Consider the following 57,671-nt stretch of genomic DNA (forward strand, 5'->3'; position numbering starts at 1 on the left):
GCCACTTTATCACCATAATTGGGAGGATAAATATTTCTGGAAGCCCAGTTTTCAAGCTCATCCAACGGGATCAGAGCATCTACAACCTTAGTGGTAATTTCTTCGTCCATAAAAGATACAAAAAAGTTTCCACTTCTCAGCTCATCTTTCTGAATTCCCTCCCTCACCTGAGTGATAATGATTTCATTACCTTTAACTAAAAATACATACTGCTCTTCTTCAAAATGATGAAGAATTTCCTCAATTACTGTAATCTGATATTCTTCGCCCTGTTCATTTCTACGTTTCAGAATTATATCTCCAAATGCTAGCATGTGTTCAACAAGTTTGTTCTCCATGAACAATACATCATAAAGAAAAGGATCTTCTTTTTCCTGATCCAAAGGCACAACCTCCATTTTCGGAGCGGCTGTTTTCTCTTTCTGCTGTTGCTGAACATGATGCGTTTGATTCTGTGTGATCTGCTTCTGAACATCCAGTTCATTGAAAAGACTCTGCTCAGAAAGTCCAAATTTATTGGAAACTTCTTTAAGATAAACCTCTCTTTTCAGCGCATTCTGTACAAAGGAAACCGATTTTACAATATCCCTTATCGCTTCTGCCTTTTTGATAGGATCATTTCCGATATCTCTCAACAGAATTTCCGCCTTAAAGTCGATGAAATCCATCGCTTCATTTTCGATGTACTTTTCAACGTAATCCTGCGGATGTTTTCTGGCAAAGGAATCCGGGTCATCTCCATCAGGAAAAAGTAAAACACGGATATTCATTCCTTCTGTCAGAAGCATATCAATACTCCGGAAACTGGCTTTAATCCCGGCATTATCCCCGTCAAAAAGAATCGTTACGTTTTCTGTAAGCCTTTTAATCAGTTTGATCTGCTCTGTCGTCAGAGAAGTTCCGGAACTCGCCACCACATTTTCAATTCCGGACATATGAAGTGAAATCACGTCCATATATCCTTCCACCAAAAGACAGGCATTCTTCCTTGAAATAGCCTGCTTACTCTGGTTTAATCCATAAAGAACATTGGATTTATGATAGATCTCTGTTTCCGGTGAATTGAGATATTTTGCAGTTTTGACATTATTCTTCAGAATCCTTGCTCCAAATCCTAAAACCCTACCGGAAAAACTGTGAATAGGGAAAATAACCCTTTCTCTAAACCGGTCTACGCCTGCAGGAGTATTTTCAGGAAAAATAGAAAGTCCGGACTTTTCAAGAATGTCTTTGGTATATCCTTTTTCCAGGGCATAAGTCGTGAAAGCATTTTTCTTCTCCGGAGAATATCCCAGCTGGAATTTTTTAATGATATCATCCTTCAGCTCTCTTTCTTTGAAATAAGATAGACCTATGCTTCTGCCCTCCTGATCATCCCAAAGGATCTCCTGAAAATAAGTATTGGCAACCTCATGAATCTTATATAAAAGATCTTTTTCTGTCTGGGCGTTTTTTGCTTCTTCAGAAATTTCACGCTGATCTTCTTCAATTTCAATTCCGTACTTTTTGGCAGCGTGACGAAGCGCCTCAGGATAAGTAAAGTTCTCAATTTCCATAAGGAAAGAAATCGCCGTTCCTCCTTTTCCTGTGGAGAAATCCTTCCAGATCTGTTTGCTGGGTGAAACAACAAAACTCGGAGACTTTTCTTCATGAAACGGACTGAGTCCTTTATAGTTAGACCCTGCCCTTTTCAACTGCACGTATTCACCCACAATCTCTTCAACGCGGATTGTGGAGAATATCTTATCAATGGTCTGTTTGGAAATCATGCTGTAAAATTAAGTAATTTATGGAGAAGTTGGAAGAGTTTCGGAGTTTGAGAGTCGGAGGGTTTGAGAGTTAGAGGGTTTGAGAGTTAGAGGGTTTTAGGGTTAGAGAGTATTTTGAGGAAAGAGTTTCAAGATTCGATTTATCTAGTTTTGAGATTTGAAAGGGCTTATTTAGCATCCAACCTCCAGCTTCTAGCTTCCGGCCCATAATTTCTAATTTCTTCTCATTAAAAACTCATAAATCATTATTTTTGCAAAATAAATTTGGTATTATATGCAATTCACTATAGATAAAATCGAAGACTGGCAGGAAGTTGTTGACAGCATCATTCCTCAATTACAACATAATATTCTTTTATTAAAAGGAAATCTGGGAGCAGGCAAAACAACATTCACTCAATTTCTGCTTAAAAACATGGGCAGCAAGGATGAAGTCAACTCTCCTACCTATTCTATTGTGAATGAATATAATACAGAAAAGGGAAAAGTCTATCATTTTGATCTTTACCGCCTGAAAAACATTGAAGAAGTATATGATATCGGTATTGAAGAATATCTGGACAATTCTTTTTTATGCATCATCGAATGGCCGGAAGTGTATGAAGAGGATCTTTATGGCCTTAACTACCATACAATGAGCATAGTGAACACGGGTGAAAACAGAGAGATTTCATTCGAGTAAATATTATGTATCTTTGCTCATTAATTGAGTGTAAAAAACAATCTGTAAGACATAATTTAATTTAAGGATGAGTACAAATATTTTTACTCCTTTCACAGAAGAAGAATTAATGCCGAAAGAGGAAAAATTGGATGTTATAAAAAAAGGAAAACAGTTCAGTATTGGAATTCCTAAAGAAACCTGTCTCAACGAAAGGAGAACCTGCATCACTCCTGACGCCGTACAGGTGTTGGTAGAGCACGGCCATGAGATCATTATTGAAGCAGGGGCCGGAGAAGGTTCATTCTTTACAGATTTACAATATTCGGAATCTGGAGCGAAGATCACCAATGACCCTAAGGAAGCTTTCGGGCAGGATCTTATTCTGAAGGTGAATCCTCCTACAGAAGATGAAATTGAATACATGAAACCTAATACGTATCTGGTTTCAGCACTTCAGATCAATCTTAGAGACAAGGAATATTTTTTAAAGCTTGCAGAGAAAAAAATAAATGCCATCGCTTTTGAGTTTATCGTTGATGAATACAAGCAACTGGCTTTGGTAAGATTAGTCGGTGAAATTGCAGGAACCGTTTCTATTTTATACGCTTCAGAATTATTAGCTCTATCCAATGGATTAATGCTTGGAGGAATTACAGGAGTAAGACCTGCAGAAGTTGTAATCCTTGGAGCCGGAATTGTGGGTGAATTTGCTACAAAAGCAGCCATTGGTTTAGGAGCCAGTGTAAAGGTTTTTGATAACTCTTTATCAAAGCTTAGAAGGCTTCATACGATTGTAGACAGCCGTGTACCGACTTCTATTATTGATCCTAAAGAACTCAGCAAAAGTTTAAGACGTGCTGATGTAGTCATCGGAGCTCTTCCAAGATTAAACATGACGCCTATCGTTACTGAAGATATGGTCATGAAAATGAAAAAAGGCAGTGTCATCATTGATATCACAATAGACAATGGTAAAGTGATTGAAACTTCTGAATTAACAACCATGGAAGATCCTTACATCATCAAGCACGGTGTTATCCATTGCGGACTTCCGAACCTTACCTCAAGAATGCCGAGAACCACCACCAAGGCCATCTCGAATTTCTTCCTTTCCTATATTTTAAATTATGACGAAGAGGGCGGCTTTGAAAACATGCTGATCCGCAAAAACGAAATGAAGCAGAGCTTATATATGTACAAAGGAAGACATACCAAAAAGATCATCTGCGACCGTTTCGGACTTACGTACCACGATATCAATCTTTTAATTTTCTAATGAAGAAACTGAAATTTTATGCAATAGGCTTCGTTCCGGGGCTTTTGATCGTATTTTTTATTTTAAACAAAAAAGGGGCAAGCTGCAGCGGATATTTACCGAACAGCCGTGTGATTGCTGAAAGTCTTTCCAAAGAATTCAAATATTCTGAAGAGGCTAAAACTGCAATGACGACCTACAAGATTGATGAAAAATTTATAAAAGACAGCATCATTACCAACGGAAAAGTAGACTTCGACCGTAGCCATGCACAGAAAAAACCATGTCCGGATTATCTAATCACTTATCCTGAAAAAAATCCGTCTTACGAAATCACTTTTGAAAAATGTGAAGAAACCGTGACGGTAAACGGCCTTAAGAAACTTAAATAGTTTTCAAAAACAAGCTATGGACGGCAATTACTACATGATTCATGATTATCTGATATTCATCGGAGTTTTTGCCATTTTCCTGTTTCTGACAGTCAGCATTTATCTCTTCAGCCAGAATCAGAAGCTGAAACAGAGAAATACCAAACTAACAGAAACCAACAAACTTATTGAGCAGCGCCTGAATGAAGTTCGTCTGGAACATATCGGGACAAAGCTGAATCCACATTTGTTTAAAAACATTCTGAATTCGGTACAATCACATGCTTATCAGACCTATATGTCACTGGATAAGCTGGCCAATGTGCTGGATTATATTTTATACGAAAGCAACAATAAGTATGTAAGCCCGAAAGAAGAGCTTAGCTTTGCCTTAAGCCTTATTGAGATTAATAAAATCAAGATCAATCCACTTTTTGACTTCAGAATCAAATCAAAGATTAATAAATCGGATGCTTTGTATGAGGAAAAGGTATTTGCTCCGCTGATTTCTGTGGATCTTATTGAAAATGCTTTCAAACATACAGATTTCCTGGCTCAGGACTCTTTCATTTCCATTTATATGGAGCTTGAAGGTGGAATTTTCACTATGAAAGTCAGCAATAAAGCGTCTCTGAAAAATATTCTGGAAAAAGAGAAAAGTGGTTTTGGAAGCCAGTCTTTTGATCAGAGGCTTAAAATGATCTACAGTACCTATTATCAGCTGGAAAGAAGCTCAAAAAACGGAATCTTTACTGCAGAATTAAAAATCAATTTAGGAGAATTCTATGATAAAATGCGTTATTCTGGATGATGAATTACTGGCTATCAGTTATTTAAAACTTCTATGCGAGCAGATCGAGAATGTAGAAGTGGTAAAAGCATTCAATGATCCTAAAATTTTTCTGAACGAAATAGACAGCCTCGACTGTAATCTATGCATTCTGGATATAGAAATGCCGGGAATGACAGGCCTTCAGGTGGCTGAGATTATTTCAGGTTCTAAAAAAATCATCTTTACAACAGCTTATAAAGAATATGCTGCTGAAGCTTTCGATTTGAATGTGGTGGATTATGTAAGGAAACCCATCAAAAAAGAAAGACTGATCCAGGCCTTCGAAAAAGCTAAAGAGCTGGTAGAAAATACCCCTAAAAAAACTTTCATTGAGTGGAATACCAATATTGGAAAAACGGTTATATTCACAGAGCAGATTTCCTACATCAAAACCTCTGAAATTGATAGCAGAGACAAAGATATTATCCTCATTGACGGAACAACCATCGTATTAAAAAACCTGAATTTTAAGAATCTTCTGGAAATGCTTCCGGCAAAAGATTTTGCTCAGGTCAACAAAAAAGAGATTATTGCATTGTCTTCCATTAAGGTGTTTTCAACCAACGAAATTATCACGACCATCGCTACAGAAGATCACAATTTCCTGAAAGTTCAGATTGGAGATGCTTATAAAAACTCCCTGATGGAGCTCTTTGGAAAATAGACCTTTTTCAAATCTTTCCGGTTTCGTTACAGAATATAAACCCTTCATTACAACTCCCCTTTTTCAGTATTGAATCCCGTTAATTTTGTATAGAATTAATTGATTTTATAATGAAAAACTTTTTCTATGCTGCAGGACTTCTCCTATCCGGCTTGTGTTTTTCCCAGGAAACCTCTTCAAAACTGAAGGTCTCTTTTTTTGACGGAATAGCAGTAGCCGGATATGTAGATCATGGTGCTTACCTCAACTTTACAGGTCCAAATGTAAATCTCACCCATAAAAGCGTAAAACTCATTCTAGGAATGCTTCCTTCTCTGAGAATTAAAGAAGACCATTCTTCCGGAACTAAAAACAGTCCTATTATGCCTACGCTGGGAGCAGGTCTTACTGTGGTTTATAAAAAAATTGCCTTCCAGATTCCTGCCTACTATAACACTAAGACAGCAGATCAGAATGGGAACTGGAAAATAGGCTTCGGACTCGGCTATTCATTCAAATAGATTTTATTACATTTTTTAGAACATTCATTACATTTAAAAAAAAAGAGTATTTAACATAACTATATTCTTTTCAACTTTGCATAAAATATTGGAATCATGAATTTGGGGAAATACAAAAATTTAATTTTCTACATTACGACCATCACAGTCTTTTCCGCTCTGATGTATTATTTCATCATCGAAGGGCAGACGCTGGAAGTAAAAGAAAATATCGTTGCCAATACCAGCAGCGGCTCTACCTGGGAAAATTTCCTGGAATCCTTTAAAACCAATCTTCACCATCCACTTGCCTTATTATTGGCACAAATTGTCACCATCATCATGACAGCAAGACTTTTCGGATGGATTTGTATGAAAATAAAACAGCCTACCGTCATCGGAGAAATGATTGCAGGGATTGTACTAGGTCCATCGCTTGTGGGAATGTACTTTCCTGAGTTTTCAGCTTTTCTTTTTCCAAAAGAATCATTAGGTAACCTTCAGTTTCTGAGCCAGATAGGCCTTATCCTTTTCATGTATATCGTAGGAATGGAGCTGGATTTGAGCGTATTGAGAAAAAAAGCTCATGATGCCGTGGTCATCAGCCATGCGAGTATTATTATTCCTTTTGCTTTGGGAATCGGACTTTCTTATTTTGTGTATCAGGAATTTGCACCGGATGGTATCCAGTTTACCTCTTTTGCTTTATTCATAGCCATTTCTATGAGTATTACCGCATTTCCGGTACTGGCGAGAATTGTACAGGAGAGAAATCTTCAGAAAACCAAACTCGGAACGATTGTGATTACCTGTGCTGCGGCCGATGATATTACGGCATGGTGTATTCTTGCTGCTGTAATTGCGATTGTAAAAGCAGGTTCTTTCACAAGCTCCATCTATGTGATCATCATGGCAATCGCTTATGTATTTTTAATGATCAAAATTGTAAGACCATTCCTGAAAAGAATCGGAGATCTTCAGGCAGGAAAAAACACGATCAGCAAACCCATGGTCGCTATTTTCTTTCTGACGCTTATTTTGTCTGCATATGCTACTGAAGTAATCGGAATTCACGCTTTATTCGGAGCTTTTATGGCGGGTGCTATTATGCCTGAGAATACAAAATTCCGTACACTCTTCATTGATAAAGTAGAAGATGTGGCTTTGGTACTTCTACTTCCGTTGTTCTTTGTATTTACAGGACTTCGTACGCAGATCGGACTTCTGAATGACAGTCATTTATGGATGACAGCCGGATTTATTATTCTGACCGCCGTTCTCGGAAAATTTGCAGGAAGTGCATTGACAGCACGATTTGTAGGCATTAATTGGAAAGAAAGTTTAACAATAGGAGCTTTGATGAATACCAGAGGTCTTATGGAACTTATTGTACTGAACATCGGATATGATCTTGGAGTTTTAAGCCCTGAAATCTTTGCAATGCTTGTGATCATGGCCCTTTTCACCACTTTCATGACAGGTCCTGCGTTAGACTTCATTAATTTTATTTTTAAATCTAAAAAAAATCAGGAGGAGCCGACTCATGAAAACGATTCCAAATACCGGGTTCTCCTCTCTTTTGATAAACCGGAATCCGGAAGCACCTTGTTGAAACTTGCACACAACTTTACCCATAAAATGAACGGCAATAAAAGCATCACTGCCATGAATATTGCTCCGGTAGATGAGATGCATGCCTATGATATCAACGAATATGAAGATTCCCAGTTTCAGAACGTGATTGAAACTTCTCATGACCTTAATCTCGAAGTGACTACCCTCTTCAAAGCTTCTACGGATATCGAAAGCGATCTTACCAATATTACCAATAAAGGACATTATGACCTTCTGCTCATCATGCTTGGAAAATCAATGTATGAAGGAAGTTTATTAGGCCGTTTACTGGGCTTTACAACCAAAATTATTAATCCTGAAAAACTCCTGAATACGGTAAAAGGGAAAGGAAATATATTCAACAATTCTCCTTTTGACGATTTTACGCTTCAGATTCTGGATAAAACCAATATTCCTGTAGGAATTTTGGTGGAAAAAGACTTTAAAGCAGCCGATAAAGTATTTGTTCCGATCTTTAATCTGAGTGATTTCTACCTTCTTGAATATGCTAAAAGACTGATCAATAACAATAATTCTCAGATTATCATTCTGGATGCCGCAGGACAGATCCGAAATAATATTGAAGTAAAAGAACTGATCAGAAGCATTGAACAGGTAGCTCCAAACCACATCACTCTGTACAATGAGAAAAAGATTGAAAAAGATTTTCTGGGTTCTCAGGATCTGATGCTGATCAGCAGCAAAAGCTGGAAAAATCTGATTGATACAAAGAGTCTTTGGCTGTCTGATATCCCTTCAACACTAATAATATCAAATCCATAACATAAAATAACACACCGATATTTCTATTTCTATTGAAGCTGTAAATATTATTCGTTGTCTGTAAAGAAAAAACGGGTATATTTATAGCTTCAATTTTTTGGGACATGCTGATTAACAGTGAAAATGGAGTTATAGAGCTGGAAGACTTTGCTACCACACTTTATAAAGGAATGAGTCTTGATCAGCTGAAACAGTCTGATTTCTATAAAGAAAAGTATCATACGATGTGGGATGTGAAAACCGGATATTTTTGGTACTATTTTAAGAGTATAGAAATAACAGGCTATCAGGTATCTTTCAGTCTGTGCTTTTTCGGAGATCAGCTGGATAGTATCCATATGAACACCTGGGAAAAGGCTGATGCAAAAGACTGGAATGAATGGACAGAGGAAAAAGAAATGAACGTTTTCCACCGGAATAATACTTTTCTGACCAAGGTTCTTGAAATGCTACCCACCCAAAAAAAGAAAACACCTTACCCAAGCTGCACCTTCAAATTTCTCTGGGGAAATGTATGGTCGGTCTACGATCCGCGAAGTGCCAGCAGCTTTATGGGAATCAGTTTTAATGAAGAGGAAAAAACAAATAAAAAATAACTTATAACCAAAGAATAAGATAATACTATGTGCCGATACTCCATGATGGTTTATAAAGGTCATTATGCCTGTTTCAACTGCCAGAAAACTTTCAAACGCCGCCACCTGAAGGACGTGGATCGGGATGCTCAGGTCTCTGTAGAAGCCAAGTGCCCGGAATGTGGAAGTCTGATGGCTAATATGGGACTTGATTTTAAGTCACCGGCAAAAAATGACGATAAACAATGGGCGCACATCAAAGATCTGTATACGGTTGGAATCACTTTTCATTCATGTGGATGTTCCGGTCCCGGATATATCCCTCAGGATCGAAAAGCTATTATTAATTATCTGGAAAAAATCCGCTCAGAATATATGCACGCATTAGTATTCTGGAGATACCGCATAGAACCCGAAAATAAAAAAGAACGCGAGCTGGATTATCAAAAAAACAGAGGCCATCTATGGACGGTCAATCGTAATGCTTTTAAGGAAACAGTGAGCAATCAGGAAGGAATCAATTATTGGCTTAAAAGAATTAATGAAGTGGAAGAAAGACTCAATATTATCAAAGCCGATAAACCATAATACTCCTTAATTCACAAGCTTCAGAAGCCTTTTAAAATCTTCTTTGATCTTTTCCTCCTGCTCAGCGGGATAATTTGCACTGATACCAGATCCATGTAAGTCATTATTGCTGATCAGAATTATACTTCCGTTTTCAAAATAATTCCGGGTCATTGTAATTTTTGATTTTTTCAAATCAAAGGCTTCCGTATCGTTATTTTCTTTCATTGCTTTCGTATCATAGAAAAGCGGTCGGTTATACCTGTACTCTTTCTCGAAAACAAAAGAAAGCTGTCCGTTCATAAGATAATATTCTATCAGCATTTGTCCCATTTCTCCATAATGTCTGGCAATAACTTTTTCCAGCCTTTTATCTGTATAATAAAATGTGGCCTCCCCACCTTCTGCAGATTCTCCTTCAATATCCTTCTTTTTAACAGAAGTCCATTTTGTCATGGAATTGATACTTTTAAAATTAGCCTGAATAGGTTTTATCCTATTTTTTAAACTCTTGCTGCCTGTAGAATCTTTCTCGTTAAATGTTTCCCCAATCTTTACAGTATCCTGTGCTTTAGTGGTGAAAAAAACAGACGCTTGATCACCGGACTTCTGAGCATGTACAAAACCCCAACTGATTAATATTATGAAAACTCCGTGTAAGAATTTATTCTTCATATTGGCTTTTTTATAGCTTTAAAATTAATAATAACTTTTGGTTGTTTTGTATATCATGAAACCACAAAAGTCACAAAAGTTTCTTATTTGCTTGTTTTAAGTTACAACTAACTGTTTTTAAAGTTCACAAGCTTTGAAAAACCTTATAGGAGCTAAGATTCCTACGGAATGACACAATTGGAGTGTTTGTCTTACCATACAGTTTGTCATTCCGTAAGAATTCATCCACCTTAAACCAACAAGAAAAGCATGAACAAAAACTCCAATCCTGACTAGAATCACAACTGAAGACGTAAAATTCCCATCCTTTTGAGGGATGGCAAAAATTCAAAGAATTTTTGACGGGGTGGTTTTCTGTACACCATCAATCTCATGTCGTAATTCTACGACAATTTTTAAAATTTAACCTCAAAAATGAATTTCCAATATAGTTTTTTAATAGCTTTATCAGATAATTCACTTTGGATGGAAATTGATTTCTTACAATATCAGGTACGGAATGGAGACACGCTGACCTCTATCGCTTCCCGGCTGGGCATGACCAGTGAGGAACTGAAGTTGTTTCACAATTCCCATTGCCAAAAGATGGATAAGGTTTGGTTTGAAAGCCTTAATGATGTTAAAAAGATCTTTGTTCCTACAAATTTTAAAACCAAAGCAGAAAAAGAGCAAGAAAGAAAAAATGCTTTTCCTTCTCAGTGGTCTGATTCTTTTTGGGCTAAAAGATATACAGTAAACGAAACTTTTGAAACGCCGTATGAACCTTCAGTTAACATCATTTACACTATTGAGCTCAATCTCAGTAAAGACAAAAATACAGGTCGGCATATCCTTAATTATCTTCAAAGCGATTTTAAATCCGGCGGAAATACACCTGATGATAAGGTAAGCAGCCTTTCCATTGCCTGTATGCAAAGCATTATGCCTCTTGAATTTGTGATCAATGAACAAGGCAAAATCACAGGGTTTGTAGACCATAAGAAAATGACAAACACTTTTTTCAAACAACGTAAAGAACTTGAGGAGTTTTATATAGGTGAAATTTTTCAAAACTATATGAATACGTTTGAAAGAAATATCAATGATGAAATGTTTTTATTAAAGCAGTTTCAGAGTACGCTCCTATTTCAGACCCTATTTCCAACGATAGGTTGGTTTCAGAAGAAGACAAAATGGAAAGAATCTTTCTATTTAGTACAGAACTCTTTTCCGGTACAATGTGAAATCAATATTGAACAGGAAAATGAAGATAAGGACTCTGTTTTGACTGTTTTAAAAGGTAAAATCACTGAATTATGTACTTCGCAGGAAATCATGCGAGGCATTAAACTTCAGGAATCCACGTCTGAACTAGCATCCGGAAACATTTTATTAGAATACACCACACACACTAAAAATAAGAATCTTCTTCAGGCAAAAGCATCTGTTTTGCTCAGTCATGAAGATGAATTTATTCACCAACATCACATCAATATAACACAAGGATAATATGAAAAATTATGTCACACAGAAAGGCGATACGTTCAGTTCACTGGCCCGGCAGTTTAATCTGAAAAATGAGGGCATTTTAAAAACGTATCACAATCTCCACTGTCCTCAGGAAGATGTAATGCAGGAACCTGTTCCTGGAAAAACCATTTTAATTCCGGAAGATCCTCAGCTTATGGCTGAAGAGACAGAACCTCAAAATACCTCCACTTCTCCACAACAGGAATCAGCAGAAGAAATGTCCACAAGTGAAGAAAACACTACAGAAGAACAGCCTGAAGGCGGAGAACAGACATCTGAAAATGCAGAACAACAATCTGATAAAGAGGAAAAAAAAGATAAAAAAGAAGACAGTGGATCCAGCCCTCACGAAGGAAAATATTTCATTGTGCAGAAAGGAACCGTGCAATGCAATCAGGGATTTAAATTTCCAAAATTTAAAGTAACCAGCCACCAGAAACACTACTGGAATGATGAGGAAGGACAGGCAGACTATCTCGCTGTAACGGAAGATGACCTTCAGCTTGATCCTGCGGCACAACCATTCGGACAATGTAAACTTAAACCTACTTCCGGAGGATATCTTCCCTGTGTTTACGCTCCTGCCGGGAAATGGCAGAAAACGTATGAAAAAGTAAAAGTCCTGGGAAAAAGTTGTCTTACAGAAATCTCAGAACTGATGTGCAGCACAGGAGGAAAAATCACCATTCTCAAGCACGGACAGCAAAGTGAGGCAGGCAAAAGCCATGTGGGAAAAGCAAATACCCAGGAACAGCAGGTTTATAATCCCGTTGTGGATTTTGATGAATTCAAGGAAGATACAAAAGGTACAGACGAACTTTATTACAGCTAAACCATGACAGGAAATATTATCGGGAATCAGAATCCTCTGGTAGGAACCACCTACTCCTACGAAGTAAAACCTTCCATTCTCTCCCTCGGATTGAAAGGTGATTACGAATGGTATCTTTATAAGAAACAAAAGAACGGAAGCTGGAAAGACATTACCAGCCAGCCTAAAAAAGGCGAAAAAGTAACCTACAAATTTGGAGAAATAGCGCTGGGAATAGAATTTCAAATGAAAGTCTATGAAACTAAAAAAGGTATTTTACCGGGACTTCCCACAACTAAAGATCTGGTTGCCAGCATCATATTAATACCTACCAGTAACAAAGTTTCAAAAATAGATAAAGTAGTGCTCTTCAACAGAGGAGGAGCAAACGTTAATAAAGCCAGTTATCGGGATACTCTCATTGCTCAGGCTCACTGCATCGCCATGTTTAATAAGGAAATAGAATTCCATCTTTGGGAGGATGATGCGCCTGGAAAAGGTCATGACCCTGTTATCAATAAAAACAACCGTCATACCCGCAGCTACAAAGCCCGGGTTAATGAAAAAGGGATTGCAGAAGTACAAATACCTTTGATGTCTGATGAAAAAATCCTTCGCCAGATGGCCAATCAGTTTATGATGAGAGGTGATAAAAGTGAAGGAGCCAATCATGAGTATTATGTTACCGCCACTTATTCAGGGAAAATCCAGGGAGCCAGCCAGGTGAATGTAGATGTGGCCAATCCGGATTATAAAGGACAGCCCCAAAACCAGCCCAAACCTAAGCCGCAACCTGAGAAACACACTCCAAAATTCCCGGCCGGACAAGGAGGAGCTCCCAAGCAGCCAGATCCTAAAGGCAATATTATAGAAGCTGTTTTCATTGATGATACAGGAAAAGAACTTTCTAAAGTTGCTGTAGGAGATAAAGTAAGGGTCAGGATTCACTCCAAAAATATGGTTGGAAAACATATCCAATATGTCATCTGGGAATATGATACCACTTCCAATGATGAAGTTTACAGAAGCGGAAACATTAAAATTCCTGCCGATGTATGTGATACTTCAGGATTTATTATTACTAAAGATATTTTTGGAAAAGGAATAGACTCCCGTATCGGTGATCCGGATTCCGATAAACAAAACTATTTCATTGAAATTATCTCCAAGGATCTCTCTGCAGAATCTCAGAAATTTGGGGTAAATTCGGAAGGACTGATGGAAGTGGAGAAAGTGAAGAGTGCGGCGGGGGTGCAGAAGACACAAAAACCAGATAAACCAGGAAGTTGTATATGTCAGGAACAATACAAAGACTTAATATGGGGTGAAAAAGTAAGTTGTGAGTTTAGAAAGAAAGTAGTGCAAATATGTGCTGAATTATGGGGTGAAAGTAGAAAAATGGATATGGCCAATGGTTTAATGGCCGTTATGAATGTTGAAACAGCAAGTTCATTCAAAGCACACCAAATAATGGGTCAAACTTTAAAGAATGTCAAGGCTGTAACAAAAGACGATTTCTGGCTTATTCAAAAAGATAAAAAAACAGGGAAAGAAGTTCGTACTTCACGAGCAGTAGGGTTAATTCAATTTACTCAATCTGCATTACAAGCAATTGGAGAATTTAAATCTGGTAGTGGATTTGATAAATTACATGAAGTAAAATTACGTTTTGCAACAATGGGAGAAATTAAACAACTTGATTATGTTAAAAAATATTTTGAACCTTCAAAAAATAAAATTAAAACCCCAGAAGACATTTATTTACATGTATTTGCTCCTAAAGGTGTAAACCAATCAGATAATTATGTTTTATATGAGAAAGGGACTATTGAATACACTCAAAATGAAAGTGTTGATAAAAAAAGTAAAGGAACAAATAAAGGAGATGGTAAGATTCAACGTTCAGAAATTTTAGAAAGATATCATGATAGTTATAGCGATGGAATTACTAATAAAACACAAAAATTTAATTGTAATAATTCTCCTGAAACACCAGATGTAAAGCAATCATCAAAGTGCCCAGAAGATTGTTCACAATGCTTTGAATATGCTGACGTAATAGACAATCCTAAATTAAATGATCAAAGTAACAATGTAAATAAAAATAGATTCCACAGAACTCCTCGGTACAATAACAAACATCCAAAAGGCTACTATCATACAGGTACGGATATCTTAGCACAATTAGACAAAGAATTAAAATCACTGCTGTGTGGAGAAGTCGTAGAAGCTCTTGACACAAAAGGTGATTTAGGAAAAATAGTTACTATTAAATCAAAAGATAAAAATGGTAAATTTATTTGGATAAGATATTGCCACTTAAACTCATTTTCTGTATCAAAAGGACAGAAAATAAAACATGGAAAAGTTTTTGGTAAATCGGGTAATACTGGTAATGCAAAAGATATTTTACCTCAGTATTATCATGTTCACATTGAAGCATCAACTGACGGAGTTTTCTATGGAGGATCTACACGTGTAGATCCAGAACAATTTATGAAAACAAAATTTGATGAAACTATAAAAGGAAATCATATTAAATAATAAACATGAATAAAATATTTTTTATAATCATTGCAATTGTCACTTTACAAAGTTGTAATGGACAAGAAAAAAATAAAAGTCAAAATTCTAAAACGACTGAAATTATAGTTCAAGATCACAACACTATCAATTTTCTAGATGCAAAATTCCAAGCAACTGGTTTTTTCATTCCAGACATCTCCAATCCTTACCCAACATACACCTATTCAGATAAAAAAATGGGTGTTCTTAGTGTAGACTTTATTGGAAAAAGGGATGAAACTCAATATTTTTGGAATCCCAATAATTCAAAAGGTTATTTTTCAAAATCTACTAACCCTGAAAATGACTCCCAAAATTCAAAAGCAATAAAAAAACTTATTAAAGAAAATGATTACTATATAGTTGCCACTTATTTACCTAGTAAATTTATTACCTATACAGGGGGGGAAGATGGAGAATTTGAACCAAAACAAAATGCAAAAACAACATTTTACTTATATGAAGACAGAAAATGGAAACAAATAGGAGAAATAGAAACTTTAAAGATTCCAGAAGATCTTTTAGCTTTTGAAACCAATCTTATTCAGAAAGAGCTTTTTAAAAATCTTAAAAACAATTCATCAACTTATGATGGTACTCATTCTATTTCAGTAGAAACAGAAGCAACCACAACAGGTATGGCTTCTATTTCATATAAATTTGACATAAAAAAAAATAATGCAATCTTATCACTAAATACATATAAAGAGTCCAACCTTTGTGAAGGTAAATATATAGGGATCGAAAAAGACAATCAATTAGAAATCTATTATAGTGGTGATCAATTAAATTGTGTAAGTATTGATCCAAAATTTCTAATTAAAAAAGATAAAACTCAATTTTACATAAAAGGAATAGGAGGAGAAGCTACTAATAATGAGTGGATAATGATGCAATAAGCCCTGATGACACAATCAAAGAAACCAAATGATGAAAAACTTTTTAATTTTATTACCCCTCATATTTTTCTTTTACAGTTGCAAAGGCCAAGATAAGGATGAAAAAAAGAGAATAGAAACAAAAGTTTACGTTGCAAACTGTAAAGGTGAATATTCTACAAAAGAAAAATTAACTGAAAGAGATAAAGCATGGTCTCTTAATAGTAATGATATTGAAAAAATCATGAATTTATCAGTTCCTATTACTGATGAAGAGTGGCATTTTTCATACCCAATTACACCATGTAATATTGATATAAAAGGCTATTCATATAGAGGAAAAAAATATGATTTACAGATTAATGGGGGTTCATACATTTCTTTTTTTGATGGAAAAAAAACACAAATTCTAGGATGTGAGCTACCGGAATGTAAAAAATATTTTCTAAAACCTAAAGAAAATATGAATGAAGAAGATATCCCTCCTTCTTCTAATTCAAAATCTGCACAAAATAAAAACTATAGTGTTAACTTTAATAAAAGTGACAAAAATGATCTCATTCTTATAGAAAAAAACACAAATGACTATACTTTAAAAGCGAAAACTGATAATAAAGTATTTTTCACCAAAAATATTAGCTGTGATTTTATAGAAATAGATACTACTACAAAAAACAAACAAGCTTTCAATTTAATTTTAGGCTACACTGATCAATATCAAAATACATCTCGGAAAATTGTTATACCCGTTTTTTTCAAGAATAATGATTTATTTATTGAAAAATTATTCATTGCCACTTTGGGAACTAGTGCAAAAACAGGTGAAGAAGAATGGATGCAAAAAGAGATTTCTGAAAAAACATCTCTTAAACAACTTGATTTGGATAAAATCCTATCAGAATAAATGAAAAAAATATTTCTATTATTACCTCTTATATTTTTCTTTTCAAGCTGTAAAGAGAATAATGTGAAGGCTATTGACACCATTGAATCACAATATGAAACACCATACTTTGATGATGATAATATTAAAGATAAAGCTGTAATTAAGGCAAAACAAAATACGGAGCGATCTAGTTTTATACTATCAATCGACTTATCTTCATTAAACAAAACGGTTGAAATTCCCATATTAAACAATAGTATTCTATATAACAATACTGAAGCAGATTATTATTTAAGTGATCCTATTATTAATAATAAAATTATTACCATTAGAGTAGATTATGCAGACCAAGTTACAAAGCCTAATATTTCCGGCGAGAAAAAAAATGTAATTGAAAAAATGAAGTTTAGATTTGATAATAAGAACAAAAAAATACAGGTTATCGGATATGATTTAAGCTATAAAAAAGGTAAAAAAAATTATTCAAAATCATTTAATTTTATTACCGGAAAATTTTATTCTACATCATCTTTTGATGGTAAAAAAGAAGAAGCATCCGGTTGGGCTTCAGAGCTTCAAAACATATACATAGAGAATTTGAGCGGTGATTTTTTCAATAAACTTTTATTACATGGAAATGAAATTGATTAAAAATTTATAAATAAAAACACAATGATGAAAAACTTTTTAATTTCACTATCGCTCATATTTCTATCATACTCATGTGAACAGAAGAGAGAAGAAAAAAAGGACACCCTTAATAATCAAATTCTTGAATCTGATTTACAAAAAATTACCGGAAGTATTTCGTCATCCAAACAACAGATTTCAATCCCAACAGGAGAATATTTTGCAACCAACGAGAAGTTGGATGATTATGGAGTTTCATTGAAAATTGAGAAAGATTCTATTATCTATACAGAATCTGGAAATATGGGGAAAATGTATAATCAATACCTGCTTAAACAAGTTAAGACTATTGATGGAAAAATATTTTTAAAATATTCAGAGGTAATTAATGGATATACTGGTGATGCAGATAAACTACTTTATTTTGGTATTCTTCAATATGATAAAGGTAAATTACTGTTTGAGAGTGAATACACAGAAAAAAAGTATGGATTAAAAAATGTAATATTTAAATAATTATTACAATCTATCTTATTTAGAAATAAACACTAATAATGAAAAATATTTTAACTTTAATATTACTCTCATTTATCGTTTATAGTTGTGAAAAGAAAATTGAAGATTCAAAACATAAGATTTCGACTCAAAATATTTCTAATGTAACAAAAACCAATATTAATTTCTGGAAAGGAAAATATCATTTTGAAGCATCAAATAGAGATGACGCAAAAACTGTTTTTAACATCACAATAAATTCTCTTGAAGATATTTCTATAGATGTTACTGAAGAAGGAACAACAAATAAATATTCTAAATTAAAGGCTGAGGAAGTTAATCATCAAAAAATAAAAATAAAGTATGATAATTCTTCTGAAGATATGGGAACTATTTATATTGAAAAATCTGATAACAGCTACTTTATTTCAGGAAACCCAATATACTTTATAAATCCTGGAAATAATGAAATGCCTTTACAGAAGTTGAAATAATAAGATGCTAGAACTGGTGTAGCAATACATAACCCTAAAAACCAACTCCACAAAACCAATTCACCCCATCTATATATAATTTAGAAAAGAAATTTCGTTTCATTTAAAAAATATTTTTACCTTTGCTACGTGAATTTTAACAACGGAACATATTATTATAGAATTTTTACCTCAGCTCTGGGATAGGGATTCTTATGAATATAATTTAAAACCTCGTCCTAGGGACGAGGTTTTTTTATTTTAAAAAATAGAGAAAGATGAAAATAAGTATTATTGGAGTAGGATTAATCGGTGGTTCGATGGCCTTGAGATTAAGGGAGAAAAACATCGCCAGCTTCATCTACGGAATCGATAACAATACACAGCATATAAGCGACGCATTAGATCTTAAGATCATTGATGCCGGAGTAGATCTTGAGCATGGAATTAAAAATTCAGATCTGATTATCCTTGCCATTCCTGTAGATGCTGCCAGAAAGCTATTGCCTTCTGTTCTTGACTTGGTAACTGATCAGCAGACGGTAATGGATGCAGGTTCTACAAAAGCAGGCATCGTAAATGCTGTAAAAGACCATCCGAAGCGTTCAAGATTTGTGGCTTTTCACCCGATGTGGGGAACAGAAAATAACGGTCCAAAATCTGCTATTGCAGAAAGTTTTTCCGGAAAAGCAGGTGTAATCTGCAACAAAGAAGAATCCGCAGAAGATGCACTGAATATTGTTGAACAAGTGGTTAATGCCCTTGATATGCACATGATTTACATGGATGCACAAGATCACGATGTTCATACCGCTTATATTTCCCATATTTCCCACATAACATCATATGCGCTTGCCAATACGGTATTGGAAAAAGAACGTGAGGAAGAAACTATTTTTCAGCTTGCGAGTTCCGGTTTTTCAAGTACGGTACGTCTTGCCAAATCGCATCCTGAAATGTGGGTTCCCATCTTTAAACAAAACAAAGAAAATGTGCTGGATGTGCTGAACGAACATATCTCCCAGCTTAGAAAGTTCAAATCTGCCCTTGAAAAGGAGAATTATGAATACCTTGAAGAACTGATTACCAATGCCAACAGAATCAGAGGAATTTTAAGGTAAGCAATTCCATACGATACTAAAAGCCCAATGGTTTTTACTTTTATTTTATTAAGAAACCCTTAGTCAGTAATGTCTAAGGGTTTTATTTTTAAAACGATGTTATTTCTATTAACATTCCGGAACGTTAACGGCAATTGCCAGTCCACCTTCCGAAGTTTCTTTAAAACGGTCACTCATAGACTGAGCCGTTTCCCACATGGTAAGAATCACCTCATCTAATGTTACCTTCGCCTTGGTAGGATCACTTTCCAGTGCAATATTGGCTGCAGTAATCGCTTTCATAGCACCCATTGTATTTCTTTCTATACATGGAATCTGTACCAATCCTTTAATGGGGTCACATGTTAATCCTAAATGATGCTCCATCGCAATTTCTGCCGCCATCAGTACCTGCCCTACGCTTCCGCCCAGAATTTCTGTAAGTCCGGCAGCTGCCATTGCAGAAGAGACTCCGATTTCCGCCTGACACCCTCCCATCGCCGCAGAAATAGTCGCATTTTTCTTGAATAAGGTCCCGATTTCTCCTGCTACAAGCAAGAATCTTATAATATCTTCCTCATTCGTAAATGGTGTAAATGCCTGAGAATACATCAATACTGCCGGAATAACCCCACTCGCTCCATTGGTAGGCGCGGTAATAATTCTTCCGAAACTGGCATTCTCTTCATTCACTGCCAGTGCGAAGCACGCAATCCATTTATTGATATTGGTGAAGTTCTCTTCAGCGTCTACCACCTGCTGGAACCATTCATCTTTATTTTTATAAATTTTGTCTCCTAACAGTTTTCTGTTAATTCCTGCTGCTCTTCGGGTAACATTCAATCCGCCCGGAAGAATTCCTTCTTTGTTTACTCCTTTATAAATGCATTCTTTGATCTGCTGCCAGATATAAAGTGCTTCCTGTCTTGTTTCGTCCTGAGTTCTCCAGCTTTCTTCATTCATGAAAATCAGATCTGATATTTTATCAAATCCTAGCTTTTCACAATATTTTGCAATATCTGAAGCTTTATGACAAGGGTACAAAGTACGTACACATTGCTTTTGAATAGAGTTTTTTTCCTGGCTGGCAATGAAACCGCCTCCTACAGAATAAAAATCCTGCACAAGCTCTGTTCCGTCTTCGAAAACAGCTCTGAAGATCATTCCGTTCGGATGGAAATCAAGGCTCTTTTTCATATTTAAAATCAAATGATGTCCGTAAACAAATGGAATGATTTTCTCTCCACCCAGATTAATGGTTTGAGTACTTTTGATGTATTCTATTTTCTCATCAATTTTTGAAGTATTGATCGTCTTAAAATCTTCTCCGTTCAACCCAAGCATTCCGGCAATATCAGTTCCGTGCCCAATCCCCGTTTTGGCGAGTGAACCAAAGAATTCAAGAAAAACCTCTTTAACTTCTTCTATTGATCTTTCTCTTTTTATAATCCTGATAAATGCAGCTGCTGCATTCCAAGGTCCCATCGTATGCGAACTGGACGGGCCTATTCCTACTTTAATAATCTCAAAAACCGATATTGATTCCATAAATGATTCGTCATTTTCCTCAAAAACAAAGATACATGATAAATCCTAATATATGCATAGCAAAATCTTAGATTTATTTGGTTTTGACAGTCCGTAAAACAAGTATTTTTGTAGATTAGCTGGTTGTATGAATTTCCCATTATATTGTTCTTTTTAATCATTTTTTTCAATGGAAACATTAATTAAAAGTATTTTACAACATGTCCAATTAAGTCCGGAAGAAATAACCGTCTGTAAAAGTTTCTGGACAGAAAAAACATTGGAAAAAGGCGATTTCCTATTGAGAAACGGGGAAATCTGCCGCCATGACAGTTATATAATTTCAGGAGTTTTAAAAGCTTTCTGCATCAATGAAGACAACGGAAATGAAGAAATTCTCTTTTTAGCTATTGATCACTGGTGGGCCACAGACATTGCCAGTTTTTCAAAACAAAAACCTTCTATTTACAATATTCAGGCGGTAGAAAAAACAAAACTCCTACAGATCACCCATCAGTCTTTTCAAAAAATGTTGAAGGAAATTCCCTCCTTAGAAAGATACTTCAGAATTATTCTGGAAAGTTATCTTGGAACCCTTGAAAAAAGAGTCGTGTTCAATCATATGCACAAAGCGGAACAGAAGTATTATGATTTTCTGGAAACCTATCCTGATATTTCCTCCAGAGTTCCTCAGTATCTGATTGCTTCCTATCTCGGTGTAACCCCGGAATTCATCAGCAGAATTCGGAAAAAAAATAAATCCTCTTGAACTAGATCAATTTTTCACAACTCAATAATCAGGAATTTTGCTGGTATAAATTCTTAACAAATGAAAATATTGATTATTAATGCCAGTGTAAGAAACGAAAGATCTTACAGTAGAAAACTGACCCAGCTTTTCGTTGAAAACTGGAAAACAAAATATCCACTTGACACTTTTACCTGCAGAGAAACAGGAACTGATACTATTCCCAATATTGATGAATCCTGGATTGCAGGCGCATTCAAAAGATCTTCAGACAAAACTGAAGAAAACCAAAAACCTTTACAACTGAGTAATGAACTCGTCAAAGAGCTCAAAGAACATGATGTATATGTCATCGGAACTCCCATGTACAACTGGTCTATTCCGTCCGGATTAAAAGCTTATATTGATCAGGTCATGCGAATCAATGAAACCTGGAAATTCCGATCCGGAGTTCCGGATGGTGATTATGTAGGACTTCTTGAAAACAAAAAGCTTTTTATCCTCTCAACCCGTGGTGATACCGGATACGGAGAACATGAAAAGAACGGACACATCAATTTCCAAACAACTTACCTGAAACATATTTTCGGAATTATGGGTGTAAATAATGTCACCATTCATTCCTTAGATAATGAAGAATTCGGAGGTGAAGTCTTTGAAAATTCTAAAAATAAAATCTTCGAAGCCATTGAATCTATTCAATAAAGTATTTCTGATTTTAATTAATATCATTCAGGACATTAGGTACAACTTAATGTCCTTTTTGTTAACTGAAACTTTCCTCATGTTGAGAAAGATCAAGCCCTTTATTTTCGGACTCTTCAGAAACCCTTAGCGTAATGATAGCATTTGTAATCTTGTATAACAGCAATGAACCGAAGAACGTAAAAACAGAAACCAAAATCAATGCTGCCATATGATGAAGAAATACTTCTATCCCACCATGAAGCAGACTGGCTTTTTCGCCATGAGCAAAGATAGCGGTAAGAATCATTCCCATAATTCCCCCTACTCCATGGCAGGCAAAAACATCCAGCGTATCATCTATTTTCTTTAACCCTTTCCAGTTGACCATTATATTAGAAACAATTGCAGTGATAAATCCAATAAAAAGGCTTTCCTGAATACTTACAAAACCACATCCCGGAGTAATGGCCACCAAACCTACAACAGCTCCTATGCACGCTCCCAAAGCCGAAACGCTTCTCCCATTGATTCTGTCAAAAAAGATCCAGGTCATCATCGCTGAAGCAGAAGCAATAGTGGTTGTTCCGAAAGCAGTGGCTGCAGAAGCAGAAGCACTCAAAGCAGATCCTGCATTAAACCCAAACCATCCGAACCACAGCATTCCTGTTCCCAGAAGTACATACGGAATATTGGACGGCTCATGATGTGGATTTTTTCTGTTTCCTACCACCATAGCACCAGCAAGGGCTGCAAACCCTGCACTCATATGCACCACGGTTCCGCCTGCGAAATCCTTAACTCCAAAGTATTTATTCAAAAGGCCTTCCGGATGCCATACCATATGACAAAGAGGCGTATAAATAAAGATACTGAAAAGAACAATGAATAGTAAATAAGAAATAAAACGAACTCTTTCTGCAAATGATCCGGTAATAATAGCCGGAGTAATAACAGCAAATTTCATCTGAAATAAGGCAAACAGGATAAAGGGAATAGTAGGTGCCATCAGTTTATGCGGCAGATTTCCGACTCCGTTAAAGAAGGGATAACTTAAAGGGTTTCCAATAATTCCGTAATGTTTTCCGGCAATGGTAATACCCAGAGATTCCCCGAAAGACAAAGAAAAACCAACCACTACCCAGACCATAGAGATGACTCCTAAAGCGATAAAACTTTGCAGCATGGTAGAAATGACATTTTTCTTTCCGACCATTCCTCCATAAAAAAAGGAGAGTCCTGGTGTCATGAGCAGTACAAGTCCTGCAGCTGCGAGAATCCAGGCTACATCAGCGCCCACAATTTTATCTTCACTTAAAAACTCTCCCGTATCAGGAATATCTGCAGCTGGATTCCAGAATAAACCTCCCACGGCTACGAGTGTGATCACCGAGAATGAAACAATCCATTTTAAGCCTACTTTCATAAAATTTATATTTAACCCTACCAAATTTAAACATAAATTTCATAAAAACTACACTTTTAAACATTACACCCCTATAAAAACACTATTACATAAATAATATTTTTAATTTTCACAAAACACTTCCTTCAGTATTTTCGAAACTTCTTTGGATTTTGTAGCGGGAAAAAGATGCGTTCCTCCTTTTACCACGTAATTCGGATTGGAATAGCGGATAGGAAAAACAATGTCTTTATCACCTAATATCTGAATAACATTCGGGTTTTCATCAAACTTCCATTCAGAAACTTTTTCTACTGACCATTTCAGATAATAAGGGTCTCTTACTTTAAAATATTGAAGAAGTTTAGGATTTTTAGGATCAAAAAGTTTTCGGATAACAGCATACACGTTGGCTGCTTTATCGTTGAACAATCCTACAGGAAGAATTCTTGGAATCTTGGTAACCTCACCGGTTTTTATAAATTTAGATTTTTCCTTATCAGATTTTATACTTCCAAGGATCACTACTTTTTCTGCAGGTTTCAATTGATTAATCTCCTGTACAATAATTCCTCCGAAAGAATACCCTAGCAGACAGAATGGTTCTGAATCATCTACTTTCTCTGCCATTCTTTTGACATAAGCATCGAAAGGCTCATTTTTTTCAGGAATAAGCCAGTCTATAAAAATCAATTCACAGTGTTTGGGAAACTCTATTCTTTCAAGGACCTTGAAGTCTGCTCCCAGACCGCTTACGATATAAATTTTCATACCACTAATTTATGAAAAATACGGAAACAAGGGAATGACCGCACGTAATCTTTATTCAATGAAACATAAAAAAAGAGCAATCCTTACGAACTGCTCTTCTGCATTGATAAAATATATCTTATTTTTTCTTCTTCGGAACTCTGTTCTCGTTATCCAGCATTTCTGTAGTAACTTTGAACTGGATGTCCATTTCATTCTTGATGAAATAATCTTTCAATGAAGACTGATAGAATACTTTAAAGTCTCTTCTGTTCAGAGAGAACTTGGCAGATTCAATAGATGTTGTAAACTGAGTAACGTATACATTCGCAGGGAAAGAAATTGTTTTTCTCACCCCTTTAAGAGTAAGGTCACCGTACACTGTAGAATTGTATTCACTGTTTGCTAAAGGAATAATTTTAGTCAAATGGAATTTTGCAATAGGGAATTTTTTCACCTCAAAGAAGTTCGAGCTCTTCAGATCGTTGGTCAGCTTGATCTGATCTTCATCAGAAACATCTCCTGCCATCATACTTCTCATATCTATTACAAACTCTCCATCAACAAGAACCGTATGGTCAAAGTTGAATTTTCCGCTTTTCAGCTTTACTGTTCCTGAGTGGGAAGAGGCTTCGGTTTTCACCACCTTATATCCCCACCATCTGATCTCTGATGAAGTCACTTTTGCAACCTTATCAAATTTCTTTTGAGCAGAAACAAATGATATACCTGCGCATACCATAGCAAACAATAGTAATCTTTTCATTCTTTTTTATTTACAATTCAACAAAAATAAAAAAAAGTGTAGAACTTCTACACTTTTAATAATCTTTTTTTGATTAATTTATTGAGCAGTTACCTTTACAAGCATATCAATATCATCTTTCACAAAAACATCCTGCATCGTAGACTTGTAAGCTACATCAAATTTTTGTCTGTCGAAAGAGAATTTGTTTGATACTAAGCTTACTACTCCTTTGCTGTAAGAAATCTTAGCAGGGAAAGAGATTGGGCTTGTTTTTCCTTTTACAGTAAGGTTTCCGGTTACAAGAGAGTTATAAACTTTATCGTTGTTTTTCTTTACTCCTGTAATTTTGAAGCTTGCAGTAGGGAATTTTTCAACTTCAAAGAAGTCACCATTCTTAAGGTGCCCGTTTAATTTCTGCTGATATTCTCCTGTAAGGTCAGTAGAGCTGATTGAAGTCATATCCAATACGAAGCTTCCACCTACCAATTGGTTTCCTTTCATTACCATATCTCCAGACTTCACTTTTACAGTACCGTCGTGAGAGCTAGCCTCAGATTTTGCTACTTTATATCCCCACCAGTGTACATCAGACGCTACTACTTTTTTTGACTGTCCGAAAGCTAAACCACCAGCTAAAACTGCTAATAAAAATATTTTTTTCATTGAATAGAGTTATTTACTTATTTAATGATGCAAATGTAAGTATCTTATTCAATAGATTTCATTGATGTATATCAATAAAATTTATTATTTTCATGAATAATATCATTCCATAAAAAAACTCCGGAGAAACCCGGAGTTTTATTTTATAGCTGATAGTAAGCGGTGTAAAGCGCTATACCATTTAATGCTGTGTGATTTTGCTTGACCAGATAGATAGGAGTATTTTTAAGCATCTCCTCCATTTTATCACTGATCTTGAATTTCTCATAGAATTTCGCCTTATCGATATATTCTGCAATCATCTGTGGAATATCTCCGGCAATCAGCAATCCTCCGGTAGCTTTTAATTTTAATGTTAAGTTATTTGCCTCTCTTGCCAGGAACTCAAGGAAAGTATCTAAAGCAATTCTGCAGATCAAAACATTTTCCTCGATAGCTGCTTTATAAAGTTCTTCTACGAAGTTTCCCTGCGCAAGACGTTCTCCTAACCATTCCGGTTCAGGGTGTCTTTTCACGTCTCTTAAGAATCTGTAGATATTGAATAAACCTGATTTTGAAAGTACATTTTCCCAGCTTACAATACCATAGATATTATTTAAGAACTGGTAAAATTCAACTTCTACGTTGGTTCTTGGTGAAAACTCTGAGTGCCCTCCTTCTGTTGCGAAAGGTCTCAGGTATTTTCCGTCAAAGAAATAGCCGGCTTCTCCTAATCCGTTTCCGGGAGCAAGAACCGCTACGTTTCCTTTTTCAAGATGTCCGCTTGTATAAATAGCTTCAAGATGGTTATCTTCAAGAAGAGCCATTCCGTAGGCAGAAGCTTCCAGGTCATTCAGCATTTCTACTTTTTCAAACCCGAAATCACGTGCATATTCAGCAATATCCAAATGCCATCCCAATCTTGCAGGGCTGCTTTTCCCGTCCAATACAGGACCTGGTACTGCCATCCCCAGACGTTTTACATTTTCAAGCTGATTATCCTGAATAAACTTCTTTAAGATATCTGAAAAGGAAGCATATTCTTTGGTTGCGAATGTATTTTGTACTTTTATCTCAAGACCTCCGTTCCCGGAAATAAAATAGCCTAAGATTGTTATATCTTCACGGAGACTTGCTCCAATGATAGAAACATTATCATTATTACTGTTCTCTACTCCTGGTAAATAAAGTGGAAATTTTGGATTCAGAATCATAACCTCAAATTTTACCAAATATAATAATTGTTTTTGTAAATCCTGCACGGAACAAAAAAACCTTTCCACTTTCGTGAAAAGGTTTTGGTTAATAATTGTTTATATATTAAATCTAACTACTTTCCTAATGGAATATTGTAACCGAATCCTACTCCGATATTCCCCACATTATAGTCCTGACCTGGCAAATCTCCCTTCGTTCCTACAAAAACCTTTTGGTATTGTACGAAGAAATTCCAGTCTCTGTTGTGGTATCCGATCTCCGGTTTAAGGTAGAAACCTCCACTTGCTCTTTCAACACCCGTATTTGAAGCCACTGTTTTATCTCCAACAAGGAATCCGTATCCTAAGTCAGTTCCGAAATAGAAACCGGTTTGTTTTGGATAAATTCTGATTAAAGCAGCTACAGGAACTACTCCTACGTCATTGTTTTTATATCCGTTGTTCTCTTTTCCAAAGTAGTGAGTATATCCTGATGCAATACCTAATCCAAACCCTGGGGTAATAAGATTCTGGTACGCTACATCCACTCCTACTGCAGCGGAAAGATTATCTGCGGGAACTGCTAAACCAACATTTGCACCTACCTTGATCATATTGTTCATTTGAGCACTTTGGGCGCTTGCGATACCTGCTGTTAAAATACCAGCCAGTACTATTGCTTGTTTAAACATTTTCATAACTCTAATTTTTAAATTTTACTAAACAAGAGGATGTAAAAATCATGCCAAGCAAGGGTTTTTCTTGTATTTTAACATTCAAAAAATTCATAAAACAATGAATATCAATATATTAATTTTAACAAAATTTAAATAATTGTTTAACAAAATTTATCAAAAAATGATAGCTAAAAAGTGAATTAAAGGATGGAAGAAAGGAAGCTGGATGTTGGAAGAAATATAACTCCATACAATCAACCCTATTTCTACGATCCAAAACTTCCAACCCCAAACTTCCTGCCTCCTGCTTCCAGCCCTCTCAACAATATTAACAATCCTTAACCCGTTTATCATTTTAACCTTTTTCTTCAAAATACATCAAAAAATAAATTCTCCATGATGGCTGATTCATTATTAAAAAACAAGCATCTTCTTTGGCGAGCAGGTTTTGGCGTTGGCATTAATCAAATTGATGATTTGAAAAATAAAAACATTAAAACGTTGATGAATGAATTATTTAAAGAAGAAAGCTTAAGCGAAATCACTTATGACACTCCTGATCCGGTTTCAGCAGCAGATTACATGAACAGTACCGCTCCTGCAGAAAAGAAAAAAGAAATGCAGCGGATCAACAGGGAACAAAATAACGAACTGAACCTGAATTTTCTGAACTCCATCGTCAACAGCAAGGAACAGATGAGAGAAAAGATGGCCTTTTTCTGGCATGGGCATTTTGCATCAAGAGTACAAAATCCAAGGTTCAACAAACAACTTTTGAATACGATCAGGAAAAACGCACTGGGCAATTTCAAAGATCTGCTTTTTGAAGTAAGCCAGTCGCCAGCCATGCTTAACTTTTTGAATAATCAGCAGAACAAAAAAGATCATCCCAATGAAAATTTTGCCCGTGAAGTAATGGAATTGTTTACCATTGGAAGAGGCAACTACACTGAAAAGGATATAAGAGAAGGAGCAAGAGCCTTTACAGGATGGAGTTATGATAAGGAAGGTAATTTTAAAGAAAGGAAAAATCTTCATGATGAAGGCAGTAAAACCTTTTTAGGAAAAACCGGCAACTTTGACGGGAGTGATGTTCTCAATATTATTCTGGAACAAAAAGCTACAGCACAATTTATTACGACAAAGATTTACAAATTCTTCGTCAATGAAAAACCGGATCAGGAGATTGTTAATCAACTCAGCGCCAATTTCTACCATTCAGGATATGATATCAAAAAGCTGATGACTGAGATATTTTCAAGCACATGGTTTTATGATCAGAAGAATATCGGAAACCGTATAAAATCACCTGTAGAACTGATGGCAGGAATTATGCGAATCCTTCCTATGCATATTCAGAACCCTGAAAACCTCATCGTGTATCAGAAATTATTGGGCCAAATGCTCCTTTATCCACCCAATGTAGCGGGATGGCCTAATGGAAAATCATGGATTGACAGCTCTACTTTAATGCTGAGACTTCAGGTTCCACAGATCTGGTCCGGACTTCGCCCTTTGGAATACAGCCCAAGGCAGGATGATGATATTGATATGGGCATGAAATCCCGTGAAACGGCTTTAAACAAAAGCTTTAAAAACCCAAATATCACCATCGACTGGGATCGTATTGAAAAGCTTTTCGCCCATAAAAATTGTGAAGATTATCTTCTGCAGAATACTCAAAGTCTCGATATGAATTCTGTAAAGAATTTTTCAGATAAGAGTATAAAAATGAATGTCATCAATCTGATGTCTACCCCGGAATACCAGTTAATGTAGAGAAGATTACAGGTTGCAGGTAGCAGGTAATAGCTGTCACAGTATAGCTTAACTGCCATCTATTATTTTAATAGATACGACCTGGCACTATAACCCGCAACCTATCATCTGCCACCTTAACCCCTAAAAAGAAAATTATGTTAATCAAAAGAAGAGAATTCCTCAAAATAAGCTCACTGGCTACCGCTTCGATGCTGATGCCTAATTTCCTTAAAGCCATGACTCTGGATGAAGCACTGAATCCTAACCAGAACATTCTGGTAGTTCTTCAGTTTACAGGTGGAAATGATGGTTTGAATACCATTATTCCTGCTAAAAATGATATTTATTTCAGGGAAAGGAAAACATTGGCTATTCAGGATTCTATACCGCTTACAGATGAGGCTGGAATTAATCCGTCACTCTCCTATTTTAAAGAACTCTTTGATAACGGCGAACTGTCTGTGATGAATAACGTGGGCTATCCCAATCCGGACAAATCCCATTTCCGAAGTATGGATATCTGGCAGTCAGCAAGCAGAAGCGACCAGTTTCTGGAAACAGGCTGGCTGGGACGTTTTCTGGATGAAGAATGCTATCGTTGTGAGCATCCTACCCAGGCATTGGAAGTAGATGATATGCTAAGTCTTGCCTTAAAAGGTGAAAATAATAAAGCTTTTGCCTTTAAAGATCCTAAAAGACTCTATCAGACCAGTCAGGAAAAGTATTTTAAATCTCTTTACGACCATCATCATGACGATGAAACAGTGTCTTATCTTTACCAGACCTTAGGTTCTACCATCAATAATGCCGATTATATTTTTGAAAAAAGCAAAGCTAAAAAGACAGAACAAATCTATCCCAATTCTCAATTAGGAAAAGATTTTAAGACGGTAGCTTCTTTGATAAAGTCTGACATCAACACTCAGGTATATTACCTTTCTGTGGGAAGTTTTGATACTCATGTCAACCAGAATGAGAGACAGAAAAAGTTATTTAATGATATTAATGAAGCGGTAAAGTCATTTGTAGCAGATATGAAAAGTAATGGACTTTTCAAAAATATACTGTTGATGACCTTTTCGGAGTTTGGTCGTCGCGTAGCACAGAATGCCAGTAACGGAACAGATCACGGGACAGCCAACCAGATGTTTTTTATCGGCGGAAATCTTAAGAAAAAAGGATTATTGAACGCCCTTCCCGATCTTCAGAATCTGAATGAAGGCGATCTTATCTACAAAGAAGATTTCAGAAAAGTATATGCCACAATTTTAAAAAACTGGCTTAAAGCGGATTCTTCCAAAGTATTGGGATGGAAAGATGGGATCTATGATTTTGTGTAGGGAAACCGAGATTCCTACGGAATGACACAATTGGAATGATGGCATATCCACACAGTTTGTTATTCCGTAGAAGTCCAGCCTTAGTTATCATGAAAAAATACAATCTGACCAAAATTCCAACTGAAGACGTGAAAATTCCCCTCCCTCGGAGGGGTGGCGAAAATTCAAAGAATTTTTGACGGGGTGGTTTTCAACGTTCATCAAAAAAAATCCATTAACAAAAAAAGAGACCGTACATCCTCATGACAGTCTCTTTTCAATAATTTTAAATTTTAACTACTTATACGTTTATGCAGTAATCTGCTTTTTTTCGTTCTCTTTCTCTTCTTGTTTTTTATCTATCTTCTCAGATATTTTTTTAACGATATACTCTATCGCCAGCGGTGCTATAATTGCAATTAATGCTTTAAATATTCTTGATTTCATAATTAATTCGGTATTGTTAAGTTAATAATACAATTTCCAAGCCAAGATAAAATATGAAAATAAATTATCTTCAACAAAACCTTGTGAATGGTACATTTAAAATAAATTAATTTTCCTCGGGAACAATCAGATTCTGGTAATTTTTACTACCTGCACTGAACTTTTCTTCCATTTTCAACCGTAGTTTTTTGGGCTTATGTACAATCAGAGAGTCTCCGAACCCAAGCAAAAGTCTTTCCAGCTCAAAATTGATCTGAACACATATTTTAAACAGCGTTCCGTCACGGTCTTCCTTTAAGATTTCCTGACTTTTATGCAACGGTTTTGTTTTTACATAAGGAGCATTCCCCGAATCTACCCAAAAGATGACATTCCTGGGGTCCATTGACTCTGCAACAGTTACTCCTACAATATCTTTAAAATATTCATCTCCATCCAGATCCTTGTCAATATAGGGAAGATTGTCATCTGTTTCAATGCTTTCCATTCTGTCCAATGCCAGATTGTACATTTTTTGTTTGTAAAGACAGATCAGAAACCAACGGTTATTGAACTCCTTCAACAGCTGCGGATGTACCGTAAAAATATTGGATTCTCTTGCTGTAAAGCTTTTGTAAAGAATCTTCAACACTTTTTTATTCGCGATACTTTCGTACAGGATATCAATATGTTCCAACCCTTTTAGCTGTTCATTTTTATCCAGATGAATAATGGATTTCTGGCTGGTTGCATGAATAGAGTCTTCCAGTTTCTGAATAACCCCATTCATCTCCTTGAACATGGAAAAGTCTTTGAACTGTTTTAAAATCTGAACCGCATTATTCATCGCCTTCAGGTCACTTTCATTCACAGAGATATTATGAATACTGTATTCCGGATCACTGTAACGATAGTATTTTCTTTCGTAAACTTCAATAGGTGCTTCATATCCGAATTTTTCACTCCGCATATTCTGAAGATCAAGCTGAACAGTCCTCTTACTTACATAAGATTCTTTTCCCTCAAATTCAAACAATGCTTCTGAACATTCATCAATAAGATCCTCCAGCGTATACTTTCTGTATTTGTTTTTAAGACATTTATCTAATGTTTTATACCGGATCAGAGCATTTTTATTGGATGACATACCTTAGTGTTTAATGATTGGTGTTTTTTTAATAAGCAATCTGCTTTTATTTCTGCTCTTTTCTTGAAAACTATTTCTCTCTCAAAGCATTTTCGTCAAAAGTAATCCCTTCCCAGCCGAATTTCATAAAGTTTCGGATATTTTGATGGTCAGTTCCTTCAGGATTTTTCAAAACATCTTCTCTGTAGAACTCACCAAAAAGCCAAAGGGTTTGTTCTTTCGTCAGATCCTGAATGCTTGCAAAACTGAAAACCTTGCAAGAACCATTGTTCTGCCCTGCCTGATTGGTTGTATCTCCGTTCTGAAAGGCAGTAGGAGTAAATTCATAATGTTCATCAATATGAGCGATCACATCACTAAACTGGATCGTTTCCGGGAAATGTTTTAATTGTTCTAATAATACCATGAGTCTTGTTTTTTTAATTTTATACTATTTTTACGAGTCAGCCAATGTGCTTTTTCGTCTTTTTAATTAATTTTTGTAAAAATAATTAAAATTTCTTTATCTACGCAAAACTATTGCGCAATAATGATATTACTTTGCATCATCAAAATGAAACAAAATGGAATTTAATGGAAATCATTTAATCGAATTAGGATATAGACCAGCAAAATGGTTTAAAGATGCCATTAGCTATATCAACGAGAATCATCTGGATGAGCATCAGATCGCAGAATATCTGGTACAGTTCAAACAACCAGATCTTATTCCGCTTCATGAAACAGCTAAAGATTTTATGATCAACATACGTGCAGAACACGAAAGTGAGAATGATAATGTGGAAAAAGTAATCAAAACTATGAAAGTTCTGATGAAAACTCCCACTCTGATTAGCGGAGCTTTAATGCCGGATGCCTGCCCTACAGGTCCTGAAGGTCAGATTCCGGTGGGAGGTGTGGTTGTGGCAAAAAATGCCATTCACCCGGGATTCCATAGTGCTGATATCTGTTGTTCTGTAATGTTGACGGATTTTGGAAAAACCAATCCTAAAGATGTTTTGGATGCAGCACATTCGATCACTCATTTCGGATATGGAGGAAGACCAAGAGGAGAACAGATGCCGATGTCTCAGGAACTGATGGATGCTTTCAGAGAAAATGAATTCTTACAGGATGAAAAGCTGATCAGCATTGCCCGTTCTCATATGGGAACTCAGGGAGACGGAAACCACTTCCTTTTTGTCGGAATTTCCAAAAATACAGGAAACACTATGATGGTAACCCATCATGGATCAAGAGCTCCTGGAGCCGCTTTATATGATAAAGGAATGAAGGTTGCCAACCGTTTCAGACAGGAAATCTCTCCTGAAACTTTAAGAGAAAATGCATGGATTCCTTATGATACGGATGAAGGTAAATCGTATTGGGAAGCCCTGCAATTGATAAGACAATGGACAAAAGAAAACCATACTTCCCTTCATGATGCCGTGCTGAATAAGCTGGAAATGGAGAAAGAAAACAGATATTGGAACGAGCATAACTTCGTATTCAAAGATGGAGATCTGTTCTATCACGCAAAAGGAGCTACTCCACTGGATGATAAGTTCATGCCTGATATTACAGGACCAAGACTGATTCCGTTGAATATGGCAGAACCGGTATTGATTGTTCAGGGAAAAACGAATGAAAGAAACTTAGGTTTTGCACCTCATGGAGCAGGAAGAAATTTCAGCAGAAGCCAGCATAAAAGATCATTGGCTCATAGAACCACTGAGGAAATCTTCAATGAAGAAACAGCAGGATTAGATATCCGTTTCTACTCCAATGAAGTTGATATTTCTGAACTTCCGAGCGCTTATAAAAGTGCTAAGAACGTAAGAGCACAGATAGAAGAGTATGGACTTTGTGAAGTTCTGGATGAAGTGATGCCTTACGGATGTATTATGGCCGGAGATGTTCAGAAGAATGCACCGTGGAAGAAAAAGAAGAAATTCAGAAAAGCATAATTTTTTATGATTAAAATTGCTTAAACTTATTTAAAAACGTGCTTTCTATTCAAACCTTACGGGTTTTAGAAACCCGTAAGGTTTAATTAAAAAAACAATAGCCCAAATTCACAACAGTAAAAAATATTTTATAGAAAAATTAAAGGCACAGAAAGTTCCTATATTTCCAGATTTACTTTCCGCCTTTTTACAAATTATAAGGCAAAGGGAGTTCCTATATTTTTTGGATAAATTACTCCCCGCTTTTTATAAACTATAGGTAAAAGGAGTTCCTATACCCTTCACTTTTAATGAATCTACTCCTCACTTATTTTTTAAACTTAAAACAATGAAAACACTACAATTATTCAATGCTGTATTGGCCAGAAAATCTGATGAAAAGCCATTTATTTCTAATGATGGTTTCATCATTGAATCAGATGCTTTATGGGCAAAAAATGAAATCATCTCTTTTTATGCAAAGGAAAAACTGAATGGTAATGATTTGAATAAAACCTTTCATAAATCCTGGGAGAAAATAAAGAACACTTCCAGAATTGATTTATTTTTTGAACAGATCACTCATTATATTTCAACGTATGGAAGCGATTTTCAAAGTGAAATCTATATTCCCAATGAAGTTTTGAATGTTCCTGATATGAAGCTTGTTTTTAAAGTTATCAAAGCCTACTCTGTGGAAGAGATGCAGGAAAAATGTCTTGCTCTTTTAAGATCAGGTATTGCTTTAAAAGAAGAAACCATTGATGATTTGCTTTCTATTTTACATACGGAACTGGAATATGATTTTACAGGAAAAGAAAACATCAGAAATAAAGAAGCGGTTATAAAAATTGCTGATCTTTATGATATTTACCCTGAAAATCCTGTTGAGTTTTTCCGTTATGTTATTTATAAAACAACGAATACAACGCTTTTAATCAAGAACGATGATTTGATTGATGTAATCAAGCAGAGTAATTTTAATCCGACCTATTTGTTTGAAAGCTTTGGAATGGAAAAAATGGCGGAAATTTTCAACAGATTCAAACCATTATTTCTGGCTTATAAAAACAGAGCACCAAAAGCGATCAATAAAATATCAAAATTATCAAAGATTCATCATAAGCCACTGATTTCAAACCCATTGAATGACGCCACAAATACTCTATTGGAAAACAGCGATTGGCACTGGCTGGAAAATGCAACACCGTTTGCCTTATTCAAAGCATTGTCAGCATGTTACTCAAGAATGTATGGTCAAGATACCTTTGTCTACAGAGTCCGAAACGGAAAATCATGGACTAAAAAAGGTAAGGAAACTTACGTGAATCAGTTCAATTATGATTTTATTCTGGACTTTTTGAAACTGAAGTATGAAAACCTATCCGGAAAGAAATTCTATTTCCCTGAAAATATAGAATTTGCGTTACCAACTTCTGAAAAGATGTTTGTTGGAAACATTCCTACCGGAACCCGTTTTTATGCGGATAGACTGGCTGTAGGTATTTATTGGGAAGACCAATGGGGTGCTAATGACCTTGACCTTTCAGGATTGAATATCGCTGGAAAAATAGGTTGGAATGCCGCTTATAATCATGGTAACGGACAGTTGATGTACTCCGGAGATATGACTTCTGCTCCCAACGGTGCTGTGGAATATCTTTACGCGAATAAAGGCCTGTGTGAACCAACACTTGTCATGAACAACGTTTTCAGTGGAGATGCCAACTGTGGATATAAAATTGTGATCGGAAAAGGAGATGATATTTCCTACGATTATATGATGAATCCTAATCATCTCTTTGCTGAGGCCAGATGTAATTCTGTTCAGAAGCAAATGATTCTGGGAATGCTGGTGACAAAGAACGAAAAGCAATGTTTCGTACTGTTGAATTTCGGAGCCGGACATGCTCATGTTTCAGGAAATAGCCAGGTTTCCATGATGGCCACAACGGCATTGTATCAGCAATGGTATGAAGCCATGCCTTTCAATGAGCTTATCAAAGAACTTGGAGGTGAGATTACCACAGAAAAAGCGGAAGCTGATTTTGATTTCTCACTGGAAAGCCTGGAGAAAGATAGTTTTATCAGAATTTTTAAATAAATTCCATGACGTCATCTGATGATATCGGGTGGCGTTTTTTGTGAGGATTTGGTTAGGGAAACGTTGAGAACCACCCCGTCAAAAATTCTTTGAGTTTTTGACACCCCTCCGAGGGAGGGGAATTTTCACGTCTTCAGTTGGGAGGTTGGTCAGGATTGTAGTGTTTCTGTGTTTTTTACAGGATTGTGGCTAAATTCCTACGGATCGATACAATTATAATGATGGCCTATCCACACAGTTTGTCATTCCGCAGGAATCCATCCTACAAAGTGTAATCTTTAACAAACGGACTAAAGTCCGTTCCTATTGAATAAAACTTTTACCATAATTATACATTCACCTTCTTCACTGAAAAAACTCCTTCATTCCAATTAATAATCACTTTTTTCCCATAATCAATCTGAACAGCAAACATATTCTCCAATGGAAACTGAAGCACCGCCTGAAGGATCAAACGAATGACTCCGGCATGCGTAACTATAAGTACTTTTTCCAGATCTTTTCTCTGAATGAATTCATTCCAGAAGCTGAGAACCCGGGTTTGCATTTCCAGAAGACTTTCACCGCCTGAGGCTTTTACACTCACAAAATCCTGATACCAGGGATTGATTTCCTCTTCGGGAATATCAATCCACTTTTTCATTTCCCAGTTCCCGAAATTCATTTCGCGAAGTCTCTCGTCTGTCTGATAATCAAACTTAAAAAAATCAGCTAAAAGATGGCAGCGTTGAGAAGGACTTGAAATAATTACGTCGTAATCCTTGTCTATTTCCAACATTTTAAAATCTTCAGTGAAATCTTTACGTAAAGGCATTTCAGCAAAACCATAACACAGGTTTTCCGGATTGTCTACAGCGGTATGACGGATCAGATGAATTTCCATACGATGATTGTTCCTAAATAAAATAAAACTTCACAAACCTGCTGTACTGATCCCAGACAGTCCCCTGTATAACCCCCGATATGTTTTTTAAAATACCAGCCCATATACATTTTCCCCACATATGCGAGAGCAAAAGCAAAAATCAAATGCCAGTCCTGAACCAGGACAAATGCAATTAAAACACTGACAAATCCTACCAGCAAAGCCATCTTATCCAACGGTTTATTGGCTAAAGGTTTTGATTTACTGACGTCAATATCAGTGACATACTGATGAGTATAGATCATCGTACCAGCAATAAAACGACTTGCCGTATGTCCTAAAATGACAATGAGTAAAACTCCCACCGGATTACTCATTCCAAGGGCCTGAATACTATAAAATTTTAAAGCAAAAAGCAAAATGATCCCTATTGTACCATATGCTCCTACCCGGCTATCCTTCATAATCGTCAGGATTTTTTCTTTTCCATATCCACCTCCGAAGCTGTCGCACATATCCGTAAAGCCATCTTCATGAAAAGCTCCGGTCAGCAAAACATTAGAAATCATCATTAAAACAATCCCGATTTCAAGATTAAAAAGCAATGTAGAAAGATAAAGAATCAAAGCATTGATGAACCCTACGATCAAGCCTACCCAGGCAAAATATTTCTGAGATTTATTCATAATCTCACTAGAGTACGGAATGGTAAACGGAACCGGAATTCTTGTGAAAAACATGAGTGCCATAGCAAAATAGATCAGTTCATTTTTGAGGACTTTCATCTGTTATTTTTTAATATAAAAACTGGATTAATCAATTCCCGTAAAATTAGGAAAGCTTTTAACAATGGTAAAGAGATCAATTAAAAAAATAAGAAACATGAATCTTATCACATGAAATTTGTCCTTTTTATCTCTGAAGTATTTTTAGTTTTGCACCATAATAACCATGAAAAAAGAACAAATGAAAAAAGCGTATTTCGTTGGATTATGTCTTATATCCATCGTAAACTGTTCAGCTCCCGGTGATGAACTGGACAATGTAAATGAAGCACAAGCCTTACATGCATCCGGCAATAACATGATGGCAAAAGGAGGCTTCAGAGATAATCCGGATGTACCGACTCCTCCACCTGCAGGAATCTGGTCCAAATCTTTTTACTTAACCAATCCTATTTACGGTTTCTACAGTGATCTGACCAAAAAATATTTGTATAATACTTCTCCTTTACCCTCCGAACTTCCTAAATCCTATCCTGGATTAAGCTATTATTTTCAGGAGAGATTATTAGGTTCTGCTGATGGGCCGGGTCCGGTCATTACAAGATGGTTTCATACAGGAAGTAATGATCTGGTATTAACGACTAATCCTAATGAGCTAGTGGGACAAAGCTACTGGGAGAAAAGAGATCTTGGTACCAGCTACAATGGTGATGAGCCGGGAAGTTTTCCGATTTACAGGTATTTCAATGGTGATAAAAAGACGCACTTCTACACCAGAGATAAAAATGAATTGGGAGATGGAAAAAATGGATTTGTTTATGAAGGTATTGCTTTCTACTTAAAAGATTCTGAACCTAAAGCATACCGTGTTCGTGACGGGCAGTTTTTCCAAGATAATGCTACAGGAAATTTGTATATTGTATTTGAAAGTACGCTGAGACGTATCGAATCTTTTGCAGTGATCAATAATCTGTTCGCTGTTCAGGGAAAACCCTATTTGTTATCTAAAGTAAATATCGAAGATTATACAGGAGAAAGAGGACCTGATATCACTGCAGGAACCCAACTGGTACGAAACACCAATACCGGAAAACTATATTTGGTAGATGATGGTTTATACAGATATTTTCCTACCATGTTTGTATTTAATGCATATAAATTCAATGAAGGTGCTATTCAAAATAAACCTGTAAGAATGATGTTTACAGGTAAAGATGTTGCACATACTTACTAATTGTCATTAATTTAAGATAAAAGGGGCTTCATTGCCCCTTTATTATTTTATAAAACTAAGATGATTTGTTGGAAATATGAGCATCTTCAAAGCTTGACATTTCATTCAGGAAATTAACCGCACTCTGAATAATCGGATAAGCCAATGCACAGCCTGTACCTTCTCCGAGGCGTAGATTCAGATTGAGAATAGCTTGCTCTCTCATCAGTCCCAATAGCTGAGGATGGGCATTTTCATTGCTTACATGGCAGAAGATACAGTTGTTCAACACTTCAGGATTCTTTTTCCAGACGGTGGCTACCGCAACCGTTGCAATAAATCCGTCTACCATGATCAGCATATTGTGATGATACGCTTCCTCAATCGCTCCGATCATTTGGGCAATCTCTAATCCGCCAAATGTTTGGGCAATTTCATCTTCGGTCATTTCAGCCGGATATTTTTCAATAGCTTCTTTTAAAATACTGACCTTATTGTCCAGCTGATGATCATTCAATCCTGTTCCACGTCCGATACAATTGATAATCGGAATGTCAAAGAGCTTGCTCATCATCAAAGAAGACGCGGAAGTATTCCCGATTCCCATTTCTCCAAAGCCAATAATATTGCAGCTTTTTTTCGCAATATCATTCACCACTGCTTTTCCATTTTTAAGTGCCTGCTGATATTCTTCAGGAGTCATGGCAGGTTCTTCCAAAATATTACGGCTGGATTTTCTGACTTTTTTATCCACCAGATCCAATCCTTCCGGAAAGTCGAAATTAACTCCGGCATCCACAATTTTGATTGTAATATCATTCTGCCTGCAAAAAACATTGATGGCTGCGCCTCCGCCCAGGAAATTCATCACCATCTGATAGGTAACTTCCTGTGGATAGGCACTTACTCCTGCTGTGGCAATCCCATGATCGGCTGCAAAAACCACCATATGAGGATTCAATAACTGTGGGGAAGTGGTTTTCTGAACCATTCCGATTTTGTGGGCAATATGTTCAAGATGTCCTAATGCACCTAATGGTTTTGTTTTAAAATCAATTTTATGTTGTAATTCTGATGATAACATGGATGTTTATAGTTATGTTAAATAGAAAAATGCAATATTAGTAAAACGGTGGATATTTTACAGTGTTTGTTTGTAGTTTTTATGAGCTGGAGGCTAGATGCTGGAAGCAGGAAGCTAAACACCACCCTCTCACAAACGCTCTTACCCTCAAACTCACCAACCCGAACCCCGCAACTCTCAAACTCTCAAACTCTCAAACTCTCCCACACTCAAACCCTAAAACCCATCCCCAGGAAATCCCGAATCTCGCAACAAAAAAACAACGTAAGAACATTGCGCACCTCATCTTTTACTTTGCACTATAAATACAAAACAATGACACCAAAAATACTTGAAAAAATAAAAGAAGTTGAGGCTGCAAAAGGCGTAGAAGTCCTTCTTGCCGTAGAATCTGGGAGCAGAGCCTGGGGTTTTGCATCTCCTGACAGTGATTATGATATACGTTTTATATATCTTCATGACAAAGACTGGTATCTTTCTCCCTGGGATAAGGATGAAACCATAGAATTTATGACAGAAGATGACCTGGACTGCTCAGGCTGGGATCTGAAAAAAACCTTTCATCTTTTGCTGAAATCGAATGCAGCTTTGCTGAGCTGGTTCTATTCTCCTATCGTTTATAAAGCGGATGAAAAGTTTGTAGAACTCTTTAAACCTTTGGCTGATGCCTGTTTTTCTCCGGTAGCGGTTTCTTATCATTATCTAAGCATGAGTAAGAAATATCTGGAAGCCTGCAGAACTGATGAAGTAAAATTAAAAAGTTACTTTTATTGCTTACGAACTACTCTCACCGGAAAGTGGATCATAGAAAAAGGAACAGTTCCACCCATATTGTTCAGTGATCTGCTTGTTTTAACAGATGATACAACCAGACGAAAAATAGAAAACCTCGTTGCCTTAAAAGCCACCAAAGGAGAATCTTATTATCACCCGAATGATTGGGAACTGTTTGATTTTCTTGAGAAAACAATCGCTGAAAATGAAGAGAAATCGAAAGCTTTATCAGGAGGAAAGGCGGATAAAGGTGAGATGGAGAGGGTTTTTAGGGAGATATTGGAGAAATGCTAGAGATTACGGGAAGCCGTAGTCTTTTTTTATGGATTGGGAATATATTTGGTGATTGAGAAAAACTGCTCAATTAGATAGAAATTAATATATTAGGAAAAACTAAAAAATATGAAAATAAACAGAGGTTCAGAGTGGAGAAAATGGGATTTGCATATTCATAGTCCAATGACACATTCAACATCTAATAGGTATAAAGACTTATCAATTGAAGATTTTTGTAAAGAAATTATTAATAAAGATATAGATGTTATTGGTCTAACTAACTATTTTTATATTACAGAAGTTGAATACAATGAAGTTGTTAAAGGACTTGATAATAAATGTTATGTAATTCCAAATTTTGAGTTTAGGGCAAGTGACAAAAATACAAAAGGAGACCATATAAATTTTCATATCTTATTTAATCCTAAACTCGGAATACGAAATATATTGAATAGTATAGGTAATGTAAAACTAAATAATCATACTAATAAATATTGTAGAGAAGCTGATATCTTACAATTAGGTATTGATTCCGTGACAATTGATTTTGAATCAATTTTAAATCAATTAAAAACAGATTTTAAAATAATTGAGGATTTTATTGTATGTGTACCATACACTGGATACGGAGGGTTTAAAGTTGATAATAAACCTAGAAACATTTCTCAAGAAAAAAAATTTGATGAATTATCAAATTTTATATTAGGAAATAATAGTTCTAAAGAATATTTTAGTAATAATAGAGAATACTGTCTCGGAAAAGATATTTGTATCATTGATAAAAATAAGGCTATTATAAATTGTAGTGATGCACATTCTAAAGAGGATATTTCAAATAAATTTACTTGGATAAAGGCACATCCAACTTTTGAGGGTCTCAAACAAATAATATATGAGCCAATTGAAAGAGTTAAAATTCAAAAGGAAAAACCTGAATCAGAAAAATTGGATAGTTTAATGATTGACAAAATAATATTTGCTTCATCTGATAATAAGTTCACAACAGCCCCTATATATTTTAATAAAAATTTAAATGTAATCATAGGAGGAAAATCTTCTGGCAAGTCAATATTACTATACAATATTGCTAAAACATTTTACGAAAATCAAAATGATTCTGTTTTAAAATATAAAGATGCAAATGATAATAAGGAAAAAGACTTATATGATTTAAGTATTGATGATCCTGAATTTGATTTTACAGTCGAAAACTATTTAGGTATAAGCCAGAACATAAAAAGAGAAAATGGAAAGAACAGTATTTTAGGAAGTATAAAATATATTCCTCAAAACCACCTATCAGATTTAGTTGATAAGAGTTTAAGAAATTCAAATGAATTAAAAAAATATATAAGAAATCTACTCAGAGAAGATCCAAAATATAATAAAATTTACGAAGATTTCGTAGAGAAATTAGGGCAAAATGACGAAATAAGAAAAAATGATATTTCTCAATATTTTATTTATCAAGAGGAATTAAGAAAGAAAAAAGAAGAATTACAACACAAAGGAGATAAAGAGTCTATTATAAAAAATATCGAAGCTTTAGAGTCAAAAATTGCAGAAACTAAAAAAGACTTAACACCTGAACAAACGATAGAATACAATAATTTAACAAGTGAATATTCAGAATTAGAGAAAGCCAAAAATTCGTTACTGGGGGATTTAGAGAAAATATATAATTTTTATGAATCAACTAATTATGCTCTTAATGAATTAAAAGCAAAGAAAACATTATTAATAGAAAACCTTGAATTAGAAGATATAAAAAATGACTATGCTGAGAAACTCACTTTTATTGATAATGCAATTGCTGAAAATGAAAGCATAAAAAAGTTAACTATAAAAGATGAAAATGAAAATTTTCTAGTATTAGAAAATAATATTTTCAATTTAAAATTGAATATTATTAATAAAAGATTAAATGAGTTAAATAAAAAGTTAGCTCCATTAAATAGTTTATTTGAAAACCAAAACTTGATTATTAATTATCAAAAAACAATTTCTGAAGAAAAAATTAAAATAGCGGAAATTGAACAAATTGAAAAAGAGACAGAAAATATAACAAAAACTGCTGATGATAGAAAAAATAAAGTTTTTGAAGACATTAAAAATAATAGAAAATTATATGATAATTTGTTGATAGATTTTGTTTCTCGCATAGATAAAATTAAAGAAGAGGATCCCGAATTAAAAATTGAAGGTAAAATCTATTTCAATTTTCCAAAATATCGTGAAATAATTATAGATTTTAGTCACGGAAATACAAAATCTTATTCTGAATATCGAATTTTCAATGAAGAAAATAAAGCTTTAATGGAATATGATTTTGAAAAATATTTAACAGACTTAAAAGCAGCTTTTGAAAATATTGAAAATGGAAATTATAGATTAAAGAATAACACTTCAAAACAAGATGCAATAATTAAGATTTTAGAACAAAAACATTTTTTTGACCATTGGGACATAACTTATAAAAATGATACAATTCATAAAATGTCTACAGGAAAAGCAAGTTTGGTTTTATTAAAAGTAATGATAAAATTAAGTGAGACTAAAGGTCCAATATTAATTGACCAACCAGAAGATAATTTAGATAATCGCTCTGTTACTAATGAACTTATTGAGTATTTAAAAGAAAAGAAAAAAGAACGACAAATAATTTTAGTAACTCATAATGCAAATATAGTAGTAAATGCAGATGCCGAAAATATTATTATTGCAAATCAAAGAGGACAAAGCGATGATGATGAACTAGGAAGCCCATACTTATTTGATTACATAAATGGTGCATTAGAAGATGTAAATCCTATCTCCGTAAATCAAAATGAAAAAGATTTGTTAAAATCTATGGGCATTAGAGAACATATTACTCAAATTGTCGAAGGAGGAAAAGAAGCCTTCAAAAAGCGTGAAGAAAAATATGGATTCTAATATGACCATCCAAGACCTAAAAACCAAAAACCTCCTCCTCTTCGAAGCCATTTCCGGAAGTAGAGCTTTTGGGCTGGCAACAGAGAATTCTGATACGGATATCCGCGGGGTGTATTATCTGCCGAAGGAAGATTTCTTTGGACTGAACTATATTCCGCAGATTTCCAATGAAACGAATGATCTTACGTATTATGAAATCGGGAGATTTGTAGAACTGCTTCAGAAAAACAATCCTAATATTCTGGAAATTCTGGCAAGTCCGGAAGATTGTATTCAATATAAACATCCATTGATGGATATGTTGAAAATTGAAGATTTCCTGTCAAAATTGTGCAAAGATACTTTTGCAGGCTATGCTGTTTCACAAATCAAAAAGGCAAAAGGTCTCAATAAAAAGATTGTAAATCCGATTGATAAAGAAAGAAAATCAATCCTGGATTTCTGTTTTATCCTTGATGGACAAGGTTCTGTACTGTTAAAAAAATGGCTGGATGAATTCTCTACATCCGAAGGACAGGGTGGTCTCTCACAAGAAAATTGCGGATTGATAAGTATTGATCATACCAAGGGAATGTTTGCTTTATTTTATGATGAATCGGGGACATTGGGATATAAAGGAGTTATTCAGAATGAAGAAGCCAATCAGGTTTCTGTATCCTCTGTTCCTAAAGATGAAAAACCGGTTGCATACCTGTTTTGCAATCTGGATGCCTACTCTGTGTATTGCAAAGATTACAGGGAATACTGGAAATGGGTGGCTGAGCGCAATGAAGACCGTTACAATGTCAATCAGACTCACGGACAGAATTATGACAGTAAGAATATGATGCACACCATCCGCCTGCTTCACTCCTGTGAACAGATTTTTAAAACCAATTCACTGACAATCCGTGTAGAAAACCGTGATGAACTCTTAGATATCAAAGCAGGAAACCAGTCTTATGAAAGCGTCATGCAAAAAGCAGAAAATCTGATACACTCTATAGAAAATCATTACTCTACCTCCACTCTACCCGACGCTCCGGATCTGGAAAAAACCACAAAAATCTTCGTTCAGATCAGAGAAAAACTTTACAACAATGATGAATTATAAATGATGAGTTATGAATGGTGGGACTGTTGAAATCCAGAGCTCCCACTCTCAAACTCACCCACCCTAAAACACTCTCCAAAACCCCGAATCCCGAAACTTGCATCCACACACTCAAACCCGAAACTCAAAACCCCGCAACTCGCACCTCGTACCCCGCAACTCTCCACCACACTCACCCACTCTCAAACCCTCCAACGCTAAAACACTCCAACTCTCCAACCCAAAACTCACTTCTTCGCTGCCTTCGCCACCGGATTATAATCAAGACATATTTTAATCCAATACTCAAAATCATCTGCTTTTTGAAAACCGATGGGTTCTACATAGCAATAGCCATTTAACTGTTTCCCTTTCATGATCATTGGGAGAAAGCCTTTCTTTTCGGAAACCTCATCTTCCAGTTCAGGATTGTAGCGGCACATCAGATTATCATGACTGATGTTGATGCACATCTTTCCATTCACCAGAAAAGACAGGCCGCTGAACATTTTCTTTTCCTCGATCTCTATATTATTTTCCATTGAAAGCCGTTCACGTACCCGGTCGGCAAGTTCTGTACTGTAAGCCATGATTTCATTTTTTTTTGATCTATCCCTTTTAGTAATAATGGCTTCGACAAGCTCAGCCTGACAATGCTTAAAATTTCGGTTGGTATTCCAGTTGTCACCCTGAGCCTGTCGAAGGATATCAATAAGAAAACCTTTGTTAATCATTAAGCTCGAGGATTAATTAAAGAGATAAGTTGATCAACTTTTTTCTTATTAAAATTAATAAAAAACCGTGATTAATACGTTATTTTATGAGTTTGACTGAAGAATTCAAAATTCAATAAATAAAATTTTATTTAAATAAATTATTGTTTTACGATAATTAATTATACATTTGCAATATCAATTAAAGTTCGTACCATGAACCAGACCAAAATTATTGCAAGAATTTTATTTTATATCTGTGCCTTACTTTCGGCAGGATATTTAATCACTTTTGGGTACTCCTTATTCTGTCTGATCACAGGATTTTCGGTTACACCTTATAAAGAAGGACAGTTCCTTCATGTCAATTATCCGTTTACAGAACAGCCGTTTCTGAATATTGAAAACAATTACCCTTATATGATCTTTTCCTTTATGTTGGTCCTTATCACTTATGGAATCTTTTTCTGGTTATCTGCCAGGGTTTTCAAAGTTTTTTTCCAACAGAAACTGTTTACTCAGGAAAATATCATTCAGCTTAAGAGATTTTACCTGTACAATATTTTCATCCCGCTTCCACTGGTTATTGTCGCGAGTTTCTTTGTGGAAGTAGAAAGTATGATATGGGGACTGGTGTTTATTCACTTTATGCTTGGAATTTTCTGTCTGTTTCTTGCGAATATCTTTAAGCAAGGACTACATTTGCAAAACGAACAAGACTTATTTATTTAAAATGCCAATTATAGTCAACTTAGATGTGATGCTTGCCAAACGAAAAATGCAGAGTAAAGAATTGGCAGAAAAACTGGGTATCACGCCCGTGAACCTCTCTATCCTTAAAACCGGCAAAGCCAAAGGTGTGCGCTTCGATACCCTTGAAGCCATCTGTAAAATCCTGGAATGCCAGCCGGGAGATATTCTTGAATTTAAAGAGTAGTTGCTGGGTTTGAGAGTGAGAGGGTTGGAGTGTTTTAGAGTTTGAGCGTCGGAGGGTTGGAGAGAGAGCGTTTGAGCATGGTATGTGAAACTTCCACTTCTAACTTCTAACCCCTAGCTTCTAGCCTCTAGCATCCAGCTTCCAGCCATTAACTTCTAACTTCTAAACCAGCTGCCGAAAGGCCGCCTGTCCTTCTATTCCCCAAACACAACGTTATGAACACATTAACCATCAACAACCTTAGCCTCACCTACAAAAATGGTTTCCAGGCTATTAAAAACATTTCACTGGACATCAACAACGGAATGTTTGGACTTCTTGGTCCGAACGGAGCCGGAAAATCTTCTTTGATGAAAACCATTGTCGGACTTCAGAAACCCACTTCCGGAACATTACTTTTCAATGAAGTGGATATTGTCAAGAATCCTGATTATATCAAACAGAATCTCGGATTTCTCCCACAGGATTTCGGAGTATATCCGAAAGTTTCTGCATACGATCTATTGGAACATATTGCCATATTGAAAGGGATCACCGATAAAAGCGAACGTAAAAAACAAATTCTGGGTTTGCTGGAAAAAGTCAACCTTTCTGATTTTGCTAAAAAAGAAGTCCATACTTTTTCAGGTGGCATGAAACAGCGTTTCGGTGTTGCCCAGGCCTTATTGGGAGATCCGAAGATCATCATTGTAGATGAACCTACTGCAGGATTAGATCCTGAAGAGCGCAACCGCTTCAATACATTACTCAACGATATCAGCCAGGATGTGATCGTAATTCTGTCCACGCATCTCGTTGAAGATGTCAGAAATCTCTGCTCGGAAATGGCGGTGATGAACCATGGTCAAATCCTCCGAAAAGGAAATCCGGGAAAACTGATTGCAGAGCTTAACAACAGAATCTGGTCAAAACCCATTGACAAAAATGAACTGGAAAGCTACCATTCCAGCTATGAAATCATCAGCAGACAGCTTTTAGAAAGAGAACTTCATATCACTGTATTTTCTGAAAAATCTCCGAAAGATTTCAGCCCTGTAACCCCTTTGCTGGAGCACGTTTACTTCCACACACTCACCCAAAAACCTTAATCATGAATACGATATTTTTATTCGAAGCCGGACGCTATTCCAAGCACTGGCTCACCTACCTTGTGGCCTTACTTTTAATAGGAATGGGCATCTTTTGTGGAAACCAGTTCAACCTTTCAGTAGGAGAAGGAATTTATTTAAACTCGCCTTATACCATTGGTTTTATGACCGGAATGCTGAGCCTTGCCGTTATTTTTTTCGCTACGGTCTATGCATTGCAGCTGCTTTTTAAAGATCAGGATTCAAAATTTGACAGCATTCTTTTTTCATTTCCTTTTTCAAAATTCACTTATCTGAAAGGGAAATTCTCCACCTATTTTTCACAGACTTTTTTAAGCTTTTCTTTCTTAATGACAGGATTTATCATAGGTCAGATGATGCGGACGGGAAGTGAAATGCAGGAAGGTTTTAACATTGTCTATTATCTATATCCTTTATTCATATTCGGATTTATCAATAGTCTGGTTGTCTGCAGTTTTCTATTTCTCATAGCGGTTACGGTAAAGAAAAAACTACTGGTTGTAGCAGGTGGATTGCTACTATATGTTTTCTATATGATTATTCTGCTGTTTTCCAATTCACCCTTTATGGCAGGAAGTCTTCCGCAGTCACTGGAAACACAACAATTTTCGGCATTAATTGATCCTTTTGGATTATCCGCTTATTTTATGGAAGCTCGTGATTTGACTGCTCAACAGAAAAATATACAGATGGTTCCTTTCTCTGGTTATCTTTTATTTAATAGAATTTTATTCTTTTTTATATCTGTTGGAATTCTTCTGCTTTCACTCAAGCTATTTTCTTTCTCTAATACTTCAGGAAAGAAAGTAAAAACATTAGGAAATACGCTTATATTTTCGGAAACAAATGAAGCAGAATACTCCACTGTTACCCCCAAGTTTAATAGATGGAGTTCTTTTCGATCTGTACTTTCATTTACCCAAACCGATCTTACTTATCTGTTTAAAAGCATTGCCGTTCCTGCTGTATCTATTCTTTTATTATTCTCTGTGGGAATGGAAATGTATGCCGAAATTGAAAAAGGAATCCGTCTTCCGCAGAAATATGCCGGTTCGGGTCTTATGGCGACAACTATTTCAGAAAACTTCCATCTGCTTGGACTTCTTATTTCCGCTTATTTTTTAAACGATGTTTACTGGAGAAGTTCTTCATCAGGATTTTCTCTTATTGAAAACAGCACCTATTTTTCAAAAAACCGGTTAACCGGACATTTTATTTCCATCAGTTTTCTGCTGTTTTTCTTTACCGGAATTTTAATTATTCAGGGAATTATTTTTCAAATAGCGTATCAGTATTTTCATATAGACTGGAAGGCTTATCTCGGGGTTTTTCTTTTCAATACTTTCCCATTGATGCTGTTTTCCGGATTCATTCTTTTAATTAATGACAGAATTCCCAACAAATTCATAGCCCTTGGAGTTTCCATCCTTGCTGTCTTTATATTATCAGGTCCGGTTTCAGGGAAACTGATCTCTTATCCTCTCTTCAGGATTTTTTCTGATTTTAAAGGTACATACAGCGATTTTAACGGCTATGGAATCTATGAAAAGGCTTTTGCTCAAAGACTATTATTCGGAACAGGAATTATCAGTATTTTATGGATACTCAACAGCATTATAAAAATTAAAAAAGCCTCTGTACTTGCATATGGCTTCAGTATCATTCTGCTCATCACAGGAATCTTTGCCGGAGTATTGTTTATGAAAGGTTATATTCCAAAAAATGAAGATCAGGCTATGTTAAGTTCTGTAGAATATGAAAAAAACTATAGAAAATATGAAAAACTTCCACAGCCTGATATCACCGATATTGCTACAGAAATTAAACTGTATCCTTCAAACAATGCTTATCAGATTATAGGAAAATATATCCTTAAAAATCAAACCAATCAGCCCATTAATAAGGTTCTGATCAATTTTAATGAGGATTTAAAACTGGAATCTGCTGTGTTAAAGTGTGGTACCGAAATCTCAAAAATCAATAAGTCTGTTACAGAAGTTTCATTACAACAACCTCTTTTGCCAGGTAAAACAGCTTTGCTTGATTTTAAATTATCTTATCAATGGTTTGCCGTCAATGGTCACAAGTCTTTCAATGCCATTATTGAAGACGGATCTTTTATGAGGATCAGCAGGTACTATCCTACCATTGGTTATCAAAAAGATGATGAAATTCAGGATGAAAAAGAACGAAGCCAATTCAAGCTTGGAAAATTTACTGAGCTAAAGAAACCCGAAGCTCCCGAAGTTTCAAAAAAGGATTTTATCAATTTGAATATGATTATTTCCACGGAAAAAAGCCAGACTGCTATAGGAACAGGAGATCTTATCAAAAAATGGTCAGAATCTGGTCGTAATTATTTCAAATACAAAGCAGATCAGATTCCTTTCCGGTTTGCCGTTTCTTCTGCAGAATACGAGGTAAAAAGCATACATTATAAAGGAATTGACATCAATCTCTTTTATCATCAAAAGCACTTTGAAAACGTGAATCATCTGCTTGAAAACGCGAAACTTACTTTAGATTACTGTCAGCAGAATTTTGGGCAATATCCTTTTAAAAGCATCAATTTTGCGGAGATTTCTTCTTTTACCAAAGGTTTTGCAGCAACAGCCTACCCTTCCGCTGTCTTTATGCCGGAAGACATGATTTTTCACGCTAACATACAAGCCGATAAAAAACAGGATGTCATCAATGAACTGGCAGGTCATGAGCTCTCTCATCTCTGGTGGGGCAACAGTCAGATCAACCCTGATGACAGAGAAGGTTCTGTGATGCTTACCGAAACCCTGGCAATGTATACTGAAATGATGCTCTACAAAAAAATGCATGGCCAAGAAAAAATGATGGAAAGAATCAAAGTACATCAACAGATTTACGATAATGAAAAAGGTCTGTCTGAAAATGTTCCGATTTATAAAGCAACCGGAGATGTTCCTCATATTTCGTATTCCAAAGGAGCTGCAGCAATGGTAGAATTGAGTAATCTATTAGGTGAAGACAAAGTAAATATAGCCTTGAAGAATTTCCTCAATAACAATCAATATCCCCAAAAACCTACTTCTCTGGATCTGATTAATGAGTTTTATAATGTTGCTCCGGATATTTCCACCAGAAAACAAATCGACAGATTATTCAAATCCATAGAAAATATAAGTTTTACTTCAGAGTCTAAAACTGCTTCTGTAAAAGCAAAACCCAAAGAACCGACCAACAGTTTTTAATTTTTTTGAAAATATTTTTTCAGGAATTGTAACAAAATAAAATGATGATTTACTAATTAGTTGATATATCAATAATTGACACATCATTTTAAATCTGAAAATATGGAAAAGTTAAATTCAATCATATTCTACAACATAGACAAAGCGATCAGAGCCTATAGAAACTATGCTCAGCGCCAGCTGAAAGTGCATGGTTACACGATCACTATTGATCAATGGCTTATCATCAAAGCGATTCTGGAAAACCCGGGAATTACCCAGAATGAAATTGGTGACCTTGTCTTTAAGGACAATGCTTCTGTGACCAGAATTATTGATTTAATGGTAAAATCCGAATACATTATCAGAAAAGTTCATCCTGAAGACCGAAGAAAAACCCAATTGGAAGTGACAGATTCCGGGGTAAAAGTGATTAAAGAGGTTCAGAATATCGTAGAAAAGAACCGTAAAATAGCTTTAAAAGGGATCAGCAACAATGAACTGGAAGTGATGTATTCTGCTTTACTGAAAATTTCAGAAAACTGTCTCAACCCTAAAAAGTAAAACGCTATGACCAGAATATTCTCACTTATTATTGTCTATATGCTGATGCTATTCAGCAGCAGGGTTTCCGCCCAGCAGGCAATGCAGAGTTTGACTTTGTCAGGAAATATAAAATCCGACAAAGCAGAGCAGATGGAGATCAATCTCTTTGATGCTGATCAGAAATTGATCAAAACAGAAATTGCTGATAACAGCGGTAAGTTCAATTTTAATGATTTGAAAGAAGGAACTTATCAGGTAAAAATCAATAAAAACGGTACTGAGGTTTATCACTCAGAAAATATTTCATTAACCGAAAATAAGACACTCAATCCAATCGATCTTAATGTAAAATCTATCGAAGGAGTAACCATTACAAAAACCAAACCTCTCATTGAAAGGCAGGATGGAAAAATGATCATGAACGTTGAAAACAGTATTGCCAGCACCGGAAATTCTGCTTTTGAAGTGTTGGAAAAAGCTCCGGGAGTGAACATTGATAACAATGATAATATCAGTCTTCGTGGAAAAGGAAACCTCTTAATTCAGATCGATGGCAAAAATACACCGATGACGGGAGCTGACCTTGCCAATTACCTGAAAGGAATCCCCTCTTCCACTATTGAAAAGATCGAATTCATCACCAATCCTTCATCAAAATATGATGCGGCAGGATCTGCAATTATTAATATTAAACTAAAAAAAGAGCAGCGAAGAGGAACTAATGGAAGTATTTCCAGCTCTTTAGGATCGGGGAAATATGTGAAAAATAATAACAGTTTCAGCATTAATCACAGGAATAAAAACATTAATTTTTTCGGAAATTATAGTTTTGCCTACAGAGAAGCTTACAATGGATTGGTTCTCGACAGAAATTTCTATGAAGCCAATAACTTCAAAAGGGCTTATATACAGGACAATTATCTGAAATTCAAATTCAACAGTCATGTGGCCAAAGCAGGAATGGATTATTATCTGAACGATAAAAACGTCCTTGGATTTTCTGTCGGACTGGTTTCCAACAAATTCAATGTGAACGGAGATAATTCCAATGTAACACTGGGCAGCAACTATCTTCCGGAAAGTACATTCACAACGGTCAACAGATCGAATGACCGCTGGACCAATGTTTCCTTCAACCTTAATCATAAATATACGATTGATTCCTTGGGTTCTGATATTTCTACCGATTTTGACTACATCAACTACGCTAATTCTTCTTTGCAGAGCTTTGATACAAGAACGCATGAAATTGCCAGTAACACAGATAATCTTGACATTATTAAAGGTGATATGGATGGAAAACTGAATATCTACTCTTTAAAATCTGATCTTACAAAAAACTTCAGCAACGACTGGAAGCTGGAAAGCGGAGTAAAAACCAGTTTTGTAAAGACAGACAACGATCTGAAGTTCTTCAATGCCAGTTCTGGTGTTCCTATTCCGGATCTTGGGAAAACCAATCATTTTATTTATGAAGAAAACATCAATGCAGTGTACGGAAATGTTTCCAAAAAATGGGAGAAATTTAAAGTTACTGGTGGTTTAAGGCTTGAAAACACGAATGTAAAAGGAACTCAGATCACGACCAACCAGATCAACAAGAGAAATTATACCCAGCTTTTTCCAAGCGCTGTCTTGAGTTATGATCTGACAGAGAAAAGCAATCTTGAAATCAATTTCAGCAGGAGGATTACAAGGCCAAGCTATAACCAGCTCAATCCTTTTAAATTCTATCTTGATCCTACCACTCTGAAAGCCGGAAACCCTGATCTGAACCCGCAAATTATAATGAATTATGAATTAACGTATAGTCTGAGCAATAAATATTTTGCTACATTAAGCTACAGCAGGAATTCTGACAACATTACAGACATCTTAAAACCTGTAACAGAAAACGGACAGATCGTAACTGTACAGACCATTGAAAACCTGAATTCTGCTTCTTATTTCGGATTAAACCTGATCGCTCCGGTGAAAGTGACCAAATGGTGGGATATGAATAACAGTGCCAATTTCTACTATGGTTCATACACTGGAAATGTGTCCGGAACACAGATTAATAACCAGGGAAATTTTACATTCAGCATCAACAGTATCAATTCTTTTAAACTGGGAAATGGTTTCACTGCTGAGCTTACCGGAAATTACAAAGCCAGAGAAGTCTATGCCTACCTGAATATGAGCCCTAACTGGTACCTGAATATCGGAGCACAGAAGAAGTTTAAAAACAACAGTGTTCTGAAACTTTCCTTCACAGATGTTTTCTTTACCAGCAATATCAAAGGGCAGACGGTTTATAATGATTATTTAGAGAACTTCGCGGTGAAAAGAGATACCCGTGTGGCAACCCTCTCCTATACTTACAATTTTGGTTCTTCCAAAAACGGTCAGCCCAGAAAAACAGGCGGTGCTGAGGACCTGAAACAGAGAGTGGGAACGTAATAAGTCATTGCGAGCCGAAGGCGAAGCAATCTCACTTTTGAAAATTTAAATAATGAGATTGCTTCAATGCTCTGCATTTCGCAATGACATACAAAGCAAAAATCCCTCAAAAATGAGGGATTTTTTATGTTTAAGAATGAATCTTATTAAGCTTCGTTAGATGGAGTTTGGTTTTCCACTGGTTTTTCGCTTTGTGGCTTTTCACCTTGTGGTTTCTGTCCTTCAGGTCTTCTTTGTCCCTCTGGTCTTCCTTGTCCTTCTGGTCTTCTCTGCCCTTCAGGTCTACCTTGTCCTTCCGGTCTTGGAGGTCTTGGTAAAAGAACTTTACGGGAAAGTTTCATTTTCTTACGGTCATCGTAACCCATGAACTTCACTTCTACTTCATCACCTTCTGCATAAGGAACTTTGTCCAGACGAGCCCACTCAATTTCAGAAATGTGAAGAAGTCCTTCTGTTCCTTTAGCAATCGCTACGAATGCACCAAAGTCCATTACTTTCACTACTTTACCTTTGTAAACTTCACCTATAACCGGTACGAAAGTAATTTCATTGATTCTTGCAATAGCAGCATTGATCTTCTCTCTGTCTGTACCAGAAATTTCGATACGTCCGATTTCTCCCATCTCTTCGATAGCAATAACCGTATCAGTATCTTTCTGTAACTGTTGGATAATTTTTCCACCAGGTCCGATTACAGCACCAATGAAATCTTTTGGAATCTCCATAACAACCATTTTCGGAGCATGTGGCTTCACATCTGCTCTTGGCTGAGAAATAGTTTCCGTGATTTTGTTCAGGATGTGTAATCTTCCGTCTTTAGCCTGCATCAAAGCTTTTTCCATGATATCCATAGAAAGTCCCTGGATTTTGATGTCCATCTGACAAGCTGTGATACCGTCTGCAGTACCTGTTACTTTGAAGTCCATATCTCCAAGGTGATCTTCATCTCCTAAGATATCAGAAAGCACAGTGAATTTACCTGATTTTGTATCAGTGATCAGCCCCATTGCAATTCCTGAAACAGGTTTTGTGATCTGAACCCCTGCATCCATCAAAGCTAATGTACCTGCGCAAACTGTTGCCATTGAAGAAGAACCGTTAGATTCTAAGATATCGGAAACAATTCTGATTGTATATGGGTTTTCTGCTGGAATTACTGCTGTTAAAGCTCTTTGAGCTAAGTTTCCGTGTCCTACTTCTCTTCTTGAAGTACCTCTTAAAGGTCTTGCTTCACCTGTAGAGAATGGAGGGAAGTTATAGTGTAAAAAGAATCTTTCGTCGTGCTGCGTGATTACGCTGTCGATCATGTTCGCATCTTTTACAGAACCTAAAGTTACCGCTGTCAAAGACTGAGTTTCCCCTCTTGTGAAAACTGCTGAACCGTGAGCTCCCGGAAGGTAGTCAATTTCTGACCAGATTGGACGGATCGTTTGAGGATCACGACCATCAAGACGGATATTGTCTTCAAGGATCATCTGACGCATTGCTTCTTTCTCTACGTCATGGTAATATACTTTAACGAAAGGAGTTACTCTTGCCAGCTCTTCTTCGTTTTCAGCATATTGTGCTAAGAAATCTGCAAGAACTGCTTTGAATTTTTCTCCTCTTTCTTCTTTATTAGATGGAGTTTTTGCTACTTCATATACTTTATCATAGCACTCTTTCCATACTTTTTCACGAATTTCTTCATCGTGATCTTCGTGGCTGTATTCTCTTTTAGGGAAAGATTTTCCTACTTTTTCAGCTAATCTCTCCTGAGCTTCGATCTGTTTTTTGATCTCAGCGTGAGCGAAGTTGATTGCTTCAAGCATTTCCTGCTCAGAAATCTCCTTCATTTCTCCTTCTACCATTACGATGGAGTCTTTAGTAGCTCCAACCATAATGTCGATATCTGATTTTAATAGATTCTCATAACTTGGGTTAACAGCCAATTGTCCGTCAATTCTTACTACTCTTGCTTCAGACATTGGTCCGTTGAAAGGAATATCTGTAATTGCAATAGCTGCAGAAGCTGCCAAACCTGCCAATGCTTCAGGCATTACTTCTTTATCGTAAGAAATTAATGAGATCATCACCTGTACTTCCGCGTGGAAATCTTCAGGGAAAAGAGGACGTAATACTCTGTCCACTAATCTCATTGTAAGCACTTCATCATCAGATGGTTTTGCTTCTCTACGGAAGAAATTTCCAGGAATTCTTCCACCTGCGTAGAATTTTTCTCTGTAATCTACCGTTAATGGTAAAAAGTCTACACCAGGATTGGCTTCTTTATTGGCTACAACTGTTGCTAAAAGCATAGTTCCGCCACATTTCACCACTACAGATCCGTCAGCCTGCTTAGCCAGCTTTCCCGTTTCGATAGTGATTTCCCTGCCGTCTGCAAGGATAATCGTTTCTGTAAACGCTTGAGGTATACTCATAAATTTGCTTCTTTATACTCCGTATTGAGTATGATTAATATTTAAACTCTTTAAATTTTCGTTTGCAAAGGTACTATATAATAATGATATATTAAATTTTTCGATTGCTTTAATAGGCGTTTAAAATACAAAAAATTGGCTATCAATTGATGAAAGTTTGAAAATTTACACCAGTAATCTGAACTTATTCATCATTTATGAAAATAAAAAAGCATTTTTTTGAGGATAATGTATTGAAAAATCCTGTCGTTTTTGTATTATTGTCTCAAAAAATGAAAATAATACTTTAATCTAAAAAAAGTATCTGTTTCATTTTAAAAATTAATAAAATTATTGCAAACCAATAGGCTGATCCCTATATTTGCCCTACTTCACCAATTACAATGCTGTAGGCTAAAAAAGTTAAGGAACTATCCTTATCCAGATAAATAAATGTTTATGATTAATAAAGAAGTACAATCTCAAAGCAGGAATTATACGGTTCCGTTGATTACCATCACCCTGCTGTTTTTTATGTGGGGATTCATCACCTGTATGAATGACATCCTGATCCCGTATCTGAAACAACTTTTCAATCTTACCTTTTTCGAATCCATGCTGGTACAGTTCTGTTTCTTCGGAGCGTACTTTATCGGATCACTGATTTATTTTATGATTTCCATTACCAAAGGAGATCCTATCAATAAATTAGGTTATAAGAAAGG

53 protein-coding genes (2 of these 53 running past the window's edge) are annotated in these 57,671 nt (G+C 35.9%); 36 read left to right on the top strand and 17 right to left on the bottom strand.

All coding sequences use genetic code 11. The features are described 5' to 3' along the window. Nucleotides 1-1,769, bottom strand: the 5' portion of a protein-coding gene (dnaG, locus tag ACMA47_RS04565) for a DNA primase (protein ID WP_413928850.1). 220 nt of this gene lie to the left of the window's left edge; the window shows 1,769 of its 1,989 coding nt (coding positions 1-1,769); the start codon lies at nucleotides 1,767-1,769; the stop codon falls past the left edge of the window. Between the two features lie 274 nt (nucleotides 1,770-2,043). Between dnaG and tsaE the strand changes: the two genes are divergently transcribed. From tsaE to ACMA47_RS04610, 9 genes are all read left to right on the top strand, one after another. Beyond that, the gene (gene tsaE, locus ACMA47_RS04570) at nucleotides 2,044-2,451 is read left to right on the top strand and encodes a tRNA (adenosine(37)-N6)-threonylcarbamoyltransferase complex ATPase subunit type 1 TsaE (protein ID WP_413928851.1); all 408 of its coding nucleotides are present in this window, start codon (nucleotides 2,044-2,046) and stop codon (nucleotides 2,449-2,451) included. A gap of 67 nt (nucleotides 2,452-2,518) precedes the next feature. After that, a complete protein-coding gene (locus tag ACMA47_RS04575; protein WP_129037264.1) occupies nucleotides 2,519-3,709 on the top strand; it encodes an alanine dehydrogenase in 1,191 nt (396 codons plus the stop codon). Next, complete coding sequence (locus ACMA47_RS04580; RefSeq protein WP_413928852.1) at nucleotides 3,709-4,080, top strand: hypothetical protein; 372 nt, start codon at nucleotides 3,709-3,711, stop codon at nucleotides 4,078-4,080. The genes ACMA47_RS04575 and ACMA47_RS04580 overlap by 1 nt, the downstream gene beginning before the upstream one ends. 16 nt (nucleotides 4,081-4,096) lie before the next feature. Beyond that, nucleotides 4,097-4,870: a histidine kinase gene (locus ACMA47_RS04585; protein ID WP_114821221.1), complete on the top strand. Its 774-nt coding sequence runs from the start codon at nucleotides 4,097-4,099 to the stop codon at nucleotides 4,868-4,870. Further along, nucleotides 4,845-5,555: a LytR/AlgR family response regulator transcription factor gene (locus ACMA47_RS04590; RefSeq protein ID WP_413928853.1), complete on the top strand. Its 711-nt coding sequence runs from the start codon at nucleotides 4,845-4,847 to the stop codon at nucleotides 5,553-5,555. Before ACMA47_RS04585 ends, ACMA47_RS04590 begins: the two co-directional genes overlap by 26 nt. Before the next feature lie 110 nt (nucleotides 5,556-5,665). Beyond that, on the top strand, nucleotides 5,666-6,055 hold the full coding sequence (locus ACMA47_RS04595; RefSeq protein ID WP_413928854.1) for a hypothetical protein: 390 nt from the start codon (nucleotides 5,666-5,668) through the stop codon (nucleotides 6,053-6,055). A 96-nt stretch (nucleotides 6,056-6,151) separates the two neighbouring features. Further along, a complete protein-coding gene (locus tag ACMA47_RS04600; RefSeq protein WP_413928855.1) occupies nucleotides 6,152-8,431 on the top strand; it encodes a cation:proton antiporter in 2,280 nt (759 codons plus the stop codon). Between the two features lie 104 nt (nucleotides 8,432-8,535). Further along, nucleotides 8,536-9,027 (top strand): hypothetical protein, encoded by a 492-nt coding sequence (locus ACMA47_RS04605; protein ID WP_413928856.1) that lies wholly within the window; start codon nucleotides 8,536-8,538, stop codon nucleotides 9,025-9,027. A gap of 42 nt (nucleotides 9,028-9,069) precedes the next feature. Further along, nucleotides 9,070-9,594, top strand: coding sequence for a hypothetical protein (locus ACMA47_RS04610; RefSeq protein WP_413928857.1), 525 nt, complete (start codon nucleotides 9,070-9,072; stop codon nucleotides 9,592-9,594). Between the two features lie 6 nt (nucleotides 9,595-9,600). Here the strand turns inward: ACMA47_RS04610 and ACMA47_RS04615 are convergent, their stop codons facing one another. Beyond that, nucleotides 9,601-10,248, bottom strand: a complete 648-nt coding sequence (locus ACMA47_RS04615) for a hypothetical protein (RefSeq protein ID WP_413928858.1) — start codon at nucleotides 10,246-10,248, stop codon at nucleotides 9,601-9,603. A gap of 414 nt (nucleotides 10,249-10,662) precedes the next feature. Between ACMA47_RS04615 and ACMA47_RS04620 the strand changes: the two genes are divergently transcribed. From ACMA47_RS04620 to ACMA47_RS04660, 9 genes are all read left to right on the top strand, one after another. Beyond that, complete coding sequence (locus ACMA47_RS04620) at nucleotides 10,663-11,736, top strand: LysM peptidoglycan-binding domain-containing protein (RefSeq protein ID WP_413928859.1); 1,074 nt, start codon at nucleotides 10,663-10,665, stop codon at nucleotides 11,734-11,736. Nucleotide 11,737: 1 nt separating this feature from the next. Next, complete coding sequence (locus ACMA47_RS04625; RefSeq protein WP_413928860.1) at nucleotides 11,738-12,589, top strand: DUF4280 and LysM peptidoglycan-binding domain-containing protein; 852 nt, start codon at nucleotides 11,738-11,740, stop codon at nucleotides 12,587-12,589. A 3-nt stretch (nucleotides 12,590-12,592) separates the two neighbouring features. Further along, entirely contained in the window at nucleotides 12,593-15,112 is a 2,520-nt protein-coding gene (locus tag ACMA47_RS04630; protein ID WP_413928861.1) for a M23 family metallopeptidase, read from the top strand. A gap of 5 nt (nucleotides 15,113-15,117) precedes the next feature. Beyond that, complete coding sequence (locus ACMA47_RS04635) at nucleotides 15,118-16,032, top strand: hypothetical protein (protein WP_413928862.1); 915 nt, start codon at nucleotides 15,118-15,120, stop codon at nucleotides 16,030-16,032. 28 nt (nucleotides 16,033-16,060) lie between these two features. Further along, complete coding sequence (locus ACMA47_RS04640) at nucleotides 16,061-16,915, top strand: hypothetical protein (protein ID WP_413928863.1); 855 nt, start codon at nucleotides 16,061-16,063, stop codon at nucleotides 16,913-16,915. Then, nucleotides 16,916-17,548, top strand: a complete 633-nt coding sequence (locus tag ACMA47_RS04645) for a hypothetical protein (RefSeq protein ID WP_413928864.1) — start codon at nucleotides 16,916-16,918, stop codon at nucleotides 17,546-17,548. Nucleotides 17,549-17,569: 21 nt separating this feature from the next. Next, entirely contained in the window at nucleotides 17,570-18,043 is a 474-nt protein-coding gene (locus ACMA47_RS04650; RefSeq protein WP_413928865.1) for a hypothetical protein, read from the top strand. Nucleotides 18,044-18,081: 38 nt separating this feature from the next. Next, a complete protein-coding gene (locus tag ACMA47_RS04655; RefSeq protein WP_413928866.1) occupies nucleotides 18,082-18,516 on the top strand; it encodes a hypothetical protein in 435 nt (144 codons plus the stop codon). Between the two features lie 257 nt (nucleotides 18,517-18,773). Continuing rightward, entirely contained in the window at nucleotides 18,774-19,616 is an 843-nt protein-coding gene (locus ACMA47_RS04660) for a prephenate dehydrogenase (RefSeq protein ID WP_413928867.1), read from the top strand. Nucleotides 19,617-19,724: 108 nt separating this feature from the next. Here ACMA47_RS04660 and ACMA47_RS04665 read toward each other — a convergent pair whose 3' ends face one another. Continuing rightward, entirely contained in the window at nucleotides 19,725-21,143 is a 1,419-nt protein-coding gene (locus tag ACMA47_RS04665; RefSeq protein WP_413928868.1) for an L-serine ammonia-lyase, read from the bottom strand. A gap of 169 nt (nucleotides 21,144-21,312) precedes the next feature. On the opposite strand from ACMA47_RS04665, the gene ACMA47_RS04670 reads away from it, so the two are divergent. Together ACMA47_RS04670 and ACMA47_RS04675 are read left to right on the top strand one after the other, a co-directional pair. Next, complete coding sequence (locus tag ACMA47_RS04670) at nucleotides 21,313-21,891, top strand: Crp/Fnr family transcriptional regulator (protein WP_413928869.1); 579 nt, start codon at nucleotides 21,313-21,315, stop codon at nucleotides 21,889-21,891. A gap of 60 nt (nucleotides 21,892-21,951) precedes the next feature. Next, nucleotides 21,952-22,575: an FMN-dependent NADH-azoreductase gene (locus tag ACMA47_RS04675; protein WP_413928870.1), complete on the top strand. Its 624-nt coding sequence runs from the start codon at nucleotides 21,952-21,954 to the stop codon at nucleotides 22,573-22,575. Between the two features lie 61 nt (nucleotides 22,576-22,636). Here the strand turns inward: ACMA47_RS04675 and ACMA47_RS04680 are convergent, their stop codons facing one another. The 6 genes from ACMA47_RS04680 to ACMA47_RS04705 form a co-directional block, all read right to left on the bottom strand. Next, nucleotides 22,637-23,980, bottom strand: a complete 1,344-nt coding sequence (locus ACMA47_RS04680) for an ammonium transporter (protein WP_413928871.1) — start codon at nucleotides 23,978-23,980, stop codon at nucleotides 22,637-22,639. Between the two features lie 102 nt (nucleotides 23,981-24,082). Beyond that, nucleotides 24,083-24,730 carry an alpha/beta hydrolase gene (locus ACMA47_RS04685; RefSeq protein ID WP_413928872.1) on the bottom strand — a complete coding sequence of 216 codons (648 nt, stop codon included), beginning with the start codon at nucleotides 24,728-24,730 and terminating at the stop codon, nucleotides 24,083-24,085. 118 nt (nucleotides 24,731-24,848) lie between these two features. Continuing rightward, the gene (locus tag ACMA47_RS04690; RefSeq protein WP_413928873.1) at nucleotides 24,849-25,475 is read right to left on the bottom strand and encodes a YceI family protein; all 627 of its coding nucleotides are present in this window, start codon (nucleotides 25,473-25,475) and stop codon (nucleotides 24,849-24,851) included. 78 nt (nucleotides 25,476-25,553) lie between these two features. Then, nucleotides 25,554-26,120, bottom strand: coding sequence for a YceI family protein (locus tag ACMA47_RS04695; RefSeq protein ID WP_047377096.1), 567 nt, complete (start codon nucleotides 26,118-26,120; stop codon nucleotides 25,554-25,556). Between the two features lie 143 nt (nucleotides 26,121-26,263). Continuing rightward, nucleotides 26,264-27,313, bottom strand: coding sequence for a glucokinase (locus tag ACMA47_RS04700; protein WP_413928874.1), 1,050 nt, complete (start codon nucleotides 27,311-27,313; stop codon nucleotides 26,264-26,266). Nucleotides 27,314-27,429: 116 nt separating this feature from the next. Continuing rightward, a complete protein-coding gene (locus ACMA47_RS04705) occupies nucleotides 27,430-27,993 on the bottom strand; it encodes a hypothetical protein (RefSeq protein ID WP_413928875.1) in 564 nt (187 codons plus the stop codon). 186 nt (nucleotides 27,994-28,179) lie between these two features. On the opposite strand from ACMA47_RS04705, the gene ACMA47_RS04710 reads away from it, so the two are divergent. The 3 genes from ACMA47_RS04710 (at nucleotide 28,180) to ACMA47_RS04720 (ending at nucleotide 31,073) form a co-directional block, all read left to right on the top strand. Continuing rightward, nucleotides 28,180-28,314: a hypothetical protein gene (locus tag ACMA47_RS04710; protein ID WP_413928876.1), complete on the top strand. Its 135-nt coding sequence runs from the start codon at nucleotides 28,180-28,182 to the stop codon at nucleotides 28,312-28,314. 54 nt (nucleotides 28,315-28,368) lie between these two features. Further along, a complete protein-coding gene (locus ACMA47_RS04715) occupies nucleotides 28,369-29,751 on the top strand; it encodes a DUF1800 domain-containing protein (RefSeq protein WP_413928877.1) in 1,383 nt (460 codons plus the stop codon). Between the two features lie 137 nt (nucleotides 29,752-29,888). Continuing rightward, nucleotides 29,889-31,073 carry a DUF1501 domain-containing protein gene (locus ACMA47_RS04720; RefSeq protein ID WP_413928878.1) on the top strand — a complete coding sequence of 395 codons (1,185 nt, stop codon included), beginning with the start codon at nucleotides 29,889-29,891 and terminating at the stop codon, nucleotides 31,071-31,073. Nucleotides 31,074-31,361: 288 nt separating this feature from the next. Here ACMA47_RS04720 and ACMA47_RS04725 read toward each other — a convergent pair whose 3' ends face one another. From ACMA47_RS04725 to ACMA47_RS04735, 3 genes are all read right to left on the bottom strand, one after another. Then, on the bottom strand, nucleotides 31,362-31,499 hold the full coding sequence (locus tag ACMA47_RS04725) for a hypothetical protein (RefSeq protein WP_167348772.1): 138 nt from the start codon (nucleotides 31,497-31,499) through the stop codon (nucleotides 31,362-31,364). Between the two features lie 106 nt (nucleotides 31,500-31,605). Beyond that, complete coding sequence (locus ACMA47_RS04730; RefSeq protein ID WP_413928879.1) at nucleotides 31,606-32,625, bottom strand: helix-turn-helix transcriptional regulator; 1,020 nt, start codon at nucleotides 32,623-32,625, stop codon at nucleotides 31,606-31,608. Nucleotides 32,626-32,695: 70 nt separating this feature from the next. Then, the gene (locus ACMA47_RS04735) at nucleotides 32,696-33,031 is read right to left on the bottom strand and encodes a HopJ type III effector protein (RefSeq protein ID WP_034692264.1); all 336 of its coding nucleotides are present in this window, start codon (nucleotides 33,029-33,031) and stop codon (nucleotides 32,696-32,698) included. Nucleotides 33,032-33,770: 739 nt separating this feature from the next. On the opposite strand from ACMA47_RS04735, the gene ACMA47_RS04740 reads away from it, so the two are divergent. Both ACMA47_RS04740 and ACMA47_RS04745 read left to right on the top strand, forming a co-directional pair. After that, the gene (locus ACMA47_RS04740) at nucleotides 33,771-34,571 is read left to right on the top strand and encodes an RtcB family protein (RefSeq protein WP_413928979.1); all 801 of its coding nucleotides are present in this window, start codon (nucleotides 33,771-33,773) and stop codon (nucleotides 34,569-34,571) included. Nucleotides 34,572-34,899: 328 nt separating this feature from the next. Beyond that, the gene (locus tag ACMA47_RS04745) at nucleotides 34,900-36,654 is read left to right on the top strand and encodes a hypothetical protein (protein ID WP_413928880.1); all 1,755 of its coding nucleotides are present in this window, start codon (nucleotides 34,900-34,902) and stop codon (nucleotides 36,652-36,654) included. Between the two features lie 328 nt (nucleotides 36,655-36,982). On the opposite strand, the gene cobC is transcribed toward ACMA47_RS04745, so the two are convergent. After that, entirely contained in the window at nucleotides 36,983-37,537 is a 555-nt protein-coding gene (gene cobC, locus ACMA47_RS04750; RefSeq protein WP_413928881.1) for an alpha-ribazole phosphatase family protein, read from the bottom strand. Continuing rightward, nucleotides 37,522-38,304 carry an adenosylcobinamide-GDP ribazoletransferase gene (locus tag ACMA47_RS04755; RefSeq protein WP_413928882.1) on the bottom strand — a complete coding sequence of 261 codons (783 nt, stop codon included), beginning with the start codon at nucleotides 38,302-38,304 and terminating at the stop codon, nucleotides 37,522-37,524. The genes cobC and ACMA47_RS04755 overlap by 16 nt, the downstream gene beginning before the upstream one ends. 166 nt (nucleotides 38,305-38,470) lie before the next feature. Here ACMA47_RS04755 and ACMA47_RS04760 point away from each other — a divergent pair, with 166 nt between their 5' ends. Next, a complete protein-coding gene (locus ACMA47_RS04760; protein WP_413928883.1) occupies nucleotides 38,471-39,478 on the top strand; it encodes a hypothetical protein in 1,008 nt (335 codons plus the stop codon). 55 nt (nucleotides 39,479-39,533) lie between these two features. On the opposite strand, the gene cobT is transcribed toward ACMA47_RS04760, so the two are convergent. Further along, the gene (gene cobT, locus ACMA47_RS04765) at nucleotides 39,534-40,541 is read right to left on the bottom strand and encodes a nicotinate-nucleotide--dimethylbenzimidazole phosphoribosyltransferase (RefSeq protein ID WP_413928884.1); all 1,008 of its coding nucleotides are present in this window, start codon (nucleotides 40,539-40,541) and stop codon (nucleotides 39,534-39,536) included. 315 nt (nucleotides 40,542-40,856) lie between these two features. Here cobT and ACMA47_RS04770 point away from each other — a divergent pair, with 315 nt between their 5' ends. The 3 genes from ACMA47_RS04770 (at nucleotide 40,857) to ACMA47_RS04780 (ending at nucleotide 45,618) form a co-directional block, all read left to right on the top strand. Beyond that, nucleotides 40,857-41,609, top strand: a complete 753-nt coding sequence (locus ACMA47_RS04770) for a DNA polymerase beta superfamily protein (protein ID WP_413928885.1) — start codon at nucleotides 40,857-40,859, stop codon at nucleotides 41,607-41,609. Nucleotides 41,610-41,717: 108 nt separating this feature from the next. After that, complete coding sequence (locus ACMA47_RS04775) at nucleotides 41,718-44,525, top strand: TrlF family AAA-like ATPase (protein ID WP_413928886.1); 2,808 nt, start codon at nucleotides 41,718-41,720, stop codon at nucleotides 44,523-44,525. 1 nt (nucleotide 44,526) lies between these two features. After that, entirely contained in the window at nucleotides 44,527-45,618 is a 1,092-nt protein-coding gene (locus ACMA47_RS04780; protein WP_413928980.1) for a DNA polymerase beta superfamily protein, read from the top strand. A gap of 227 nt (nucleotides 45,619-45,845) precedes the next feature. On the opposite strand, the gene ACMA47_RS04785 is transcribed toward ACMA47_RS04780, so the two are convergent. Further along, nucleotides 45,846-46,331: a TfoX/Sxy family protein gene (locus ACMA47_RS04785; protein ID WP_413928887.1), complete on the bottom strand. Its 486-nt coding sequence runs from the start codon at nucleotides 46,329-46,331 to the stop codon at nucleotides 45,846-45,848. A 195-nt stretch (nucleotides 46,332-46,526) separates the two neighbouring features. Between ACMA47_RS04785 and ACMA47_RS04790 the strand changes: the two genes are divergently transcribed. The 6 genes from ACMA47_RS04790 to ACMA47_RS04815 all read left to right on the top strand — a co-directional run bounded on the left by ACMA47_RS04790 (nucleotide 46,527) and on the right by ACMA47_RS04815 (nucleotide 54,547). Further along, on the top strand, nucleotides 46,527-47,042 hold the full coding sequence (locus ACMA47_RS04790; RefSeq protein WP_413928888.1) for a DUF2975 domain-containing protein: 516 nt from the start codon (nucleotides 46,527-46,529) through the stop codon (nucleotides 47,040-47,042). Nucleotide 47,043: 1 nt separating this feature from the next. After that, nucleotides 47,044-47,247, top strand: a complete 204-nt coding sequence (locus ACMA47_RS04795) for a helix-turn-helix domain-containing protein (protein WP_002980904.1) — start codon at nucleotides 47,044-47,046, stop codon at nucleotides 47,245-47,247. A 215-nt stretch (nucleotides 47,248-47,462) separates the two neighbouring features. After that, the gene (locus ACMA47_RS04800; RefSeq protein ID WP_413928889.1) at nucleotides 47,463-48,335 is read left to right on the top strand and encodes an ABC transporter ATP-binding protein; all 873 of its coding nucleotides are present in this window, start codon (nucleotides 47,463-47,465) and stop codon (nucleotides 48,333-48,335) included. A 2-nt stretch (nucleotides 48,336-48,337) separates the two neighbouring features. Next, nucleotides 48,338-51,580, top strand: coding sequence for a M1 family aminopeptidase (locus tag ACMA47_RS04805; protein WP_413928890.1), 3,243 nt, complete (start codon nucleotides 48,338-48,340; stop codon nucleotides 51,578-51,580). A 102-nt stretch (nucleotides 51,581-51,682) separates the two neighbouring features. Further along, nucleotides 51,683-52,123, top strand: a complete 441-nt coding sequence (locus tag ACMA47_RS04810) for a MarR family winged helix-turn-helix transcriptional regulator (protein WP_413928891.1) — start codon at nucleotides 51,683-51,685, stop codon at nucleotides 52,121-52,123. Between the two features lie 6 nt (nucleotides 52,124-52,129). Further along, nucleotides 52,130-54,547, top strand: a complete 2,418-nt coding sequence (locus ACMA47_RS04815; RefSeq protein WP_413928892.1) for a TonB-dependent receptor domain-containing protein — start codon at nucleotides 52,130-52,132, stop codon at nucleotides 54,545-54,547. 146 nt (nucleotides 54,548-54,693) lie between these two features. Here ACMA47_RS04815 and ACMA47_RS04820 read toward each other — a convergent pair whose 3' ends face one another. Continuing rightward, complete coding sequence (locus tag ACMA47_RS04820; RefSeq protein ID WP_034692249.1) at nucleotides 54,694-56,967, bottom strand: polyribonucleotide nucleotidyltransferase; 2,274 nt, start codon at nucleotides 56,965-56,967, stop codon at nucleotides 54,694-54,696. 438 nt (nucleotides 56,968-57,405) lie between these two features. Between ACMA47_RS04820 and ACMA47_RS04825 the strand changes: the two genes are divergently transcribed. Next, nucleotides 57,406-57,671 carry the 5' end (the start) of a sugar MFS transporter gene (locus tag ACMA47_RS04825; RefSeq protein WP_413928893.1) on the top strand. It continues 1,156 nt past the right edge of the window, so 266 of the gene's 1,422 nt are visible here — the first part of the coding sequence; the start codon lies at nucleotides 57,406-57,408; its stop codon lies beyond the right edge, outside the window.

It is taken from the genome of Chryseobacterium sp. T20 (assembly GCF_047345655.1).
GTDB lineage: Bacteria > Bacteroidota > Bacteroidia > Flavobacteriales > Weeksellaceae > Chryseobacterium.

Bases quoted from the DNA above. Each gene is read 5' to 3' on its own strand.
- ACMA47_RS04655 (WP_413928866.1), top strand. From the start codon at position 18,082: ATGAAAAATATTTTAACTTTAATATTACTCTCATTTATCGTTTATAGT.
- ACMA47_RS04780 (WP_413928980.1), top strand. From the start codon at position 44,527: ATGACCATCCAAGACCTAAAAACCAAAAACCTCCTCCTCTTCGAAGCC.
- ACMA47_RS04740 (WP_413928979.1), top strand. From the start codon at position 33,771: ATGGGAACTCAGGGAGACGGAAACCACTTCCTTTTTGTCGGAATTTCC.
- ACMA47_RS04640 (WP_413928863.1), top strand. From the start codon at position 16,061: ATGATGAAAAACTTTTTAATTTTATTACCCCTCATATTTTTCTTTTAC.
- ACMA47_RS04770 (WP_413928885.1), top strand. From the start codon at position 40,857: ATGACACCAAAAATACTTGAAAAAATAAAAGAAGTTGAGGCTGCAAAA.
- ACMA47_RS04690 (WP_413928873.1), bottom strand. From the start codon at position 25,475: ATGAAAAGATTACTATTGTTTGCTATGGTATGCGCAGGTATATCATTT.
- ACMA47_RS04790 (WP_413928888.1), top strand. From the start codon at position 46,527: ATGAACCAGACCAAAATTATTGCAAGAATTTTATTTTATATCTGTGCC.
- ACMA47_RS04795 (WP_002980904.1), top strand. From the start codon at position 47,044: ATGCCAATTATAGTCAACTTAGATGTGATGCTTGCCAAACGAAAAATG.
- ACMA47_RS04630 (WP_413928861.1), top strand. From the start codon at position 12,593: ATGACAGGAAATATTATCGGGAATCAGAATCCTCTGGTAGGAACCACC.
- ACMA47_RS04625 (WP_413928860.1), top strand. From the start codon at position 11,738: ATGAAAAATTATGTCACACAGAAAGGCGATACGTTCAGTTCACTGGCC.
- tsaE (WP_413928851.1), top strand. From the start codon at position 2,044: ATGCAATTCACTATAGATAAAATCGAAGACTGGCAGGAAGTTGTTGAC.
- ACMA47_RS04775 (WP_413928886.1), top strand. From the start codon at position 41,718: ATGAAAATAAACAGAGGTTCAGAGTGGAGAAAATGGGATTTGCATATT.
- ACMA47_RS04605 (WP_413928856.1), top strand. From the start codon at position 8,536: ATGCTGATTAACAGTGAAAATGGAGTTATAGAGCTGGAAGACTTTGCT.
- ACMA47_RS04815 (WP_413928892.1), top strand. From the start codon at position 52,130: ATGACCAGAATATTCTCACTTATTATTGTCTATATGCTGATGCTATTC.
- ACMA47_RS04600 (WP_413928855.1), top strand. From the start codon at position 6,152: ATGAATTTGGGGAAATACAAAAATTTAATTTTCTACATTACGACCATC.
- ACMA47_RS04720 (WP_413928878.1), top strand. From the start codon at position 29,889: ATGTTAATCAAAAGAAGAGAATTCCTCAAAATAAGCTCACTGGCTACC.
- ACMA47_RS04705 (WP_413928875.1), bottom strand. From the start codon at position 27,993: ATGAAAATGTTTAAACAAGCAATAGTACTGGCTGGTATTTTAACAGCA.
- ACMA47_RS04805 (WP_413928890.1), top strand. From the start codon at position 48,338: ATGAATACGATATTTTTATTCGAAGCCGGACGCTATTCCAAGCACTGG.
- ACMA47_RS04725 (WP_167348772.1), bottom strand. From the start codon at position 31,499: ATGAAATCAAGAATATTTAAAGCATTAATTGCAATTATAGCACCGCTG.
- ACMA47_RS04580 (WP_413928852.1), top strand. From the start codon at position 3,709: ATGAAGAAACTGAAATTTTATGCAATAGGCTTCGTTCCGGGGCTTTTG.
- ACMA47_RS04595 (WP_413928854.1), top strand. From the start codon at position 5,666: ATGAAAAACTTTTTCTATGCTGCAGGACTTCTCCTATCCGGCTTGTGT.
- ACMA47_RS04755 (WP_413928882.1), bottom strand. From the start codon at position 38,304: ATGAAAGTCCTCAAAAATGAACTGATCTATTTTGCTATGGCACTCATG.
- ACMA47_RS04760 (WP_413928883.1), top strand. From the start codon at position 38,471: ATGAAAAAAGAACAAATGAAAAAAGCGTATTTCGTTGGATTATGTCTT.
- ACMA47_RS04635 (WP_413928862.1), top strand. From the start codon at position 15,118: ATGAATAAAATATTTTTTATAATCATTGCAATTGTCACTTTACAAAGT.
- ACMA47_RS04660 (WP_413928867.1), top strand. From the start codon at position 18,774: ATGAAAATAAGTATTATTGGAGTAGGATTAATCGGTGGTTCGATGGCC.
- ACMA47_RS04820 (WP_034692249.1), bottom strand. From the start codon at position 56,967: ATGAGTATACCTCAAGCGTTTACAGAAACGATTATCCTTGCAGACGGC.
- ACMA47_RS04745 (WP_413928880.1), top strand. From the start codon at position 34,900: ATGAAAACACTACAATTATTCAATGCTGTATTGGCCAGAAAATCTGAT.
- ACMA47_RS04615 (WP_413928858.1), bottom strand. From the start codon at position 10,248: ATGAAGAATAAATTCTTACACGGAGTTTTCATAATATTAATCAGTTGG.
- ACMA47_RS04590 (WP_413928853.1), top strand. From the start codon at position 4,845: ATGATAAAATGCGTTATTCTGGATGATGAATTACTGGCTATCAGTTAT.
- ACMA47_RS04810 (WP_413928891.1), top strand. From the start codon at position 51,683: ATGGAAAAGTTAAATTCAATCATATTCTACAACATAGACAAAGCGATC.
- ACMA47_RS04610 (WP_413928857.1), top strand. From the start codon at position 9,070: ATGATGGTTTATAAAGGTCATTATGCCTGTTTCAACTGCCAGAAAACT.
- ACMA47_RS04670 (WP_413928869.1), top strand. From the start codon at position 21,313: ATGGAAACATTAATTAAAAGTATTTTACAACATGTCCAATTAAGTCCG.
- cobT (WP_413928884.1), bottom strand. From the start codon at position 40,541: ATGTTATCATCAGAATTACAACATAAAATTGATTTTAAAACAAAACCA.
- ACMA47_RS04715 (WP_413928877.1), top strand. From the start codon at position 28,369: ATGATGGCTGATTCATTATTAAAAAACAAGCATCTTCTTTGGCGAGCA.
- ACMA47_RS04785 (WP_413928887.1), bottom strand. From the start codon at position 46,331: ATGATTAACAAAGGTTTTCTTATTGATATCCTTCGACAGGCTCAGGGT.
- ACMA47_RS04730 (WP_413928879.1), bottom strand. From the start codon at position 32,625: ATGTCATCCAATAAAAATGCTCTGATCCGGTATAAAACATTAGATAAA.
- ACMA47_RS04575 (WP_129037264.1), top strand. From the start codon at position 2,519: ATGAGTACAAATATTTTTACTCCTTTCACAGAAGAAGAATTAATGCCG.
- ACMA47_RS04735 (WP_034692264.1), bottom strand. From the start codon at position 33,031: ATGGTATTATTAGAACAATTAAAACATTTCCCGGAAACGATCCAGTTT.
- ACMA47_RS04585 (WP_114821221.1), top strand. From the start codon at position 4,097: ATGGACGGCAATTACTACATGATTCATGATTATCTGATATTCATCGGA.
- ACMA47_RS04685 (WP_413928872.1), bottom strand. From the start codon at position 24,730: ATGAAAATTTATATCGTAAGCGGTCTGGGAGCAGACTTCAAGGTCCTT.
- ACMA47_RS04710 (WP_413928876.1), top strand. From the start codon at position 28,180: ATGGAAGAAAGGAAGCTGGATGTTGGAAGAAATATAACTCCATACAAT.
- ACMA47_RS04680 (WP_413928871.1), bottom strand. From the start codon at position 23,980: ATGAAAGTAGGCTTAAAATGGATTGTTTCATTCTCGGTGATCACACTC.
- ACMA47_RS04650 (WP_413928865.1), top strand. From the start codon at position 17,570: ATGATGAAAAACTTTTTAATTTCACTATCGCTCATATTTCTATCATAC.
- ACMA47_RS04695 (WP_047377096.1), bottom strand. From the start codon at position 26,120: ATGAAAAAAATATTTTTATTAGCAGTTTTAGCTGGTGGTTTAGCTTTC.
- ACMA47_RS04675 (WP_413928870.1), top strand. From the start codon at position 21,952: ATGAAAATATTGATTATTAATGCCAGTGTAAGAAACGAAAGATCTTAC.
- ACMA47_RS04665 (WP_413928868.1), bottom strand. From the start codon at position 21,143: ATGGAATCAATATCGGTTTTTGAGATTATTAAAGTAGGAATAGGCCCG.
- ACMA47_RS04700 (WP_413928874.1), bottom strand. From the start codon at position 27,313: ATGATTCTGAATCCAAAATTTCCACTTTATTTACCAGGAGTAGAGAAC.
- ACMA47_RS04645 (WP_413928864.1), top strand. From the start codon at position 16,916: ATGAAAAAAATATTTCTATTATTACCTCTTATATTTTTCTTTTCAAGC.
- cobC (WP_413928881.1), bottom strand. From the start codon at position 37,537: ATGGAAATTCATCTGATCCGTCATACCGCTGTAGACAATCCGGAAAAC.
- ACMA47_RS04800 (WP_413928889.1), top strand. From the start codon at position 47,463: ATGAACACATTAACCATCAACAACCTTAGCCTCACCTACAAAAATGGT.
- ACMA47_RS04620 (WP_413928859.1), top strand. From the start codon at position 10,663: ATGAATTTCCAATATAGTTTTTTAATAGCTTTATCAGATAATTCACTT.